The organism is Algoriphagus sp. CAU 1675 (genome assembly GCF_029222925.1).
Classification (GTDB): domain Bacteria; phylum Bacteroidota; class Bacteroidia; order Cytophagales; family Cyclobacteriaceae; genus Algoriphagus.
The window spans coordinates 115,344-173,014 of the sequence record NZ_JARHUI010000005.1 but is presented as its reverse complement, the minus strand read 5'-3'; the positions used below and the strand labels follow the sequence as shown (position 1 = coordinate 173,014).

The following is a 57,671-nucleotide window of genomic DNA, read 5'->3' as shown; positions in this document are numbered from 1 at the left end:
GTTGAGGGTCATACTGGTAAACTCTTCTCTGCTCATGAAATGATTTTGAAGTAGGTATTAAAATTAACCAAAATGAATGGGAATTATTGTGGAATGCGTTTTACGCTTTAGCATTTCAAAAAAACACCTCTGTCTAGGGAGACAGAGGTGTCAATTCCAGTGTATTGGATTTTAGTGTGCTACAGTTTCAAATTCTTTGATCGCTTCACTCAAATCCAGCACTTTTGCATCTTTCAGCGCACCAGCTACAATACTTGTACCAGCAGCAGATCTGTATCCTCCTGCACAATGAACCACAACTGGCTTATCGGTTGGGATTTCTCCTGCTCTTTCTCTCAGTTCATGCAAGGGAATATTGATGCTTTCCTCAAAGATCGGGCTGTTGGCATGCTCATCTTTGCTTCGGATGTCAACAATGGTATAATCGCCCATGTGAGCCTTAAACGCTTCCAAGTCGAAGGAATTTCCTATTTCAGTCATGCCTGTAGGATTTACCACAGCTCCCTTGATCAGTTGTTCGTATCCAATTTTAGATGCCTTATAGATCACATCCTCAAGTTCAGCGGCATTGTCGGCCAATAGGAAGAAGTGTTCTTCCGGTCCCACGATTGAGCCCAGCCAAGTTTCGAATTTTCCTCCGTTCATGATATTCAAGGCGCCTGGAATATGTCCGGCCGCGAAGGCATCTTGTTTTCGGACATCAATTACTAATGCGTCAGCAGGTAGTGTTGCTCCTTCTGGCCAAATGCTTACTCGGGAGATGGATCTTTGGAAGGCGGGAGCACCTTTTTTATTCATGTCCACATCATATCCAAAATATTTGGGGATGTAAGGTTGTCCCTGAAGCAAGGAATCCACAAAGGTTTTTTCATCCATATCGGCAAATGCCCAGTTGGTAGCTCTCTGCTCTCCAATTGTACTTTGACGGGCGTCGCTTAGGTTTTTGCCACAAAGAGAACCGGCACCGTGCGCAGGGTAAACAATCACATCATCTGCCAAAGGCTTCAATTTATCCTGAACGGTGTGATACATCATTTTAGCAAGTTCCTCACGCTGAGCTTTCATGTTTCCGGCTTTTTCGCGAAGATCTGGTCTTCCCACATCTCCGATAAACAAGGTGTCACCGGAGAAAAGCGCATGATCTTTTCCGTTTTCGTCCTTCAGCAAAATACTGATGGAGTCAGGAGAGTGTCCTGGAGTGTGCAATGCCTTGAAGGTTACTTTTCCCATCTGGAAAGTATCCCCCTCATCGAATCCTGTATGCGGATATTCCGCACCGACCATCTTACTCACGTAGATGGTTGCGTCTTCATTTCTGTGAAATTCCAAATGTGAGCTCACAAAGTCGGCATGTGGGTGAGTTTCGATCACCGCTACGATCCTTGCGTCATTGGCCTCTGCAAAATCATAATAAGGCTGAGGGTTCCTTCCTGGGTCTACCAAGGCAATTTTGCCTTCGCTTAAAATAGCATAGCTAGCATGAGCTAAGCCTTCGTCATAAAATTGTTGGATATTCATGGTTTTATTTTTATTTATTCTAAATATTGATACAAAGATAAGCTATGACAAAAGTCAGTTTTGGTGATACTTATCACCTGAGGCTTCAGGTGAAAATCCATGTTATTCAATTTGTTAATACCCTTTGTTGGAAAAGGTGCCTTGGGCTCAAAAAGTCGGTCTCAGCCCTGCCCATTTCATTTCTTCGATAAATTCTAGGAAATATTTGCATCAAGACCGGCTTCGGGCTAAACTTGATTCTATGTATATAGGAACAAATAAATCTGTTTTTGGATTCTTCAATTTAGGATTTTTATTACTTTTTTTCATTCTGCTTTCTGGACTTCCCTCTTGTAAGTCCAAAAAAATCGGGAAGGAGGATCCGGTATTTAAAGTAGTGGCTACAGCCAAGTCTTTTCGGGGAACTCCGTATAAATATGGAGGAACTACCCGGTCTGGTATAGACTGCTCCGCATTGATCTATCATTCCTATTATTCAGTGGGGAGGACCATGCCCAGAACCTCCTCCGAACAGGCCAGATTGGGGACAAAGGTCAAAGCCGGGAATTTTAAAGAAGGGGATCTCCTGTTTTTTGCGACTGGAAGAAAGAAAAATCAGGTGACCCATGCAGGAATTGTGACCGAGGTCCACAAGGGAGATGTGCGATTTATTCATGCCTCTACTTCTTTGGGGGTTACGGAAGATTTTCTGAGCAACCGTTACTGGTCCAAGGCATTTCTCTTTGGGAGAAGGATTTTGGAGTAAGGTCTGAGGGAGGGATTGGACCGAAGGTTTTTCCAATTCCTTGAATCGGAGCTTTTTATTTTCCAAATATCCTTTGGTATTAGCCTTTATTGATTTAATTTTGCGACCGAATTCAAAAAGCACATCCTTTTTACATTTCATTCTATCAAATGGCAAATATTGGAAAGATAACGCAGGTAATCGGGCCCGTAGTGGACGTTTCCTTCGAAGGCGGTAAGCTGCCAAACATCCTTGACGCGCTGGAAGCAACCAAAGAAAACGGCCAAGTAGTCGTATTGGAGGTTCAGCAGCACCTGGGTGAAGACCGAGTAAGAACTATTGCAATGGACTCTTCCGAGGGAATGGTTCGTGGTATGGAAGTGAAAGATATGGGGCAACCTATCTCTGTTCCTACCGGTGATGCGATCAAAGGTCGTCTTTTCAATGTGGTAGGTGAAGCGATTGACGGTTTGCCGCAGGTTCCTGCTGGAAAGCGTCTTCCTATCCACAGACAAGCGCCTAAGTTTGAGGATCTCTCTACTTCTACCGAGGTTCTTTATACAGGTATCAAAGTAATTGACTTGATCGAGCCTTATGCAAAAGGTGGTAAGATCGGTTTGTTCGGTGGTGCCGGTGTAGGTAAGACCGTATTGATCCAGGAGTTGATCAACAACATCGCAAAGGCATATTCAGGTCTTTCTGTATTTGCCGGTGTGGGTGAGAGAACCCGTGAAGGAAATGACCTTTTGAGAGAAATGATCGAATCCGGAATCGTAACCTACGGTGAGGATTTTATCCATAGCCTAGAAGAAGAAGGTGGATGGGATCTTTCTAAGGTTGATCTTAAGAAATTGGAAGACTCCAAAGCAACCTTTGTGTTTGGTCAGATGAACGAGCCTCCTGGGGCACGTGCTCGAGTGGCCTTGACAGGTTTGACTTTGGCAGAATATTATAGAGATGGTGAAGGCGACGGAGCAGGTAAGGATATCTTGTTCTTTATCGACAACATCTTCCGATTCACTCAGGCAGGTTCCGAAGTGTCCGCATTGTTGGGACGTATGCCTTCTGCGGTAGGTTACCAGCCTACTTTGGCCACCGAAATGGGTGCCATGCAGGAAAGAATTACCTCTACCAAGAACGGGTCCATTACTTCTGTTCAGGCGGTTTACGTACCTGCGGATGACTTGACTGACCCTGCGCCAGCAACGACTTTCGCTCACTTGGATGCTACTACCGTATTGTCCCGTAAGATTGCCGAATTGGGTATCTATCCAGCTGTGGATCCTTTGGATTCAACTTCCAGAATTCTTTCTCCAGATATCCTGGGTGAGGAGCATTACGGATGTGCACAGCGAGTGAAAGAGATCCTTCAGCGATACAAAGAATTGCAGGATATCATTGCGATCTTGGGTATGGAGGAACTTTCTGAGGAAGACAAAATGGTCGTTCACAGAGCACGTCGAGTTCAGAGATTCTTGTCCCAGCCTTTCCACGTAGCTGAGCAGTTTACTGGTTTGAAAGGGGTATTGGTAGATATCAAGGATACCATCAAAGGATTCAACATGATCATGGATGGTGAATTGGATCACCTTCCTGAAGCAGCCTTCAACTTGGTAGGTAGCATTGAAGATGCGATCGCTAAGGGTGAGAAATTGCTTGCTGAAGTAAAATAATTTGAACTGATTGCATGGAGGAGCGATCCTCCATTGCTTTTCCAATATTGAATATATGCAACTAGAAATCGTTACGCCGGACAAGAAGGTTTTCGAAGGAGAAGTATCCGAAGCAAGCTTCCCAGGTGCTTCCGGTGCATTTCAAGTTTTGAATAGTCACGCACCGATCGTTTCCGCATTGGCAAAGGGAACTGTTTCTTTTACTACCAAAGAAGGAAAGCAGTCTCTGATTGTTGATGGAGGTGTCGTGGAAGTGAAAAATAACGTAATTGTGGTGTTAGCTGAAAAAGTAGTAGGCTAAACCTTTGAATAAATCTTTAAAAAAAGTCCAACTCCAAAGGGGTTGGACTTTTTTGTTTTAGTCAGCTACAGGTCTGAGAACTGCCCGCTTGATGTATTTTTCGTCATGTTTCATCAGACTGCCCTCGTAGAAGTAGATCGTGTCATTGACTACTCCAGCTAGCATACCAATGTCAAGGATATTTCGAGGATTGTTAGTTTCTGACCATTTTTTGGTGGATTTGTCCCAAATCAGAAGGTGAGAGGTTCGATTTAGCCCCGCGCTCTCATCACCGATAAGCCATGTTTGAATATAAATATGGCTCCTCGTATCCCTCATAGACATAAAATAATGAGTATTAGAAAAATTTGTACTATTCATATTCTGAAGGTCATCAAATGAAATTATCTTATCAAACCCCTTCACTCCATAGTCAAAGTACCTGCTATTAGGAAGCTCTATTTCAGATATCACATCGAACGAACCTTCAGATTTAGTGATTTTAACCTTTTTTTCTTGAGGAAATGAATAAATAAATGAATTATTCGAGAACGTAGATTCCATAGGCGCTTCCAAATTAATTGTCCTTTCTTGAGTTTGAAGAATTTCTGGAAACTTCAGGAATGAAGCGATGCTATCTCCTTTTTCATCAAATAGATAAATAAGATTTCCAGACTTTCTAAAATAATCTGGATGGAAAATATCAGTCTGACTGGTAGTCAGTTCTACAAGAAAACCGTTGCTCGTTTTATGAAATTCTCCTAGAGCCGCTTTTACTACTTTTTCTTCAGGAATTTGAAGTTTTGTTTTCTTTAAAAATTTCCCTTCTAATGCGTCAAATTCAAAAATAGAGTTTGTGTATCTATCAGCTATATATAAGATTGGAAACTCTGAAACGTCAAATGAGGAAGGGAAGAATGGAGCCTCTGGGAAATCAGAAGCTGTGATTTGAGCAATTTGATTTCCGCTTTTTAAGTCAATTAAGCCAATCGCAGGTTTCCTAACAGAAGAGACAGCAATTAAGCTGTCTCCAATTATTTTGACTTGCCCTTGTCCATTTAAGAAAAACCCATTTTCATTTACTTGGAGTGAATCAATAATTGAAAGGCTAGAAAGTCCTGGAAGAATACTATCTCTTTCTGAACTCTCACAAGCAGATACGAGAAGCAACAAGGAAAAGGCAAAAACCAATGCTTTCATTCAATTGTCGGTCCACACGTGTAAACTGTGCCACTTGGGCAAATTGTGGCTATGCATTCTCCGCATACACGTATCATACATCCATATCCATCAGGTATTGTCTCTGTACATGGCCCTGCCGCCTTCGCCGGCTGCACCATCACCATATTCGCCAAGACCATACCCAGTACGGCCAAGGCTAAAAACATTGATTTTTTCATTTGAATTTTGATTTAAATAAAAGATTAATTAAAAAGATAGCTTAGGTAAAACTATATAAATAATAAACTATATTCAATTTGCACCTAATAAAAATTCTATAAAATATGATAATAGATTGATTTTATTGGATCGGGGGGCGATATAAAGTTTGAACGGCTTGGCGATTGGTCCCTTAAATCGATTAGGATGATTCCTTTTTTTATGGACTGGCTTATGGGTGGCTAAATTTTATAATTTTATAATCTTTCAATTTTCAGATTATTCTACTTACCTTTGCAGTCGCGAAAGGAGGTGTATACAAATGATCATAGTTAACGTAAAAGAGAACGAATCTATCGAAAAGGCGCTAAAGCGTTTCAAAAAGAAGTTTGACAAGACTGGTGCAGTCAGAGAACTTAGAGCGAGACAAGCCTTCACCAAACCTTCTGTAAAAAAGAGAGATCAGGTAATCAAAGCTGCTTATAAGCAGAGACTTCAGACTGAAGCTGCCAAATAAGGTGCTTTGACTCAGAAATAGAACGCAGTTGCTTGAAAAAGTAACTGCGTTTTTTTATGCTTTTATGTGACATTTGTCAGGGAATTTTATCCATTTTTTGGCTTATCTTAATTCTGTAATCTTTACTGAGATGATCGAGTCATTTATCAATTACCTGGAATACGAAAAGCGCTCAAGCCCCCATACGGTATTGGCCTACAGAAAAGATCTGGAACAGTTCCAGGAATTCTGTGAGCTTTCATTTGGTCTCCAGGATATTCAACAGGCCCAACATGCTGAAATCCGGGCTTGGGTAATTGACTTGGTTGAGCAGGGATTGAGTACTACCTCAGTCAACCGTAAGATCGCTACACTGAGATCCTTTTATAAATTCCTGCTTAAATCCTCCATCTTATCCAAGGATCCTACGTATAAGTTAAAATCCCTTAAAAACCCGAAAAAATTACCGGAGTTTGTACAGGAATCCACCATTGCCTCCGTTTTAGAGGAAAGTGTATTCCAACCTACATTTGAGGGACAGCGGGACAGGATGGTGATGGAATTTCTCTACCTTACAGGGGTCAGGCTTTCCGAGCTGACCGGCTTGAAGTGGAGTGATATCCATCTTGGGGAGGAATCCGTGAAGGTACTGGGTAAGCGTAAAAAAGAAAGAATAATTCCATTGACAAAGGGACTCAAACAGAATATAATTTCCTATCAAAAAGTATTTGAGGAAAGGTTTTCAAAAGCTGAACAAAGTCCCTATTTTATTGTGAGCAATCAGGGTAAACAAAGTTATCCGGTGATGATTTATCGAATTGTCAGGCAGTATTTGGATCTTTTTGCGCAGACCTCCAAACGAAGCCCGCACGTACTTAGGCATACTTTTGCTACCCATCTCTTGAATAAGGGAGCAGATCTCAATGCGGTAAAAGACCTCTTGGGACACGCAAACCTGGCCGCGACACAGGTTTACACACATAATTCACTTGAAAAACTGAAGGCTGTGTTTGAACAGGCACATCCTAAAGCATAGCTAAATAAATTGTTCAACCACTAAATGCAAATATCATGAAACTGCAGATGCACTCCATTCACTTCGATGCCGATCAAAAATTAATTGACTTCATCCAGAAGAAGGCCGATAAACTCGACACCTATTTTGATCAGATAATTGACGGAGAAGTTTTTATGAGGCTCGACAAGAATGAGAAAAACGAAAATAAAATAGTAGAGATTAAATTGAACGTGCCGGGTAAGCAGTTTTTTGCAAAGCATCAGACAGATACCTTTGAAGCTGCCGCAGATGAGGCCGTAGAAGGACTCAGAAGACAGATTAAAAAGTATAAAGAGAAAGTGCTGTTGGCAAAGCAATAACCCTATTGGAATTTTACGTATAAACCCTCAGGAAACTGAGGGTTTTTCTGTTTTTAAACTCACTTTTTATGAACTCTGAATCAAAGTACAGATGGTTTTTTTGGATTATCGCTTTGGGGATGGCAGCATTGAAAGTTGCATTTACCCTGAGGCCTGAAATCAATTTGTTTACGGAAGAAGCTCAATATTGGCTTTGGTCCCAAAACCTAGCCTGGCATTATTACTCCAAGCCTCCCCTTATTGCCTTGATTAATTTTTTCAGTACATCCCTTTTGGGAATCAATGAGCTTGGGGTCAGAATCAATGCAATAGTATTCGGAATAGGGACAGCTTGGGTTGTATTCTTATTTACAAAGTATCTGTACAATTCCGAAAAAATAGCTTTTTGGGCTTCATTGATGGTCATGTCCACTCCTTTTTGGATAATTTTTTCCACAGTACACATGACGGATTCGGAATTGGTCTTTTTCTGGATTCTGAGTACCTATTGGGTTTTTAGAGGTATACGGGAAAACAGTGCCAAATGGTGGGCCTTGGGAGGCCTGGCATCAGCACTAGGACTCATGGCCAAAGGAACTATGATTTTGATTGGCCCATTTGTCCTGATTTATTTACTGCTAACTAAGGAGTGGCGCTTGCACAGGCTTCATTTTCTGGCCTTTTTGGGAGCCGGGGCCTTCGGGTTTTTCCCGGGTTTTATCTGGAATCTGCAGAACAACTTCACCAACTACAAGCATTTGGCTTTTTTAAGTGGGGTTGCAGGGGAAGGGCATACTTTTGACTTCATGGCCTGGATGGGCAGGTTTGGGGAGTTTGGACTTGGGCAAATCGCAATCTTCTCCATATTTCTTTTTCCGTTTCTAGTCATAGCTAGTATTTCGTTTTTCCGAAACCCGACTAAAACCGATCTCTATTTGCTCCTATTTCCTGTTTTATCCTGGATTGGATTCGGCTTGGTTACTTTTTTAAATGATGTGGAAGCCAACTGGCCAGTTTTTGCCTATCCGGTTCTTCCAATCTTTATGAGTAAATGGTTTTTCCAGCAATCAGAGACCTGGCTCAAATTCCGGAATTGGGGAGTAACTTTTAGCCTGGGAATACCATTGCTTCTTTTGTCTCCCGATTTGTATTCGTTCAAGGATTTTCAAGTTTTCAAAAAGGTAGAAAAGGCCTCATTTCGACGCATGGTGGGATATGAGCCTCTTGCCAAGAGAATAGAATTCCTGAGAGACAGTCTTCATTTAGGAGAAGATTTTCTGTTTTCTGAAAGCTATCATATGGCCTCCGAAATGGCTTTTTACTTGCCAGACCATCCGCAGACCTATACCGTTAATCTTGGGACTCGTAAAAACCAATTTGATTTATGGGAAGGATTGGAAAACCAGGTCGGGAAAGACCGGGTAGGAATTTTTGTCAGTTGGAATAAAAACTCTCCCGAAGGTGCTACAGTTTTCGAAGAATTGGTCTATGAGGAAAAATTCCCGGTTTGGTTCAAAGGGGATTCTCTTAGACAGGCTACGATTCAGATTTGGAAAAATCTGCAGGAATATACCCCTTTGATCAGCGACACTTATTGAGCTTTTCTAACCAACCAATAGTATTTTTTGCTGTTGGCTTGGAGAAGGGAATCAAATTCGGGTTTGCCGCTCGCCAATAGCAATTGGGGTATGGCTTTGGATTGCCAGTTTACCGTGTGCATTTCCACACGGTAATCCTCCAAGTCGATCTGATCCAAAAATTTATCTTCAAGGATAATGTTGGAATAAGCCTGCAATTTTTCCTTCCAATCCTGATTGGGGATATCTACCAACTCCACTTCAGGATATACACTTAGGCGGATTTTACTGCCTGCATGCAGATTGCCGAAAAACCCGAATTTTCCAGGGATACCCTCTTTTTGTAAGCTTTCTAAGTGCTGACGGATTTGCTGTCCCTGATGGGGAAAGGAAATTCTTTCGGTGATAGTGCTTGCCAGGAAGAAAAGCAAAAGGACAGAATAGCTGATGACTTTGGGGAGTTTCTCCTGCCTCCAAAGGAGTAATACCAGATATCCTAATATCACGACTCCTAGGAGTAATTGAGTGCTGACCAAGAAGCCAGCCCCCTGCTGGAAATTGAGCCAAAGGCTAAAGGATAAAATGATCAGGTTGAGAAGAATAAAAAAGACTGAAGCGATCTTTAATCCTTTTTTACTTAACTCAAGCTCGGTTTTCTCCAAAAACCAGGCTAGCCAAACAGCCAGTACGGGAGCTACAGGGAGTAGGTAGCGTTCGTAGAATTTACTGGTCATGGCTCCCATTCCCAAGATGGCCAGTGCCCAAAGGATGGCAAAGCCAAAGAAGACCCGATTTTCTTTCCAAAGTTTTTGCAGGAATTGTCTGGATTTTGAAAAGCCAAAAAACGCCCAAGGAATGAACATGGCTACCAGTAAAAGTAAAGCAAGGAGTCCGTTTTGAAGGATCAACAAAGCTCTTGAAGCAACCCGGATTCCCACTTGGTCCTCCAGAAAACTTGATAAGTAAGTAGGGCCGTGGATTCTCCACATTTCCACAAACCAGAATAAAGCGATCACCAAACTGATTCCCAAGGCCGGAATATTCATTAGGGTTTTCCAGGAAATCCGTTTCCACGGATTCACCAATAGGTAAAAGATTCCCAGCCCGCCCAAAGCGGCGGCAGGAAGTCCTTTGACTTCAAAGGCCTGCGCAAGGCTTAAGTATAAAATCCAGGTAAATCGTTTGGGAGCCTGATCGCCAAACCTCATCAATCCCGCAAAACCAATAGCACTTCCTGTCATGGTCAGCACCAATAAAACATCAGGGATGGAGCGTGTGGCAGAAAATATCAAAACCGGATTGGCAGCCATGATCAGACCTGCTAGTCCGGCAATTTTCTTAGAATCAAAAAGGGTTTTGCCTAGCAAATAGGTCAGCCCTACAGTCCCTGCACCTGCGATTAAAAAGAATAAACGTGAAGCCCAATCCGAAACCCCAAATAGTTTGAATCCTGCCAAGACAGCCCAATACGTAAGAATGGGCTTTTTGAAACGGAGCTCCCCACTGCCCAAATAAGTGGTCAAATAGTCCCCGTTTTCCATCATTTTTACCGCTGCATCCCGGTAGTAGATCTCATCGGGATAATGCATGTGAAAAGCCAGGGCAAAAGGCCCAACCAATAGGGCGAAGGCGGACATCAAAACCCAGGGGTTGATTTTCAACTCGGTAGATCTGGAAAAAAGCATGTGCAAAGATAAACCGAAAGCTTCAAGGCATCCCAAATTTTCTTTTGGGATAAATAAGCTGTGATCGCTTTTTTGCCCTAGGAAAGTTTTTTAGGTATTTTTGACCAAATTTTATCTCATGAGCAAGCCCCTTCTATCCGTAGTTATCACAGTATATAATGAGGAAGAAAATATCAGGCCTTTATTAGAAGCCACTTATTCTGCACTTTCGGAGATTGACTACGAGGTGATTTTGATAGAAGACGGGTCTACCGATGCCACTGTTGCGGAGGTCAAAAAATATGCGAATGAGCGGACCAAGCTGATCATTTTCAATAAAAACTTCGGCCAGACTACTGCCTTGGCAGCGGGTATTGATATGGCAGAAGGAGAATATATCGCCACCATGGATGGGGATTTGCAAAATGACCCCACGGATATCCCCGGCATGCTTCAAAAGGCAATGGATGAGGATTGGGATGTGGTTGCAGGCAAAAGAGCAAAACGAAAGGATGGTTTTGTTCTCCGGAAATTCCCATCTAAAATTGCCAACTGGATTATCCGAAATTCCACAAAAGTTTACCTGAGTGATTATGGTTGCACCTTGCGTGTATACAAAGCACACATCGCTCAGAATATGGGGTTGTATGGAGAACTTCACCGCTTCATCCCGGTATTGGCCAAGCAACAAGGGGCAAAGATGACCGAAGTGGATGTGAAGCATCACCCAAGAATCCACGGAACTTCCAAATATGGACTGAGCCGGACTTTCAAGGTAATGGCGGATTTGATCCTGATGCTCTTCTTCCAGAAGTACTTTCAGCGCCCTATCCACTTGTTCGGAGGACTTGGGCTCTTGTCTTTTCTCTTGGGTCTAGCCATCAACTTTTATCTTTTGGTTTTAAAAATTCTTGGGGAAGACATCTGGGGAAGGCCGATTATGATCTTGGGATTTATCTTGATTCTGGGGGGGATTCAATTGATCACAACAGGGATCATTGCTGAGATCATCGTGCGTACCTACTTTGAGTCACAGCATAAGAAGACCTATACCATCAAGTCGGTATTTCAGGGAGGAGAACAAGACAAATAATATGGTTCATCCCATTCGGTTTGAAAGGTTAAAAAACGATAGGTGGCAGAAAAAACTAATCCCATTAAAAACAAGTTAAAGACCGTTTTCAAGCTGGTTTTAACTGCTTTGGCTCTGTATCTGGTTTTTAGAAAAATCGATACCCAGGAGCTTTGGAGATTGGCAAAGACCCTGCATTACTTTTGGTTGGTTCCGGCGATTCTGCTTTTTGTTTTGAGCAAGGTGGCCACCGCTTTTCGCCTGAACCTCTACTTTAAGAATATTAGGCTGCGTATTTCCGAGCAGAAAAACTGGAAACTTTATCTCATCGGGATGTTTTACAATCTCTTTCTTCCCGGGGGAATAGGAGGGGATGGATACAAGGTTTATCTACTCAACAAGCACTTTAAAACCCCGGTAAAAAAAACCTTGCAGGCGGTTTTATTGGATCGATTGGGAGGTTTGGTGGCCATTGTGATTTTATTGTTTGGCCTCTTTTTGATCGTAGAGATCCCTGTGGATTGGATGGAGGGCAGGCTTTGGAAAGGCCTCCTGATTTTCGGCCTTATTCTGAGCTTGCCGGCTTTTTGGGTTATGCAAAGGCTGGTGTTCAAAGACTTTCTCCCATCCTTTTGGATCGCCAACGGCTGGTCCTTTGCTGGGCAAATCGCTCAACTACTCTGTGCCTGGTTTATCCTGATGGCTTTGGGTATTCATGAACCGATTCTAGCCTATCAACTGGTTTTTTTGCTTTCCTCTATCGTAGCGGTTATGCCTTTGACCATAGGAGGAGTAGGGGCCCGTGAACTGGTATTTATCTATGCCCATACCTATGCAGGAATTGAAGAGACTGCTGCCGTAGCCTTCAGTTTGATTTTTTTCCTGATTACGGCCGGAGTTTCTTTGCTTGGGGCTTTTGTGAAGGTGGATTTGGATGGAGAAGAAAACTCTTGATTTAACTACCTTTGCGACAAAACAGAAATTTCATGACCCGCTCCGGGCTTTTCTCTCAAATTCAGCAAAAATCATCTTTTCTCTGTGTTGTTTTTTTAGATTTCAACTGTTTATACACTAAAAAAAACAAAATATTTATTTGGGGTAAAAGCATAGATAGATAGTTGTTAGCCCACCTCAAAAAAAGAAGGGGGTACAAATTGTACCCCCTTCTCTGTGATTTTGTTAAATTAATCCATATACATTACAATTTCTGTAATAATAGATCCATTAGTTTTAATTATTAAACTTCCATCGATTATTATTGAACCAACAACTAATTCAGTTCTTAGTTTATTGTTCTCTAAAGAATAATTAGGATAAAATGTATCCAAAACATTGACCGGATCTCCTATTTTTATATAGTTGTTGCCTCTCCCTACATGTATATTGTTGGCTTTGATTATAAATAGGTATAACTTGTTTTCTTTAAAATATAAGTTGTTAGACCCATATTTGTATAAAGATCCAATTTTTTCTTCCATTTCAAATACATATGGTTCTGAGGATGTAGGTATACCAAATGCTTGGATTAGCTTTTCTGCCGATTCAGCATAAAATATTTTTTTATAGTTTTCCGGATTTTTGAGATTGATTTCTGAGATCTCAATCGGCTGTGTACCCGGTAAAGGTATTCTTTGTGCCTGAACATTTTGCAGAATGCTAAATAGGAGTCCAAATAGAATTAATATTTTTTTCATAATGTTTATCGTTTTAGTTTTCACAAGGGTTTAGTGAAATATTACCTTCTGAATCCCATTTTATCTTTAGATAGTCTTCAGGGTTGGCTTTAACTTTAAAGTTTCCATCCGAATCTTTTTTTCTTGCCAATATATGCACATGTGGATACCTTGCTTCATCTACATTTCCAGTCTCTCCAGAGATTCCAATTGCTTGGCCTGCGGAAATTTCTTCTCCTACATCAACTAAAACATAATTTAAATGTGCGTACCTTAGGATAAATTCATTGCCATTTTGATCAATAGATTTAATTGAAACAAAATTACCATATGATTGCGGTTTAGGGTCGTTTGGTGCATGAGAAATATCTTTTCTTGTAACTACACCTGAAAAAGGGCTGTAAACATAGGAGTTATAAGGAATCTTCAAATCTAATCCATCATGAGGCTTAGGGTTTCCATTTGGATATCTTCTTGTTAAGCCAAAACGCCCTCCATTTTTACCTGCTGGAGTTGCAGAGATCTCCATGTTTTTTAATGGCAAATCTTCACAAGGTGGTTCATCAGCTTCACATGCTGCTCTTTGATATTCTGGGAGGTGACAGCAAGGACAATCGGGATCCAAGGAGCCGCAAGGAACCATATTCCCTTCAAAATCCGGATGGGGTTCATAGCAGCCAGGGTCTTGACCGCCCGTGCCTTCATCTGGAGACGGTGGAGCCATTGACTCTGGGATATAGGTGTATTCACAATCCCATACCTCATATTGTTCTACAACATAAGGGTCAGCATCTCCAGCTTGGACATATGTGGTATAGGTTGTTACGGTACAAGTAAATTCACCCCATTCAGTTATTCGAGCATTGGAATGATCTTTAGATCCTTCTGCAATTAGTCTTTTAAAGGAAATTGCCCGTGTTCTTTCACCATTTTGGATTTTCCAAGAGCCTATAAATCTCCCATCCATTTTGAAGAAGGAGTATTCCCCATAAAACCCACTCGGGATTTTGGTAAGGTTCAATTGATCCAGTTCTTTCCATTTTGGATTGAAGCTTTTTGCTTGTTCCTCTGCTTTGAAAATATATGGTCTGAATTCTCCCTCTCCAATTTTAAAAAGCAACAACCGATAATCCCCTGATTTATTTTGGGAATTATTGTCTCTGTTAGCAAAAATGTTTTTAACTCTCAGGTTAATAGGAATTTCAATTACTGATTTCCCATTATGGGAATTTGTTCTAGCTTTATTCCATAAAGGGTCTCCATCTAAAAGGCTGTTTATTCTTGCGTTGAAGTTTTCATGATAATTGGCTCCATACCATGCTGTTGCCTCCTGAACTAGTGACAGGTCCGTTGAAAATTTTTTTTCAAAATCAGATTCTTCTATTATGCAACTGCCAACAATGGCAGTCAAGCAAAAAAGGGATAATATGTTAAATTTTTTCCTGAGAAATTTTGGTTTCATACGATTTGTTTAATGAATATGAAACCCTGGCCAAGGTTATCTTTAACCTTCAGGACCTTCCTGAAAACCAAAGACACCTCAACATATTATTATTATTATTATTATTATCAAAATAATAGTTTGTCGAAATAAATAATTTTAAAAATCAATACCCTATAACGGGTATTTTTCAAAGGTTTTTGAACTCCCTCGGATTCCTTACTTTTGTCCAATAATTTTAAAAAACCCCATGACCCGCTCCGAGCTTTTCTCCCAAATTCAGCAAAAATCTTCTTTTCTCTGTGTAGGCCTTGATCCCGATCTGGCGAAAATCCCTGCTCACCTGAAATCTGAACCAGATCCCATTTTTTCTTTTTGCAAGCAAATCATAGAGGAAACCGCTGATTTTGCCGTAGCCTATAAGCCCAATATTGCATTCTTTGAAGCGTTGGGGCCAAAGGGATGGGAGACCTTGCAAAAGGTATTGGAATGCATGCCCAAGGATGTGTTCTCCATAGCCGATGCCAAGCGGGGAGATATTGGAAATACCTCCAAACTCTATGCAAGGGCTTTTTTCGAAGCCATGGATTTTGATTCCATTACCGTAGCGCCTTATATGGGAAAGGATTCCGTGACTCCTTTTCTGGAATTTGAAAACAAATGGGTGATCCTGCTGGCACTTACTTCTAATGCTGGTTCCATGGATTTTCAGTTGATCAATGATCAAAACGGAAAACCCCTCTATCAGTCTGTTCTTGAAAAGAGCCAGGAATGGGGAAGTCCTGATAATCTGATGTATGTAGTGGGTGCTACCCGTGGGGAACTGATCGGAGAGGTTAGGAAAGTCGCCCCAGAGCATTTCTTCCTGGTACCGGGAGTTGGAGCCCAAGGCGGAAGCTTATCTGAGGTGGCCAAATACGGTATGAATTCTACCTGTGGGCTTTTGGTCAACTCCAGTCGGGGAATCATTTATGCTTCCTCCGAAAGGGATTTTGCGAAAGTTGCACGTCAGGAAGCCCAGAAACTTCAGGAAGAGATGAAAACTCTGTTGGATACCTATTTATAATGATATTCAAATCTTACTCTAGAAGTATTGACCCGCCAAAATCACTCTGATTTTGGCGGGTTGTTTATTTTTTAGGAAAAGCCTAAATTCAATAATCTTTTAGTAATCAGATTTTTATGGACTTTAAAGAGGATTTTTTACAACTGGTCTGGAAGTATCAATACTTTGACCGGAGAGAACTTAGAACCACTGATGGACAAAGCATTCGAATTCTCAATCAAGGATTTCATAACCATGGGGAAGGACCGGATTTCAGGGATGCTTCTGTGGATTTGGACGGAGTGGCTTTTCATGGTCATGTGGAGGTTCATCGCTATTCTTCCGAATGGAAACAACATGCCCATGGGGGAGACCCAGCCTACAACTCGGTCATCCTGCACGTTGTTTGGGAGGATGACAGAGAAGCTGTGAGAAACGACGGAACCATCCTGCCCACTCTTGAACTCAAGGGTAAAATCCATCTCGAAGTCTGGAGGAATTACGAACGGCTTCTGGACTATAAAGAAGACCTTCCCTGTGCACATGCCCTGAAAGGGGTGCCGGAAATCATCCGTTTTTCCTCTTTGGAAAAAGCCTTGGTGGAGCGTATGCAGGAAAAGTCCGGCATAATCCTCCAAATTTTGGATCAAACCAAGGGGGATTGGGAGGAGACAGCCTATCGCTGGCTATTTACCTGTTTTGGTTTCAAAGTCAACAGCCAGGCTATGGGAGAACTGGCGGCTTCAATCCCTTATAAAATTCTTCAAAAGCACCGGGATCAGCTGGTGATAGTTGAGGCTATCCTGTTCGGTCAAGCGGGCTTATTGCCGGAAAGTTCTCAGGAACCTTATGTACAGCACCTGATCAGGGAGTATGATTTTTATCAGAAAAAATACAAATGGGACAGCCCGCTATCCCGACAGCATTGGGACTTTATGAGAGTAAGGCCCAGTAATTTCCCAACCCTTCGGATTGCCCAGCTGGCCTCAATTCTTTCCAAGGCTCCCAGTCTCTTACAATCAGTAATGGAAGATTCGCAGGATTTCTCGGGATTCAAGAAATTGCTTCAGGTCAGGCCTTCTGATTACTGGTTGTACCATTACAGTTTTGGGAAAGAATCTTCCAAAATGGCCTCTCGTGGCATTTCCTCAAGTATTTTACCTTTGCTTATCCTCAATTTTGTGGTGCCTTTGTGGTTTGCCTATGGGCGGTATTTCCAGAATCAGGAATGGCAGGAGCGTTGTTTTGATCTGCTTCAGGAATTGCCAGCCGAAAATAATTTCATCATCCGGAAGTTTTTGGATGCAGGTTGGAAGGCCGAAAATGGATTTGATTCCCAAGGGATGATCGGGCTTTTCAAAAACTACTGTCAGCCGAAAAAATGTCTACAGTGTAAAATCGCCCAAAGCCTGATCAAATCCACTGCGCAATGATTTTTTGTCAAGCCCGTGATTTCCCCTAATTTTGCCCTCCGAATCTAAATTCACTATGGAAAAACCGGTAATTATTTTGGGGGCTAAGGGAATCGCACATCCCGCCCTTGAGATTTTCAACAGCAATCAGGTCATCGTGTATGGCTTTTTGGATGAAGACCAAAGCGTTCACGGGACCGAAATCAATACCGTTCCGGTCTTGGGTCATACCGAGGATGATGGGTTTCTGAAACTGATTGGCAAAAAAACAGAAGCTTTTGTAGCCGTTGATGACAATAAATACCGCAAGTTTTTGGTGGAATTGCTCAACGAAAGAAGGAAGGTTCAGCCAATCAATGCAGTGCATCACACCGCTTATATTGCTACTGATGCCGGAATCGGACATGGCAATTTTATCAATGCGAAAGTGACCATAGGAGCCGGATCTGAAATCGGCAATCACTGTATCCTGAACACAGGAGCCATTGTTGACCATAAAACCAAACTGGGAGATTTTGTTCAGGTTGGTGCCGGATCTGTGATCAATTCAGAAGTGACCATAGAGGAAGGAGCATTCATCGGATCCGGAGTGACTGTTGTTTCCGGGGTGACCATAGGAAAAAATGCCCGGGTCGGTGCAGGTTCTGTGGTCATCAGTTCAGTAGGAGCTAATGAAACCGTATTCGGAAACCCTGCTGCTAAGATCAAATAAGTACCCGGAATTTGAGCTAATTCAATTCTCTATTATATAATTTCTAATCTTTAACACCCTGCCGAAACAGGGCGATAGTTATGGAACAAAACAACAATTACAGCATCCTGCTTTACTACTGCTATGCCAAAATCGAAAACCCAGAGGCATACAGAGAAGAACACCATCTTTTTTGCGTTGAGAACAACATTCGCGGAAGAATTATCATTTCCGATGAAGGGCTCAATGGTACCGTTTCCGGACTAAAGGAGGACTGCGAAAAGTACATGGCCTATGTCCATGCTGATCCAAGATTCGCAAAAACAGAATTCAAGATCGATGAGCATGACAAACATGCCTTTACCAAAATCCACGTGAGGTATAAGCCTGAGATTGTTCACTCCTCTCTTCGTCATTTGGATCCCAATGTAAAAACCGGGAAACACCTGGCTCCAGAAGAGTTCAGAAAGCTGAAAGATCAGGAAGACGTGGTGATTTTGGATGTACGTTCCAATTATGAGCATGAACTAGGCAGATTTAAAAATGCCATCACCCTGGATATCGACAATTTCAGGGATTTCCCGGAGAAGGTAAAAGAGCTGGATCACCTGAAGAACAAGAAAGTCCTGACCTATTGTACAGGAGGGATCAAGTGTGAAAAAGCTTCCGCTTTCCTTTTAGAGCAGGGGTTTGAGGATGTATACCAACTTCACGGTGGGATCATCAAATACGGGATGGAAGCCGGAGGGGAAGATTTTGAAGGGAAATGCTATGTCTTTGACAATAGAATTGCGGTAAATGTCAATTCAGTCAACCCAACCGTGATTTCCAAATGCCATGTATGCGGTACAGCTTCTGACCGCATGGTCAACTGTGCCAACCCAACTTGCAATGCCCATGTCGCCATTTGTGAGGAATGCGGTTGGAAAATGGAAGGCGCCTGCTCTGAGGAGTGTAAGGAAAATCCGGAGAAGAGACCTTATGACGGAACCGGCTACTACCAGAAGAAGACCAATGGGTATAATCCTTACAAAGGACTTCACCGAATGCCTAATAAAGAACTAATCCAAAAACTCCATGGAGAAACGGAAAATTCCTGCGTCTGAACTCATCATCAACGCTGATGGGAGTATCTATCATTTGCATTTGAAGCCAGAAGATCTGGCTTCACTTGTTTTTACGGTTGGAGATCCTGATCGTGTAGAGCTGGTTTCCCGGTATTTTGACCGAATTGATGTCAAGATCAACAAGCGGGAATTCATTACCCACACAGGCTGGCTCAACGGGAAAAGAGTGACTGCCATGAGTACGGGAATGGGTACGGATAACATCGAAATACTCATGACCGAGCTGGATGCATTGGTAAATGTGGATTTGCAAACTCGGGGGGAAAGAGATGAAAAAACCGCTCTCCAAATCATCCGTCTAGGAACTTCCGGAAGCATGCAAGCGGATATTCCAGTTGGGACGATGCTCGCCTCTGAGATTGGAGTGGGGCTCGATACCTTAATGCAATTTTACCCAGAACTCCCCGAAAGTCAGTTTATCGGAACTGCAATTCAAGAGGAATTGGGCTTGGGTTTTCAACCCTATCAAGCTTCCGCTTCCACACTGTTGTTGGATAAGTTGGATAATCGATTTTTGAAAGGAATTACCTTGACCTGTCCGGGATTCTATGCACCACAGGGAAGGGAAGTTCGGCTTCGACCTAGATTTGACAAGATGGTCGAACGAATCGCTGGGATCAAACTGCAGGGAGATCAACGAATCACCAATTTTGAAATGGAAACTGCCGGCTATTATGGACTTGGAAAGTTATTGGGTCATGAGATGCTAAGCTTAAATGCGATCATCGCCAATAGACCAAACAAAGAATTTGATCAAAATGCTGAAAAAACAGTGGATTCCTTGATTCAGACAGCTTTGGAGCTTTTCGTTTCTTAAAGAAATCAAAGTACTTACGATTTTGGTCAAGGAGCCCTTGATCATCCAAAAATTGACAATGCGCTTGAGAAATTGAGCGCATTTTCTTTTGTTTTTTTCTCGTTCAGCCTTACTGTCAAAGCTTTCTTATTCAGATTGTCCCAGCTTTTTTCTGATCACATTTTTTCAAAAACTGACCCGCTAATCAGACTATAGTGCGCTTTAAACAGAAGAGCAACCATCAACAAATTAATGTAAGATTTTGAAACATGTATATACATTAATTAGTTTATAAAAATGAAACCTATTGATAATTAATTACTTATAATTTATTCAGCGGGTAAGTTGTTATAAGAAATAAAATTTTGAAGAAAAGCTAAACCATAGAATATGTCGAAAAGGTACACGTTGTTAGGATTGTTTTTATTGTTTTTTGGTTCTGTATTTTCACAAGAAGTAAAAATAAAGGGGAAGGTATTGGACGCCGTAGAAAATCGACCATTGGAATTCGCCAATATCGCTTTTTTAAATCCTTCTGATTCAACCTTGATCACTGGAGGAATGACCGATTTGGAAGGTCTTTTTGAGTTTGATGCCAGCCTGGGAAGTTATTTGTTTCGGGTAGGTTTTATAGGCTACGAGACTTTTTATGAGCAAATCACTTTGGAAGACCGGGGACAGTTAAATCTTGGAACAATCAAATTGGAGTCGGATACGGAGAATCTGGAAGAGGTGGTGGTAGAAGGAGTGACCTCCATGTTTGAAAGTGATATCGATAAGCGAGTTTACAATGTAGAAAACAGTATCGTTGCAGAAGGGGCAACTGCCGCCCAACTTTTGTCTACCCTTCCATCGATTCAGGTAGATGATGAAGGAGGAATCACCATGCGCGGCTCGGGCAATATCCTTATTTATATCAATGGTAGACCTTCCAACTTATCCGGTGATGATACCGAAAGTATTTTGGCCCAGTTCCCGGCAAACAGCATCCAAGAAGTGGAATTAATTACCAACCCTTCTTCCCGATACGATGCTACGGGGGTAGGAGGAATTATCAATATCGTGCTGAAGAAGAATGAAAAATTGGGCTTCAATGGTCAATTGAATGCTTCGGTAGGTACTCGCGATAAATACCAGGCAGGGGTTAACCTAAACTATGGCTCGGATAAGGCAAACTACTTCTTTTCCTACAATTGGCAAAACCGGAGACAATGGGAACGGGGATTCGGTAACCGTACCACTTCTTTGGTAGGGTTTTCGCCCACCTTGGATCAGGATCAGGATGGCTATGAAAAGGAAGTTACCCATTTGCTACGGGCAGGGCTAGATTATTCTTTGTCTGAAAATTCCACCTTAGGGGTGTATTTCCAAGGAAATTTCGACGATGAAGTTGAGTTTGCAGATATTACGCAGCTTAACCTCAGCGAAACCGGAAGACTGGATTCCACTTTTACACGGATCAATGAGGAATTGAGCAAGAGTGGGAATTATGAAGGAGGTCTTAATTATACCGTTGATCTGGATACTGCAGGTCAACGCCTGTACACTTCTTTGTCTTATGCCTATGATAATCGGGAGCAGACGGAGTTTTACGAGCAGTTTTTTATCAATGATGAAGGTCAGGAAGACCCAAGTAAGCGACTTTCTCAGGTAAATGATCGCCCAAGAGAAAGTAAGCTTTGGGTTTTTCAGATGGATTATGAAAAACCGTTTTCTTCCGGAGCAAAAATAGAGTCTGGTCTCAAGGGCACTTTTTCCAACTGGATTTGGAATCAGGAATTTGCACAGGGAGATCAAAGCAATGAATTTATTTCATCTGCTGTAGATAGCTTGACCAATGGGTATGATTATACGGAGAATGTGTATGCTGCCTATTTCAATTTCCGAAACAAGGTGGGAAATTTTGGATACCAGTTGGGTGCACGAGCTGAGTACACAGAAACACTTGGACAGGTAACTCAGGGAGATCAGGAAATTCCAAACGACTATTTCAATCTATTCCCCTCTGCTTTTTTCAGCTATTCCTTGGGAACTGAAAATGAACTGACGGCTAATTATACGAGGCGGATTTCCCGTCCTAGAATTTGGGATTTGGCACCCATTTATCGAATTCGGGACCAGTACAATTTCAGCATTGGGAACCCCTACTTACAGCCTGAATTTACCGACAGTTATGAGGTCGGTTATATGAAAGGTTGGGAGCGCTACCTACTAAATGCCACAGTTTATCATCGATACAGTACAGATGTGGAGACGAGAATTACCAGATTGACGGATGATAATGTGGCGATTCAGAGCCGTGAAAATGCGGATACACGAGCTGCTACGGGTTTTGAGTTGGTCAATCAGATTCAGGTGTCCAATAACTTCGATGCAACCTTGACGGGGAACTTCTTTTATTCCAAAGTGAACGGAGGCAATATTGAAGAAGGATTCGAAAATGAGAATTTCTCTTGGACCTTGAGTTTTCTGGGGAATTTATTGATTCCAAACTGGTTTAGTGTACAGACACAAGGAAACTACCGAGGTCCCATCGTCCTGCCTCAGGGACAAATTGAACCGCAGTGGAGTATCAATGTCGGCTTGAGGCGGGATGTGATGAACGGAAAAGGTACGGTTAGCTTGAACGTTAGCGATATCTTTAATACCCGGAATTTTCGAATTACGACCACCGATCCTCGCTTTACCCAATTCAGACAATTCCAGCGGGAAACGAGAGTGGGCACAATCGCCTTTACCTATCGCTTCGGTGGATTTAAGGAAAAACGCGAGGAACGAGGTTCACGTAGGGAAGGTGGAGACTTTGGAGATGACTTTTAAGAAAGGGGCTGGTTGATTGACCAGCCTTTTTTACTTTTAGCCATGAGTGAATTAACCGATCAAATCATTGAGGGCTTAACCGACAAGTCCATTCCTGAAAAGGCAGCCTTCTTTCCCAAGTTTTTCAAAGCATATCCGGGAGGTTATGGAGAAGGGGATCAATTTCTAGGAGTCAAGGTTCCTGATCAGCGTACGATTGCCAAGCAGTTTTTCAAAGAAATCAGCCTGGAAGAATTATCCGAATTGATCCAAGATCCCTTTCATGAAGTTCGCCTGACGGGTCTTCTGGCTTTGGTCTATCGCTATGAAAAGACCAAAAGTGAGGAAGGACAAAAAGAATTGGTTGATTTATACTTGGCTCATCTGGATTTTGTGGATAACTGGGATTTGGTTGATTCTTCCTGCCATCAGATTTTGGGGCATTTTTATTTCAAAAAAGAGAAGGAATTATTTTATGAATTGGCAGCTTCAGGAAATCTCTGGAAGCAACGGATTGCCATGATTAGTTCCTACAATTGGATAAAAAAGGGTGAGTTTTCAGATGCGTTGGCTTTAGCCGAAAAATTAAAGAACCATCCTCATGACTTAATGCACAAAGCGGTAGGATGGATGCTTAGGGAAATCGGGAATCGGGATAGGGAAGTGGAACTGAGCTTTTTGAAAAAGCACTACCAATCCATGCCTCGCACTGTATTGCGCTATGCGATTGAGAAATTTCCAGAGGGTTTGAGGCAGGATTTTTTGAAGGGTAGGGTTTGAGCAGATGATTGTGAAAAGCTCAAAGAATAAGATTTGAGCTTTTCAATTTTGTTTAAGTTTGATCACATTCAAATTACTCTAGCCCCTCCAATTCGCTTAGCTCCAGCCAAGCCAGTTCCAATTCTTCCAATTCGCTATCGATGGCTTGTAGCCGATTGGACCAAGTCATCAACTCATTGACATTGGAGGTTCCAGCTGAAATCTGATCAGTAATCGTTGATTTTTCTACCTCCAGCTTGGCAATAGATTCATTGATTTTCTTGAATTCCTGCTTTTGCTTGTAACTGGCTTTGGGCCGAACAGCAGAATTTGCTGCTACAGTTGTCTCTTGAGGCTTAGGCAAAGTATCTTCTTTTGCCTCTTTTTTCTTCTCTTTCTCCCCTGAAGCCTCGTTTTCCTTTTCCCACTCTCTGAAATCCGTATAGTTGCCAGGGAAGTCTCGGATCACTCCTTCTCCCTCAAAGACGAAGAGGTGCTCAACCAATCGATCCATAAAGTAGCGATCGTGAGAAACAATGATCAGGCATCCCGGGAAAGTATCCAAAAACTCCTCCAAGATATTCAGTGTCATCAAATCCAGATCGTTGGTAGGTTCGTCGAGAATGAGAAAATTCGGGTTTTTGATCAACACCATCAGGAGCTGTAGGCGGCGTTTCTCTCCCCCGCTCATTTTTCCAATCGGAGTGAATTGCTGTTTGGGAGGAAAGCCAAATTGGGTCAGAAACTGGCTGACCGTGATTGTCTGACCCTTGTCCAAAACCACGACTTCGGCGACTTCCTTGACCACGTCGATCAGTCGCTTTTCCTCATCAAAGCGATCTTCTTCCTGACGGTAATAGCCAAAAGCAGTCGTCTGACCCACGGTGATTTTTCCGGCATCGGGATCCAGAAGTCCAGTAATCATTTTCAGAAAAGTAGTCTTTCCTGCACCGTTTGGTCCGATGATTCCGATCCGGTCCTTCTTTTTGAAAATGTATGAAAAGTCATTTACCAGGGTTTTGTCTCCGTATGCCTTGCTGATTTTGTCGATCTCAAGGATTTTGTTGCCTAGGCGCTGGGTACTTACTGCGAGCTCAATGTCCCGCTCTTCCCGTTTGGTAAAGGCTTTTTCCTTGGTTTCCTCAAAGGCATCAATTCTATACTTGGCTTTGGTTCCCCGGGCCTTAGGCTGTCGACGGATCCATTCCAGTTCCTTTTTATAGAGACTTTTGGCTTTTTCAATTTCTATGTCCTCAACCTGCATGCGCTCCGCCTTTTTGTTGAGGAAATAGCCGTAATTTCCCTGATAACGATGGATTTTACCCTGGTCGAGTTCCAGGATTTCATTGGTTACTTTTTCGAGGAAATACCGGTCATGGGTTACCATCAGAATTGCCAGATCGGCTTTGGCCAGGTATTCTTCCAGCCATTCAATGGTTTCGAGATCAAGATGGTTGGTGGGCTCATCCAGAAGCAACAGATCCGGTTTTTCAAGAATGGCTTTGGCCAGGGCCACACGCTTTCTTTGTCCACCGGAAAGATTCCCCACCGGTAATTCGGTATCATGAAGTCCTAATTTCCCCAGAACCTCTTTTACCTGGTATTCAAAGTCCCAAGCCTGAAGCGCATCCATGCGTTCAAATAGCTTGGACAATTTATCAGAGTTGTCAACCCCGCGCTCGGAATCAAGCATGGCCTTGTGATAGTCCTCAATCACCTGGAGTACCTCCGAGTTGCTCTGGTCAAAAATGGTTTGGTAAATGCTCAGATTGGAATCAAACACAGGATTTTGGTGAACATAGGCCACTTTGACTGCCTGGTTGATGGCAACCTGTCCGGTGTCCGGGATTTCCAGTCCCATGATGATTTTCATCAGGGTGGACTTTCCTGCTCCGTTGATGCCTACCAAGGCAATTTTTTGACCCTGGGAAATTCCAAAGGAGATATTGGAAAAAAGCTTGCGTTCCCCGAACGCCTTGCTGAGATTCTCGACCGAAAGGTAGTTCATGCCGCAAAAGTAGGGAAAAGCATGTTTTTAATCGGGACTGCTTACTTTTAATATTGGGATTATTATCCGGCTTTTAAGAAGTTGATTTAATAGTTCCTGTGAAAAATACCCTATATAGGGTATTTTTAGGCCAACAATCCGAACCTATGAAAACCATACACGATATCCTTAAACTTGGTGACCCAAGGCTCTACGAAGTTTGCGAACCGGTTTTTGAGACTGAACTATCACTAGTTCCTGAATGGGCTCAGCAGCTTCACGAAGCCATGGAGGATATACGTAGGGTCTATGGGTTTGGAAGGGGTATAGCCGCTCCCCAGTTAGGGATTATGAAAAGGATGTTTTACCTGAATCTGGATAGACCTTATATTATTCTAAATCCTGAGTTTACCAATCTAAGCGAGGAGTTGTTCGAACTCTGGGATGACTGCATGAGCTTTCCCAATCTTCTGGTCAGGGTCAAAAGACATCAGTCACTGACTCTGGAATACAGGGATGAAAATTGGGAAAAGCAAAGCTGGAAAGTGGAGGGAGCGATTTCCGAACTGGTGCAGCATGAATACGACCATTTGGATGGAATTCTCTGCACCATGCGCGCCATAGATCAGAAATCCTTTCAATGGAAATCCTGAAATTAAAGAAAAACTACTTCCAAAGTCTTTGGCTTCAGGCAAATCTATCTTGGCTTTATTTTTGACCATTTTTTAGAAAATCACCCTATGTCCAAATCCTGGGAGACCTATATCAAGCAGTTTCGGCATTATCTGAAAATCGAGCGTTCCCTCAGTGAAAATTCCATTGAGGCCTATTGCAGGGATGTGGAAAAACTGGGAGCCTATGCGGTTCAGCATTTTTCCGATCTCTCTCCCTTGAACTTGGAATTGGAGCATTTGCGCCGATTTATCAATGAATTGGGGAAGTTGGAGTTGTCTGACTTTACTCTAGCCAGAATCATTTCCGGGATCAAAGCCTTTTATAAATTTTTGATGTATGAGGATCTGATATCCGAAGATCCCGCTCAATTGCTGGATAGTCCCAAGTTGGGCAGAAAACTTCCCGATACCCTCAGTTTTGAAGAAATTTCGCTTCTGTTGGAATCCATACCCTTAGGGGAACCTGAAGGTCATAGAAACCGGGCCATGTTGGAGATGCTGTACAGTTCAGGTCTCCGGGTTTCGGAATTGGTGGAGTTGAAAAAGAGCCAGATTTTTGAAGATATAGGCTTTCTCCGTGTGGTAGGGAAAGGGAACAAAGAACGCTTGGTACCCATTGGGAAAGATGCCCTCAAATACCTGAGGATATACAGAGAGCAGGTTCGTTCCCTTCAGGAAATAGCCAGAGGGCATGAGGAATATGTATTTCTAAATAGAAGGGGGAAAAAACTCAGCCGTGTCATGGTTTTTCTGATCATAAAGAAAACGGCTGAACTTGCCGGCATCTCAAAAAATGTGAGTCCTCATACTTTTCGGCATTCCTTTGCTACCCATCTGATCGAGGGTGGTGCGGATTTGAGGGCCGTACAGGAGATGTTGGGTCATGAAAGCATTACTACCACGGAGATTTACACCCACTTAGATAGGGATTACCTGAGACAAGTGCTGACGGATTTTCATCCCGGGAATAAAAAATAAGAAGCCAGAAATTTTTCTGGCTTCCGGTTTTTATGCTTTCAGAACTTCTCTTGAGATCACGATCTTTTGGATTTCCGAGGTGCCCTCCCCGATGGTGCAGAGTTTGGCGTCCCGATAGTATTTTTCTACAGGATAATCCTTGGTAAATCCATAGCCTCCAAAAATCTGCACGGCTTCATTGGAAACGGATACCGCCACTTCGGAGGCATAATACTTCGCTTGGGCACCTTCAAGGGTGACTTTTTCCCCACGATTTTTAAGATCTGCCGCCTTAAAAGTCAGCAAACTAGCTGCTTCCACTTGGGTAGCAATGTCTGCCAGCTTGAAGGAAATTCCCTGAAAACGGTTGATGGGCTGATTGAACTGATGTCTTTCCTTGGAATACTGAATGGAAGCATCGAGAGCCCCTTGGGCTATTCCCAGAGAAAGAGCCGCAATGGAAATCCTACCCCCATCCAAAACTTTCATGGATTGGATAAACCCTTCTCCAACTTCCCCCAGAATCTGGCTTTCATGTACTTTACAATCTTCAAAGATCATCTCTGCAGTTTCTGAAGCCCGCATGCCGAGTTTGTCTTCCTTTCTTCCCCCTCTAAACCCGGGAGTTCCTTTTTCCAGAATAAAGGCCGTCATTCCATGTGAATCACCAATTTCCCCTGTTCGTGCTATGACCACAGCCACATCCCCTGAATAGCCGTGGGTAATGAAGTTTTTGGCTCCATTGAGGATGTAATAGTCTCCTTCTTTTTTAGCGACAGTTCGCATGTTTCCGGCATCTGATCCGGTATTGGGTTCAGTCAGTCCCCAAGCCCCGAGCCATTCGCAGGTAGCTAATTTTGGGATGTATTTTCGCTTTTGTTCCTCAGAACCAAACATCAAAATGTGATTCGTACAAAGGGAATTGTGTGCGGCCATCGATAAGCCGATGGCAGGGTCTAATTTTGCCAGTTCGGCGATGGCTGTTACATATTCAAAATAACCGAATCCTGATCCTCCGTATTCCTGGGGAACCAATACACCCATTAGGCCGAGTTCTCCCAGTTTTTTAAAAAGCTCAATTGGGAAATGTTGGCGCTCATCCCAGTCTTTTCGGAAGGGAGTGATTTCCCGGGCTCCAAAGTCCCGTATCATCTCAGCGATCATCCGCTGATTTTCGTTCATGTTAAAATCAATCATGGTACTATTTGGGTTTATAGCTGTATATCAAACTCTAAGATTCAGATTTAGTTTTGCTTGTGCAAATCCAGTGATTCAGTAGATAATTCTTATAAAGTCAGGCTGTTATACTTTTTTTAGAAAGGGTTGATTCTCTTTTCAAAAGTTCCTTTTTGATCATGGCGATTTTGCGCTATTTCCCTATTCTTTGATCCATTTTGATTTTGTCAAAAAAATCAGCTTGCATCAGATCACTAAAAAAGAAAAGTCCCGCCCAATGATGAGCGGGACAATTTTCAATCCGGTAAGGCAAAGGCCACATAGGCATCACCGCTCCGGGTTCCTTTTCCTCCTCCGCAGGCGATGACCAGATATTGTTTTCCGTTTTTCTGATACATAGCCGGAGTGGCATGACCTGGAGCAGGGAGTTTGGCTTCCCAAAGTATATCGCCTGTTTTGGTGTCAAAGGCTCTGATTTTCTCATCCTTGGTTGCTGCTATGAAGAGAAGTCCACTTGCAGTGCTCACGGGACCACCATAGTTTTCTGTTCCGGTCGGCTCAAAACCCTGGGCACTAAGTGAGTCGATTTCTCCCAAAGTAACCTGCCATTTTTTCTTTCCGGTGTTCATATCGATAGCGGTAAGCAATCCCCAAGGTGGATTGGATCCATAGAGGCCATCTTTGGTCAGCAATTTTTGGTAGCCCTTCATGTAGTACCGGGGATAGAGTTGGGACTGATCCGATTCCAATTCCTTTTTGTCTCCTTCCTGAACCTTTCCCAAAAGGTAGTCAACCAATACTTGTCGGTTTTCACTTGAAATATGGTCAAAGGCCGGCATCGCTCCACGTCCTTTTCGGAGTAACATTTCCAATGAATCCGAACTGTATTTTTCCTTTAATCCTGTCAAAGCGGGAATGGTTGGGGGCACTCCTTTCAGTTCCATGCCATGGCAATTTCCACAGTAATTGGTATAAACTGCCTTTCCCACATTATCAAAGTTGGCATTGGCTGTCATTTCTATGATCCAGGGAATTTGGTTGGCATTGACGTAAAGGGTCTGGGTAAATGGGTCAAATGAGGCTCCGCCCCATTCTGCACCACCGTCCATACCGGGGAATAGAATGATTGGGTGCTCTGCATTGGGAGGGAGCCAGGTGTCCCCGTAGAGTGCATTTTCCAATTGGGATTTTATATCCTGATTCCATTCCTCTTTTAGATTGAGGATGTCTTTTTCTTCGAAGACCATCTTCATAAAAGGTTCCGGTAAGGTAGGCACGGGTTGGGTAGGAGAGGTTGTCTCTCCTGGCAGGGTGGTTTGGGTAACCGGAACTTCCTCAATTGGCCAGATGGGTTCCCCTGTTTCGCGATCAAAGACATAGGTCATTCCCTGTTTGGAAACCTGAGCGACGGCATCGATCCATTTTCCGTCCTTTTGGATTCGTATAAGATTGGGGTTTGCAGGGAAATCCCTGTCCCAAATATCATGGTGCACAGCCTGAAAGTGCCAGATTCTTTTCCCTGTTTTGGCATCCAAAGCTACGAGGGAGTTGGCGTATAGATTGTCTCCCTGACGGTAGCCTCCCCAAAAATCATAGGTAGCAGATCCTGTGGGTACATAAACAATGCCCCGGTTTTTATCCAGAGCCATACCGGCCCAATTGTTGGCTCCCCCGATTTGCTGAATGTATTGGGCATCCCAGGTTTCGTGACCAGGCTCGCCTTCATGAGGGATGGTATGGAAAATCCATTCCATTTTTCCGGTACGTACATTGTAAGCCCGGATATGTCCCGGAGCGGCATCCAATCCCTCTGAAAGTCGCATTCCCAGGATAATGAGATCCTCATAAATTACCCCTGGAGCATTTGCTACGATCAAAAAGTCCTCCCGCTCTGCGTCCAGCCCTTTTCTCAAATCCACTTTTCCCCCATCTCCAAATTCTAAATCGGGCTCTCCGGTCATTGCATCCACAGACATCAGCCAGTTTCCAGCTCCAAACAGGATCCGAGTTTCTCCGTCTTTTTCCCAATAACTGACTCCACGGTTGGTGCCTGCCCAGGAATTTTCCCCTCCTAAAACTTCAAAGGGGTCAAACCGCCAAATTTCCTCTCCGCTTCCTGCATCCAGGGCAAAGACGTTCAATTTGGGTGTGCTGCCGTAAAGTATTCCATTGGCGACAATGGGTTGACATTGAATCTGGGAGCGTTCTGTAGCATCTCCTGTATTATAAGTCCAAGCAACTTCTAGCTGGGCAACATTTTCCGGGTTGATCTGGGTAAGAGAGGAAAATCTGGAAGCGTCTTCCGGTCCCCCATAGTGAGACCAATTGGTATAATCAATTTCAGGTGCCGCTTTTTTGCAGGAAAAAAGCAATAGAAAGGAAAGTCCAAAAGCAATTAGGGAGGGTGATTTTTTCATCAGGTTATTGGGTATTGAGAGAAGGGAATTTCGTTTAAAATATTCCAATACTCAAATCCAATTCAGGGAATAGTTTCACTGAACCAATGATAGCTTATGATTTTTGCGCCGAATAAGGGAATTCCAAAGGATCTGGATACTGGAAGGCGAATCCGGTTTGAAGGATTTTTTCGGAGGAAATAAGCCGGTTGTTTTCTTCTGTTTCTTTTTGAAAACTCTTAGGAAGAGGTATCCCAAAATCCTGATGGATCCTTTTATAAATCTCTTTTCGTTTCGGATGGAGAGGGGCAACTCCATTGAATGTTTCATTCCAAAGGCTTTTTTCTATGATCCATTCCATCATTAGGGCAGCGTCAAGTTGATGGATGAAATTGACTCTGGTATTGCCTGCGACGTCCTCTTTTCCGCTGAAATACTTTAGAGGAATTCTGTCTTCTCCCATCAAACCCCCAAATCGGATGATGGAATAATCGTAAGTCCGGTCCATTTCCAATAATTGCTCGGCCCGAAGCAGATTGGGATTACCGGAATTATCCAAAGTCAAAACTTCCTCTTCCGAATACTTTTTTTCTCTGGGGATAGTAGGATAAATCCCGGTGCTACTGACAAAAAGAACGTGCTGGATTTCTGAATTGATGATCAGACCTTTCAAAAATTTCAGCTGTTCCAGATAGAAGTCTGGGCTTTGAGTCCGGGAGCGTGGAGGAATATTAACCACTATCGTCTCTGCATCAAAGAGCTGGTGAAAACCCTGGCCTTTGGGATAGGGATTCAATTCGAAGGGAAAGGCATCAATGCCTTGCTGCTGGAGTTCCGTAGCTTTGTTGGGAGAAGTAGTACTTCCCATACAGGAAATTCCTTTAGCCTTTAGAATTCTTGCCAAGGGAAGGCCAATCCAGCCCAAACCGATGATGGAGACTTTTTTCATAACTTTCTAAAAGTAAAAAACCTCCTGATATCAGGAGGTTTTGAGTTTAATCTTTTTTAGGCATTGTTCCCAATAAGATGTCCCATAGTGGGGTACTTACCCCAAATGCTCTATCTGGGTCTTTGTAATGGTGGATGGCATGGTTGACCCAAAGGATTTTGAGAAAGTTCTTCGGAGGGTTAAAGGCATGCACGATGTAGTGTACGCCCAAATAACTGGCATAGCCAAAAAGAAATCCCGGAAGGAAATACAAAGTGAAATCTCCCATGATCAAGTTGAATACCAAGTAGAATATGGCTGCATAGGCTGCACTGACAAAAGGTGGCATAGCCAATCTGTCTTTGTCTTTTGGGTAATCATGGTGAACCCCATGTACAGTGTATTGCAATTTGTCTTTGATAGGAGTGTTGGGCTCCATGTGGAAGAAATGCTTATGCATCATGTATTCCACAAAGGTGAATACTATATATCCTGCCAAAGTAATGAGAATACCGGTACTCAATGCAATAGTGGTTGTGGTTAGAGCATAGTATAGGGAAATACCTGCCAGAACCAAAAACATGGTGATTGGAATAGAAATATGCGTTCTTGAAATCTTCTCCAAAATTGGGTTTTCGAACATTTTCGCCGATCCGAAATTATCCGGTCTATCCAGTCTTCCTATCTTTTTCATTTTCGTTGTGGAAAATAGTATTACAGAACAAATGCAATTTTAATCGTACAAAAGTAAGGCTAACTCAGAACTTTGCACATTGATTTTTATCATAAATCCCAGATTTTACACTTTGGCAAGCGTAGCTTCTATGGTTTTTTGGTAATAATTTTCATAAAGTGGCAAGATTTCGGAGATGTCGAATTGCTTCGCTCTTGCGAGTGCATTTTCTTTGAAAGTCGGGAGATTTTCATCATCCAAGATTTTCAAAGCCTTTTCTTTCATGTCCTTGATGTCCCCAACTTTGCAGACGTAGCCGGTCTGTCCGTTAAGGTTCAGCTCAGGAATCCCCCCGGCATCGGAGGTCAATATTGGGACTTCACAGGCCATGGCTTCCAAAGCGGCCAAACCGAAACTTTCCTTTTCAGATGGCATGATAAATAAGTCTGCCACAGAAAGCACTTCTTCCACAGCATCTAATTTTCCGAGAAATCGAATGTCGTCACAGGTACCTAGTTCACGACAAAGCCTTTCCATTTTATCCCGTTCTGGTCCATCACCTACCATCAACAGTTTGGCGGGAATTTCCTTTCTTACTTCATAAAATACCCGAACCACATCTTCTACCCTTTTCACTTTTCGGAAGTTTGAGGTGTGAACCATAAGTTTTTCCCCATGGGGACAAATGGCCAGCTTGAAGTGCTCCTTTTTTTGTTTCTTGAACCTGTCAAGATCTATGAAATTAGGGATTACTTCAATATCCCTTTTGATTTTAAAATGCGAATAGGTTTCTTTTCTGAGGTCTTCCGATACTGCAGTTACTCCATCGGATTGGTTGATGCTAAAGGTGACCACGGGCTCATAGCTGGGGTCTTTTCCTACCAAAGTGATATCTGTTCCGTGAAGGGTAGTCACTACCGGAATGTGGATTCCTTCCTCCTTGAGAATTTGCTTGGCCATGTATGCGGCCGAGGCGTGGGGAATGGCATAGTGAACATGCAGTAAATCCAGGTTTTCGTATTTCACCACAGAGACCATTTTACTAGCCAAGGCCAGTTCGTACGGGGCATGTTCAAAGAGGGGGTAGCTCTTTATATCCACTTCATGGTAATAAAGATTCTCACTAAAAAAGTCTAGGCGAGTAGGTTGTCGATAGGTGATGAAATGGATCTCATGGCCCAATTTGGCCAGTCCTTTTCCCAATTCTGTTGCGACTACTCCACTACCACCGAATGTTGGATAACAAACAATCCCGATCTTCATATTTTGTAGCTGGTTTATAACCTGAGTTTAAACACACTTTAGGGTTCTTTTTGTTCAAAATAAGGGGAATTAATCGATAAATCGAGGATAATTAAAAATTCTATTTTTTAGGATACTGCTGAAAACCAGTCTTATGAAGATTAATTTACTATTTGAAAAATAGTTTTTAAAGCTGGAAGGATGTTCTTTATTTTAACTTTTCAAATAGAATAGATTATGTTTCAAAACTTAAAATTAATCCCTGTAATCCTCGCCTTTTTTATTATTGGATGTACACAAAATACTCCCGTAGAAAGCGTTTCCGTCTCAAAACCGGATTGGTCCTCGAATCCATGGCCTGAAATCCGAAAACAACGAATTTCTCAGCTTCTTCCTGAGGCAATGAAAGCAGCACAGGTAGATTGCTGGCTGACGATCTGTCGGGAAAATAATAATGATCCCCTTGCGATTCATGTGGGGGGTGAAAATGCTGGAGGAACTGCAGCTTTTCTATTTTACATCGATGATTCGGGGTTTCATTCCTTGGTGTTTTCCCCTGATGGAGAAGCGACTGCTTTGGATGAGTTGGATATCCATGATGAAGTGGTTCGGGTGCCCAGAGGAACATCTGCTGTAGCCCAGGCTGCAGAAATTATCAAGACCAAAAATTTTCAACAGATAGCTATCAATTCCTCAACTTCGAATTCCTTGGCAGATGGAATGTCCTTTTCACAACGACAAGAACTGGAATCCTTATTAGGAGAAACTTCTTCAAAATTGGTTTCTGCAACCGAATTGGTCTATGAATGGCTATCGATCAAACTTCCGGCGGAAGTAGAAATCATGAGACAGGCGGCGCAGTTGGCTTCCGATTTTCAATATGAGGCCTATGCCATGATTGAACCCGGAAAAACAACAGACGCAGACGTAGCCAAATTTTTAAAGGCAAAAATGGCTCAATATGGAGTAACTGATGCTTGGCATCCCGATCAAAACCCCAATGTAAATTCCGGGCCTGATCGAGGGCATTCCCATGCTACGGATAAAATCATCATGCCAGGCGATGTAATTCAGATCGATTTTGGAGTGAAGCTCTATGATATTTGGGTGAGCGATATACAGCGCTTTGCCTATGTTTTGAAAGAAGGAGAAAGTGAAGCGCCAGCCGATATCCAACAGTATTGGGAGCATGGAAAGGCGGGTTCGCGGGCAGCATTGGCAGCAATGAAGCCCGGAGTGAAAGGAGTAGAAGTGGACCGGGCACAGCGTGAGCTGATGGAAAAGGCAGGTTCAGAGTATGTCATGTGGAGTACGGGACATCCAGTCGGTTACGTAGCGCACGATGTAGGACCTAATTTGGGAGGGTCCCAAGCACCCAGTATAAGACCTGCTGCCCAAAAGGAGTTGAAAAAAGGAATGGTCTTCGCATTTGATGGATTTCATGCTTGGAAGCGGGCAGATGGCACCACCAAGACAATTTCAGTGGAAGAAATGGCGGTGGTCACCGAAAATGGGGCTGAGTACCTGATTCAGCCGCAGGAAGAGTTGATTTTGGTTAAGTAGAAAATGAAGATAAATAACCTCGATGGAAAATCGGGGTTATTTATTTGTTTCTTGAGGCCATCGCCTCATAAATAATATCATGAATTTGGGTCCGGATTTCTTCACTGAGTAGCTTTCGGTTTTCGGCTTCAGGATAAACCCTGTTGGAAAGGAATACATAAATCAAATTATTCTCAGGATCCGCCCAGACACAGGTTCCTGTAAATCCGGTGTGGCCGAAGGTTGATTTGGGAGCTAGTTTTCCAGCAGATCCACCCTTATCGGGTTCAGGTTCAGGTTTATCCCAACCCCAGCCTCTTCGGCTTTGATTGGATTGTCTCTTGGTAAAGGAGGAAACTGTACCAGGTTTAAGTAGACTCACATCTCCATAGTATCCCTCATTCAACATCATCTGCATCATGACTGCCAGATCATTAGCCTTCCCAAATAGCCCAGCATGTCCGGCAACACCTCCATACATGGCAGCACCCGGGTCATGGACATAGCCCTGAATTTGTCGTTTTCGGAATGCAACATCATTTTCAGTGGGTGCAATATTGTCCAAAGGCATTTTTTTAAACGGGTTGAATGTCATCGTATACAATCCTAAAGGTTGGTAGAAATTCTGATCCAGGAATTCATCCAAGGGCTGATTTACGATTCTTTCTACTACTGCTTGCATGAAGTACATAGTCAAGTCCGAGTAGACGTATCTGTTTTTTCCTCCGGATTTTGGTAGCAATTCGGATTTGACGGTCCAGCTCCAGATACTGTCCCTTAAGCCATCGATGGCATACATGTCATTGGAAACAGGCCTAGTATAACCTGGTGCTGAACTCGGCTTGTAATAGTCTCCCCTCCATTGTCCTCTTTCCACAGTATTGACATAGTGTGGGATAAAGGCTTTTAGTCCCGCCTCATGGGCCATCACGTCTTTCAAAATCAAATTGGCTTTGTTGGTGCCTCTCAATTCTGGAAGATAATCTCCCAAGGTCTTTTCCATGTCCAGTTCCCCTCTGCTATGCAAAAACATCACAGCCTGAGTAGTTGCGAGTACTTTGGTGATGGAAGCCAAGTCATAAACGGTTTCGGAATTTACTTTAGGACTGCTTTTGTATTCCAGCTTTCCGTAAGATCTCTCAAATACAACTTTCCCGTCCTTCACCACCAATACATTCGCTCCGGGAGTTGCTTGGATCCGGATGGCTTTTTGTGCCACCTTATCAATTTGATCCAGAGTTTTGCTGTCCATTCCTACTGATTCCGGAGCACCATATGCCAATCTTCTCATGCCCTGCATGAATCCTCCCACACCGTACGGAAACTGATCACTTACCGAAACAGGGAGGATGCCTTTGGCCGGTCGGGCGCCGAATAAAACCTGAGGTGTTATTTTTTGGGTCATTTCATTGTTTTCGTAGGCCAGTACCACATTCCCCAGGCCCTCTAAGAATTTGGAAGCATAGGAGTTTCCGAAAAGTACAGTCACTACTTTTTGACGCTCGGAAAGCTTTCGGATCAAAGCAATGTCCCCGGGCGCTAGACCAAAAGCCCGCTTTGGACTGTTGGTGACTCCCATCAAACCCACCACGACCACATCATAGTCCTCAAGTTTTTTCATCAAGTTGTAGTGTGCGGATTCACTTGCAGCTTTCTGGATTTCAAAATGCTCAAACTGGGTGTATTTGCTCAGGTATTTTTGGAATTCAGCTCCCTCACCTCCGATCGTCAGGCTTGCAAAGCGCTGGAGGTCCAGTTTCCGGAAGGGAAGTATTTCATCCCTATTGGAAGCGACAGTAATTGCTTCGGCATAGAGTTTTTCCCTGACTACTTCACTTTTGGGTCTGTTGATTCTTTCTAGTAATCCAGAGGTTTCGATTGGGCGGTAATGATTCAGCCCTGACCAATATTTGGCACGGAGGATCTTTTTTACTCTTCGGTTGACTTCAGACTCTGAAAGTGTCCCCTCTTCCACCGCCTTTTTGATCAGGGCTTTTGCCTTAGGAACATCTTGAGAGTAAAGCAGTACATCATTTCCGGCCAACAAAGCCTTCAGGTCAACTTCCCCTGGAGCATTGGCACTGGCCACACCTCTCATGTTGAGGGCATCTGTGAATACCAGCCCCTGAAAATTCATCCGGTTTTGAAGAAGGTCAGTCACTACCTTTTCAGAAAGACTGGTCGGGATATTGGCCTGATTGTCCAAGCTGGGGATATTCAGGTGAGCAACCATGACTGACATGAGATTCTCCCGGAATAATTCCTGATAAGGATAAAGGTCCACGTTCCAGATTCTGCTTTCGGGGTGCTTGATCACTGGAAGTGAATAATGGCTGTCAGCTTCTGTGTCCCCGTGCCCAGGAAAATGCTTTGCGTTGGCAATGACTCCGTTTTCCTGAAGCCCCTTCATGTAGGCTACTGCTCTTTCAGCCACTACTTTTTTATTTTCTCCAAATGCCCGGTAACCGATCACCGGGTTATCCGGGTTGGAGTTGACATCCACCACTGGAGCAAAGTTGATATGCATGCCCATTTCACGGAATTGATGAGCCATTTCAGCTCCCATTTCATAGATCAGGTTTGTGTCCTGAATGGCTCCAAGTGTCATGGCCTTAGGGAAGTCAGGGATGGAATCCAATCTCATGCTGATCCCCCATTCGGCATCCATTGCTATGAAAAGTGGGGTTTTGGCAATGCTTTGGTAATAATTGGTCAATTTTGCTTGACGGTCAGGTCCGCCCTGAAAGAAAATCAGGCCTCCCAGATTTTCATTTTTGACCAGCTCGCTGATTTGATTCACATGGGCTTGGTCCTTATTGGAATAGGCCGCTACCATAAAAAGCTGTCCCAGCCTTTCGTCAAAACTGAGGCTTTGAAATACTGAGTCAACCCAGTTCAATTGGCGGACAAGATCAGGAGCTACCAAGGGATCCTCAATAACAATTGCAGGGTCAATTTTTCCAGAGCTGAAAAAAATAGAAATCAACCCTACACCTAAAATCCTCCAAAGCTTTTTACTCATGCCCTAGTTAATTTTTAATCCTTAACTTTTGAAATAAATTTGTGAATCAGGCCTATCGGCAGAACTTAGTTCTAATAGATGAAGTTTCCTTAAAAGGCCCTTTCCGAGAATCGGAATTAGGAAACCAGTAGATCAAGATAGGAAAGAAAGCCCAACTTTGAGCTGAAATTTGGGTTTAAATTAGGATAAATTTGATCGTTGGTAATTTGATAACGATTTATCCTCTGATCTAACATACCTGTCCCGAAAGTTTTTCGGGTTTCAAATAAACGATACATGAAATTCCCTTCCATATTTAGGACTTCCAGCCCCATGAGGTTTGATATCAAACCTCGATATTACGACCCTGTCAAAGAAGAAATTGAGCAGCGTACCGCACGCATTAAAAAGGAATTAGAAGCGGAGGGCAAACTCGGAGAAAGGTCAGAAGAGGAGAGCTTGGCAAACTATGAATCCGGTTTGCGGGGAGCTTTCTCAAAACACAATCTGGGACGAAGTCGGGATACCAGCATTTTTGCGTCCACGGGAATGATCCGTTCGTTTATCTTTCTTTTTTTGGTAACCGCAATTGGGGGGTACATCTATCTAGGCCCAGTTATATTTGAGTACCTGTTGTATTTGGCAATGATTGGAGCTGCGGTGTATTATTTTTTCAAGCTAAAACCCAAGCCGAAAGATGAGTGATTTGATTCAGCTGCTTCCTGATGCCATTGCCAATCAGATTGCTGCGGGTGAAGTAGTACAAAGACCGGCCTCTGCTTTGAAGGAGCTGCTGGAGAATTCCATTGATGCAGGAGCAACCAAAATCCAGGTAGTGGTCAAGGATGCAGGAAAGCAACTCATTCAGGTCATAGACAATGGAAAAGGCATGTCTGCCACGGATGCCAGAATGAGTTTTGAAAGACATGCGACTTCGAAAATCCGCACCAGCTCGGATCTGTTTTCAATCCGGACTTTTGGATTCAGGGGAGAGGCCTTGGCTTCCATCGCGGCAGTTGCCCAGGTGGAGCTGAAAACCCGCCAGCCAGATTCTGAATTGGGGACACTGATCCAGATTGAGGGATCAGAAGTGAAAAAACAGGAACCCGTGGCCTCTCAGCCCGGAACTTCTGTTTGCATGAGAAACCTGTTTTACAACGTGCCTGCCCGCAGGAACTTCCTGAAATCCAATCCTGTGGAAATGCGTCATATCGTGGAAGAATTCCAGCGTGTGGCATTAGCATATCCTGAGATCGGGTTTTCGCTTATTCAAAATGACCTGGAGGTTTTTAATCTCCTCCCCGGCAAACTCAGTCAGAGAATCGTAGGGGTTTTTGGGAAAAACTACCAATCTCAGCTCGTACCCTGCGAGGAGATCACTCCCCACCTCAATGTGAAGGGATACATCGGCAAGCCGGAATGCGCAAAAAAAACCAGGGGGGAGCAGTTTTTCTTTGTCAACAATCGTTATATCAAGAGCAGCTATCTCAACCATGCCGTAAGTAATGCTTTCGAAGGCCTGATTCAGCAGGACCAACATCCGTTCTATGTGTTGTTTCTCGAAATTGACCCAGCCCATATCGATATCAACGTCCACCCAACCAAAACGGAAATCAAGTTTGATGACGAGCGTACGATCTATGCAGTGATCCGGTCGGCTGTCAAGCAGGCTTTGGGCGCTCACCACGTCGTTCCTGCTCTGGATTTCAGCATCGATGTCAATTTTACCGAAAATTGGGATAAAGATGTTTCCAAGAAGGAGGCAGTGGATAGAGAATACAGCTACAAAACTTTCAATACACCGGAGTTTAAAAAGTCCAGTGTCAGCGGCTGGGAGAAATTGTTTGAGGGACATGAATCCCCAAGACCTTCCGAACGGGAAACCCTGGAAAGGGAAGAAGCGGAAATCCTGACTTTTTCCAGTAAGGCGAATCCTGAGGAAGAAAAAGGGTTTTCCATTCCAAAACCAGAGGAAGGGGAGGCGACAGGTACCACTTTCCAAGTGGAATTGAGTTATGTAATCGCGCAGATGTCCACTGGATTGCTGATCGTGGACCAACAGGCAGCTCATGAGCGGATTTTGTACGAGCGCTATCTGCGTCAGCTCAAGATGGCTCAAGGTCCATCCCAGCAATGTCTTTTTCCTCCTGTGGTGCAACTTAGCCCGGGGGATTTCTCGTTAGTTCTAGACCTGATGGAGGAATTAAATAGTCTGGGATTTATGGTTGCTGAATTTGGGAAGGACGCTGTATTGATACAGGGCGTTCCTGCGGACATTCAAGTGAAAAATGAAAAAGAGCTCTTCGAAGGGCTCATCGAACAATACAAGAATTTTAAGAATGAGCTTTCCCTGGACAACCGGGAAAATCTTGCCAGATCTCTGGCAAGAAAGTCCTCCTTGAAAAGAGGACAAAAGCTCAGTCCCCAGGAAATGGAAACCCTCGTTGGGCAGCTTTTTGCCTGCCAAAATCCAAATTATGGGATAGGGGGGAACAAAACCTTTGTTAAATTGGATTTATCCAGCATCCACTCTTTTTTCGGAAAATAATATGTTTAGAAATATCACCCCGGTAGTACAGAATCTTTTGCTGATCAACATTGCCCTTTTTGTTGTGAGCGGGTTTGTATTGCCTCAATTAAGTCAGTGGTTTGCATTGTATTATATTGGGAGTCCCTACTTCAAACCTTTTCAGTTTTTGACTTACATGTTTATGCATGCCGATTTCTGGCATCTGTTCAGCAACATGTTTGGACTTCTGATCTTTGGTCCCCTCTTGGAGCAGTTTTTAGGTCCCAAAAAACTCCTGACACTTTGGATGGTCTGCGGAGTAGGTTCAGGGGTTTTGTATTCAGGATACAACATTTACCGAGTTGATAGCTTTCAAACGCAAATTGAGACTTTCCAAAGCAATCCCGATCCTGAATATTTCAATAAGCTGGTTCTGGAACACAGAGGATATTTCAATCGCTCGGTTTTTGATTTTATAGATGATTTCAGCCGCAATCCTTCAGATCCGGTAAAAATTGCCCGAGCTACCCAAACCCTTGAGGAAGTTTTGAAATTTCAAGGGAACATTCCGATGGTCGGGGCATCAGGGGCTCTGTTTGGGGTTTTGATTGCCTTTGCAATGCTTTTCCCCAATACACAGCTGTTTTTGCTTTTTCCACCCATGCCGGTCAAAGCAAAATATTTGGTACTGTTCTATGGACTCTACACGCTTTATAACGTATTGATCAATAACCCCATGGACAATGTGGCTCATTTCGCTCACTTGAGTGGATTGGTTATTGGCGGACTGATGGTGTACCGTTGGAAAAAAGACAGAAATAGCTTCTATTGATGATGTACGGAAATCTTTGGGAAAATCTTCGCAACGCGTTTAAACAGAGCGATAACGGTCTGTTTAAGCTGATGGCTATCAATATCCTGGTGTTTTTGGTGTTCCTTGTGGTCAGAGTATTTCTGACCATTGGAGGATTTGGAGGACTGTATTCGGATTTGATTTCACATTTGATGATGCCGGCTTCCTTGCCCAAACTTGCCAGCCAGCCCTGGAGCATTCTTTCCTACATGTTCCTGCATGAGGGATTTTTTCACATTCTGTTCAATATGTTGTTTTTGTATTGGTTTGGCATGCTAGTTCACCAGTACTTAGGGAGTAGAAAACTGGTTAATCTATACATATTGGGAGGTTTTTCAGGTGCGATTTTCTATGTGTTGATATACAATCTTGCCCCTTATTTCAGCAACTCTGTGGATTCTTCTCTGATGCTGGGAGCCAGCGCAGGGGTTTTTGCCATTGTGGTTGGGGCAGCGACACTGACACCGAACACCTCTTTCTTTTTGATGTTCCTAGGTCCTGTAAAGATCAAGTACATTGCAATTTTCTACGTGCTGCTTTCCTTTGCCAATTCTGCAGGAGCTAATGCAGGTGGAGAGCTTGCGCATTTGGGAGGGGCCTTGCTGGGTTATTTATATATCGTTCAGCTGCGTAAAGGAATTGATCTCGGAGTGCCGGTACAAAAGGTTGGGATTTTCTTTGAAAACCTATTCAAAAAGAATCCTTCCCGAGTGAAAGTCAGTCATAGAAAAGCCAAATCAAGCCATGGAGGTTTTGCCGGAAAATCTTCTTCCAAAAGCTCAAGTCCGGCCCAAACATCCGGGGACACTAGCCAAGAGGAAATAGATAGGATTCTGGATAAAATTGCAGATCGAGGGTATGAAGCCTTGAGCAAGGAAGAGAAGCGAAAGCTTTTCGAATTCAGCAAGAAATGATTCTTTTATCCCAAAATTAAAGAGGGAAGGTTAGTCCGAATCGGAAACTAGCTTCTCTCGGGAACTGGCTCTGAACTCTGAATTCAGTACTTAACCCTACTTGGTCAATTAGTCGGATGTAAGCCCCTACACCTACATTGGCTCCTTTATAAGTACGTCTCACACCTACACCGCCGTCTTTGTTGGGGTTTTCCCAGTTTTGGCTGTAGCCTGTCATGAAGTAAAGTTGCGAGGGTCCTTCAGATACAAAGTATCGAAAGTCGAAACTAAAGTTTGAGGCATTTCCAACTTCAGGAAAAATCTTGGTAAAGCTGGGCATGACCGCGAAATGGTCAATAAAGAAGAACTCTATACCAGCTCCGGCTCCCAGATTTTCCCATCGTAAACCGTAACTTCCAAATGCATGGAGTCGGGCATCACCCTGATTTTGAGTTTGTGCATTGGCTGAAAAAATCAAGCCACACCCCATTAAAAAGATCACCAAAGCCTTCTTCATGTCCAATAAAGTTTATTCTGGACAAAAATTAGAAGGCTTTGGTGAGGAAAACAAATGCTTATTCCAAAATACGTACTAATCTGCCCAATCTTCCTTCTGCATCCATTCCTTCCATGATCAGGATTTGTTTTTTAGCAACATCGGTATTGTAGTATTCCACCTGGGTTTGACCGCTTTCATCAATTTCCAAAATGGGATTCCAGTAAATAGTAGCCCGCTTGTCTGTCAGAGAATTTTCTGGGGATTTTACATCGTATTTGGGCTGATAAAATTCTCTGGCAACTGCATATCCTCCATACCGGGTGACTAAAGTTCCTCCCACGCTTACAGAAACCCCACTTCCGGTTTTGGTGTACACTGCGATAACTCCATTGGCTCCCTGAGCCCCGAAAATGGCAGTTCGTGCCGGGTCTTTGAACACATCCACACTGGCCACGTCCCGAGGATTGATCTGAAGGAGTGTTCCAGCATCCACAGGAATATTGTCAAGCAGGAACAGTGGACTGGTACCGGCGTTGATTGAGCCTGGCCCTCGGATCTGTACACTTACGTCCAGACCAGACACAAATATCTGTACCCCGGATACCCTTCCTTGAATCAATTGAAAAACATTTGAATAGGCTACAGTTCCGGGTATTTTCTCCGGGTTAATGCTCACATCTCCTGCTCCGTAGATTTTTCGTACCTCTTCCTCTTCTTGGGCTATGGTCTGCCCTTCCACAGTTACCCCTTCCAGGTCCATGATTTTGTCCTGGTCGGAGTACATTCTCTGCATAAGCGTTCTTTCTTGATAGGTGGAAGCAAGTCCCTCTGGCCAAGATGTCTGATTGGGATAGCTGCCCGTCAAACTCGAAAGAACTGCCTCAGGCTGTATGACTTCCACATCGATAAAGTTTTTCAGCCTATTATCCTCGGCAGTGATGGTGATTTGGGCTGAATCTGAGTAATGCAGATCCCTGAAAATAAACCTTCCATTGGGTCCGTATTCCGTAGTAAGGATTTCTATTCCATCCCCGACCATTGCGGTGATTTTTCCTCCTCCAAGACCTTTTTTGGTGTCTTCCTGATCTGTGACTTGTCCTTCAATATTGATTCCTCTCTCTATAAAATGGGAGATCTCTGGGGATTTTTCCTGGACGATATCTGTCCAGTTGAATCTTCTCCATCCATGGGTCAACATCACCAGGTCCAGGGCTTCCATTGTAGTAGCTTCTTGGTCTTTGAAGTACCTTCCAGCCTGATGGAGATTGCCTCTTAGGTCTGAGTTGAGAAGGAGTTCTGAAAATATCGAGCTTGTATTTGGGTCGTACCCATCTGCCTGATCAGCATCCAAGATTGCCAGGGAAAAGCTCCCCGGGGCCGCTTGTCCGGAAAATTGATTGGTAAATGAAAGGGTGATTTTCTCCCGTGGAGAAAGAGTACCGCTTTGACTCATTTCTAACTTGAGTTCATCCCCCTTGTTTATGAAAACCAGCCGTTCCAAAAGTGGTTTCCCTTTAGGATCCAAGACAGTGATCTGGTTGATTCCGGTAATCAGGTTCTCCTTGGGAATTCTCACTCCCCAAACTCCATTGTTCAGAGCTCCTTGGATCATGTAATTGACAATACCTCTGGTTTGGCTAACCAGCAAAAGGGAATTGGGATTATAACTTCCCTGAACAAAGGCAGTGATATAGCTGGCAGCAGGATTGTTGACTACCTGAAGTACCAGGCCGTCCGAAGATGCTTCGGGTAAGGAGATGACCCGGCTTTGATTTTCGGCCTTGATTTCTGCCCGGTAATCGCTTTGGGAAGGCGTGATTTCAAACTTACCCAATCCGGATTCATTTCCGCTGAACTGAATACTTTCGTCCTCCAGAATATGGCCTTGGATTTCCAGGGGCATTCCATCCGGAGCTACAGCCCGAAAAGCCATGGTTGATTTTTTTCCAATCAACCACCTTCCTCCTTCAGGCAAAAACTGAATGTCTGCCAAATTGAGGCTGTAGGGAAGACGGATTTTTTGGGTCACTGGGTAGTTTCCGTTCTCTAGGTATGTTATTTCTAAATGCTGGCTTTTAAAAGCTTGTTCGGGGATGGAAAAAGTAAAACTTGCCAAACCCTGTGCATTTAGGAGAACTTCCTGCTGGTGAAGTTCCTCCTGGTTGCCCAAGACCTTGACTTGAAGGGACTGATTGCTGAGGGCTTTTCCCTGATTATCGATCGCTGTCAATTCCGACTGATAAACAGTCCGGCCATTTTCACTCCTGATTTGGTTGAATTTGATTTCCGGTAAAAACGATCCGGCAGCCCCATCGATGACATTGATTTCGGCTGTGAAAAAATACTCTTCTCCGAAGTTTCTCATCCATGAAGTAAAGGCTTTGAGCCGGTAGGTTCCGGGCTTGCCAAATGCAGGAAGAATGAAGTCGCCTTTACCGCGACCTTTTTCGACCAGAATGCTCTTCTGCTCCAGAAGCAGTCCATCCCCATCAAAGAGTCCAACATAGAGAGTCTGGCTAAGCGGGGAAGGGATTTGTTCGCTGCCAGCGACCAGATAGGCACTAAACCACAGGTCCTCACCTAAAGTGTAGGTTTGTTTATCCAGGTGCAGAAAAACTTTTTCTACAGGGAATTCCTGTTGGTTTTTGGCAAAATAAGACTGGATTTTTTGGGCTAAATCCTGGGCAAAAAGGCCTTTACTGAAAAAGAAAAAGACCAATCCCAATAGATAAAAGGAAAGCTTTTGCATAAAAGATTGTTGCTTGATTAAAAACAAACTCAAGAAAAACTAATCTTTTATCAATATCAAGTGAAAAAATCTTAAATTTTCGTTAGCTCGGCTACTTCGTTCTTATTGGCCAGTTGGCCGCATGCTGCATCTATATCTTGACCTCTGGATTTTCGGACTTTGGCAATAATTCCCTGGGACTCCAAAACTCGGATATACATGTCCACAGCCTCTTGCTTTGCCTGTCTGAACTCTCCCTCGTCAATGGGGTTGTACTGGATGATGTTGACTTTGGATGGAATGGCTTTGCAGAATTTAGCCAGTGCTTTAGCGTGTCTTTCGTCATCATTGACCCCATCCCAGATCACATATTCGTAGGTGACTTTTCGTTTGGTCTTTTGGTACCAGTACTTCAATGCGTCTACAAGATCTTCCAAAGGATTGGAATCATTAATAGGCATGAGTAGGGAACGAGTCTCATTGATGGCGGAGTGCAGGGAAATGGCGAGGTTAAATTTTACCTCATCGTCTGCCATTTTCCGGATCATTTTTGGAATACCCACCGTAGAAAGGGTAATTCTACGTGGAGCCATGCCCAGTCCTTCCGGGGAAGTGATTTTTTCGATTGCGGCGATAACGTTGTTGTAATTCAGTAAGGGTTCACCCATTCCCATGAATACAATATTGGTCAAAGGACGCTGGAAGTAAGTTTCGGCTTCGTCCTTGATGGCAACTACCTGATCGTAGATTTCATCCGGATTCAGATTTCGCATACGTTTTAGCCTTGCGGTTGCGCAGAAATTACAATCAAGGCTACATCCTACCTGAGAAGAAACACAGGCGGTAATTCTCTTGGAAGTCGGAATCAGTACTGATTCCACTATTTTTTCATCATAAAGTTTGACCGCATTTTTGATAGTTCCGTCATTGGAATGTTGCATGAGGTCAACCTGAATATGGTTGATGATAAAATTGTTTTTGAGCATTTCCCGGGTGTTTAGGGAAATATTACTCATGTCATCAAAATTTTTCAGGGATTTGTTCCAAAGCCATTCATAGACCTGCTTGGCCCGGAATTTTTTTTCTCCCTGGGAAAGGAAAAACTCCTCCAGTTCTTCTAGGCTTAGTTTACGAATGTCTTTTTTCTGAATCCCTTCCATGCTGCAAAGCTACAAATTTGCCGGTTTAATTTCTGGATGGGTAACCCTGTGAAAAGCAGGAAGGTTCGTTTGTAGGCTTAGGAAAAATAAAATTGACTTGCTTTTGCCAAACTCTAAGATTTTTGTCGTGCTACTTTTTAACTTTGAAGGGAAATCCAAATCAAACCTAAAACCTAATTTTATTTTGAAAATCCAGATCATCAACGGGCCAAATCTCAATCTATTGGGGAAAAGGGAGCCTGAAGTATATGGGAGCACTTCTTTCGAAGAATATTTTGAAACACTCAAAAAACTCTTCCCGGAAGTTGAGCTGCACTATTATCAAAGTAATGTGGAGGGTGAATTGATCAATAAAATTCACGAGGTAGGTTTTTCTTTTGATGCGATTTTACTCAATGCAGGAGGCTATACCCATACCTCTGTAGCCATTTCGGATGCTATCGCTGGAGTGACCACCCCAGTATTGGAAGTCCATATTTCCAATATTTACAAAAGGGAGGAATTTCGCCACAAGAGTATTATATCAAAGTCCTGTGTGGGCATGATTTCCGGATTGGGCCTGAAAGGTTACGAATTGGGTATCCGCTATTTTCTTTAAACCCTCTACTCATGATCACATTTGCTGCCGGGCCTTCAAAAGTTTTCGATGCCCTTCCTTTCTATTTACAAGATGCTTATCAGGAAGGAATCCTGAGCGCCAACCACAGGAGTTCCGTCTTCATGAACCTGTATCAGGAAGTTGAAGAACTGATGCGTAAAAAACTGCACATGCCGGAGGATTACAAATTGCTTTTTACCTCCAGTGCTACTGAAAACTGGGAAATCATTTCCCAATCGATTGTAGAAAAAGCCAGTTTCCATATCTATTCAGGTTCATTTGGGAAAAAGTGGTTTGATTTTGCTTCCCATATTCTGCCTTCTTCCTCGGGCTTGAAGATTCAAGCCAATGAAGTGATTAATGTTCCTGCATTACAGATCGGGGAGGAGTTTGACCTGATCGCAATCACCCAGAATGAAACATCCAATGCCTCTCAGGTGACCATGAGAACTCTGGAAGCAATAAAGGACAAGTTTCCTGAAAAGCTGATCGCAGTTGATACAACTTCCAGTATGGCGGGGATAGAACTGGATTTTGAACTTGCGGATATTTGGTATGCCTCGGTTCAAAAATGCTTTGGGCTTCCTGCGGGTTTGGGGATTCTTATTCTTTCCCCAAGAGCTATAGAGAAAACTGTCCAAAAGGGTGAACGCGGAAGATACAATAGTCTGAATTTTATGCTGGACAATGCAGCTGGATATCAGACCCATTATACTCCCAATGTCTTGGGTATTTACCTGCTCAAGCGCGTGTTGAAGGATATTGAGGAAGTCCAGCACATCGATGCCAATCTTCGGGAGAGAATGAGAAAGCTGGAGACCTGTATTGCTCACACCAAGGCTTTCCGTATGCTAGTGGATAATGAAGAAGCTAGAAGCACCACCGTAATGGGAGTCGCAGGGTCTGAAGAGATGATTGCTTCCGTGAAAAAAGCCGCTGAAAAGGAAGGAATGCAGTTGGGAGGTGGTTATGGACCACTGAAGGCCACCTCTTTTCGGATTGCGAATTTCCCGGCAATCACCAACCAGGAAATGGATGTTCTGATTGAATTTTTGAGTCAATATTAATTCGACATAGCCCTGAATAAATTAATCTTCAGGGCTGTATTTACATCTTCATTGTTGCGTTGCACTATTTTGGCAGGATGAAAAGACCTACCTTTGCACCATGATAGATTTCAAGCAAATTCTTTCGGTTTCTTTGATCCTCTTTTCCGTGATCGATATTCTGGGTTCGATTCCGATTATCATCAATTTAAGGAAAAAGGCTGGCCATATTCAGTCTGAAAAAGCCACAATTGCGGCCGGAGTACTCATGATTCTGTTTTTGTTTGCAGGAAAATCCATTTTAGGTCTCTTTGGGATCGGTGTGGAGGACTTTGCGATTGCGGGTGCGCTGATCATTTTTGCCTTGGGTGCAGAAATGATTTTGGGGATCGAGCTCTTCAAACCCGATCCGGATGCCAGTGCCGGGGCTTCTATTGTTCCCATAGCCTTTCCATTGATCGCGGGTGCAGGTACATTGACTACAATCTTGACCTTAAAGGCAGAGTTTGCCCAGATCAATATTGCCATAGGAATTTTGCTCAATCTGGTTTTTGTCTATGCGGTATTGAAAAGTACGACCTGGCTGGAGAAAAAACTCGGAAAAACCGGACTGGATGTCTTGAGAAGGATTTTCGGGATCATTTTGCTTTCCATTGCAGTGAAGATTTTCAAGTCGAATGCTTTTCCGATTGAAATCGTTTAAACTCCAACTTCAGTGAGGAGTATTATTTCCCTTATTTTGATGTATGATTAGGATTTTCACAGATGGGGCTTCCAAAGGCAATCCCGGACCAGGGGGCTATGGAGTGGTGCTCAAATACAACCATCATGAAAAGGAACTTTCGGAAGGCTATCGCCTGACTACCAATAATCGCATGGAATTGCTGGCGGTGATTCGAGGGCTTCAGGAACTCAAGTTGACAGGTATACCTGTGACCATTTATTCGGATAGCAAGTATGTGGTGGATGCCATTGAAAAAGGATGGCTTTGGAGCTGGCAAAAAAAAGGATTTAAGGATAAGAAAAATCCCGATCTATGGCTGCGCTATATTCCCCTTCATTTGAAATACAGACCCAAATTCATTTGGGTAAAAGGACATGCCGGACATCCTGAAAACGAACGTTGCGATGAACTGGCAGTGGCTGCTGCCGAAAAAAAAGTCCTCAAGGTGGACGTAGGCTATGAAGGCGATACGAAATAAATGAAGTTAGCAGCAGGTCTTATGCCTGCTGCTAATCTTTATAGTTTTTTAAAGGTCATCCATGGTTTTCAAAGGGATGTCTTTTCGGTCCATCTCTTTGAGTGGTTTGTATTCCTGCATAGGGTAAACCCATCCCTCATCGGTCAGCTCATAAAGCAGGGGGGCCAAGTTTTGTACTGCAGCTTTGCATCCCTGTACGATAGCTCCCATTTTTCCGGTTTGTTTGGAAAGCACTGCTTCATTTTCGATTTCAAAAGGCCCGGAAAAGCCTCTTTCCTTCAAAATATTGACAAATGCCCTCCAATCCATGGAGTCACCTAAGCCAAAACCGGGAAGTGTAGCCTCATAATGGTGCCGATCCCAGGGGTTTTGACTTGAGGGGATTCCTGCCTTTTTTGCCCAATCCGCAGGAATTTGATGCATGGGATACATATTTCCCCAAAAAGGATCGGGTAAATTCCGTGTGGATTTGACATGGATACGTTTCAATCTATCCATATCCGTGTTTTTGATGACCTCCACTGGGTCGGTATGTTGCCAAACATCATGGGAAGGATCGTAAATTTCCCCGTGGTTCTTTTCTGGGATAAGGTCGTACATGATTTTTCTTGCAGCCAATACACCGGTCAGGTTGTTGAAAGTGCCGAAATGGCCGGAGCTTCTCCAGCCTTCCATGGGACAGTTTTCATAAAGTACAGTTACACCTAAGTCGGCGGCATATCGGATAATGGGAGTGAAAATACGCTGATATTCCAGAAGATTTTTTTCAAAGCCTCCATCTTGGTTCCCTAATTCGTGATTGTAGCCTACGAAAGTCCCGACTTTCACGTCATTTTCATCTCCTCCCAGGAGGTAAGCCATTCGGATCAATCTGAGAAGGTGATTTTGATTTTTAATCCGCTGTACAGGATCTCCACCAATAAGATTTTCAAAAGCCCCAATGGAAAGCCGAAGTTGGGCTCCGTTGAATTTTTCCAATAATTGTTTTGCCTCCTCACTACCAAAATTCTCATAATCCAAATGTGTGGCCACAAAGTCATCTCTGGTTCCGTCTTTTCTGAAAACACAAAGGTCCAGTCCTTGTACGCCGATTTCAATTGCTTTTTCGACAGTTTGATCCAGGTTGAGTTGGTCAAAAGCCGAAGTCATTATCCAGATAGGGTTTGCCATAGGTTGTTTGGGTAAAAAAACAGCCCTTTCGGGCTGCTTGGGTTATTCTTTAGATGCTATTTGTTTGCTTTTTGTGTTCACTCTCGACCAGATCAATTCACCGACTTTTTCGCCCTGCCAAACTCCCTCTTCAATAGCAGGCATGTAGTGAATGCCCCCGTAGAATCTGGAGATAGCGGCCTCTTCAGAAGCTTGTTTGAAGGAGTCATATTCTCTGATCGGAAGTCCATAAGCTACTTCTGAACTATCTACAAAATGGAAGTTCTCACCAAATAATTGAGTCAGTGTATAAGATGATGCGGTTGATGCTACGCTATGTCCACTGGTGTGTTCAGGAAAAGGAGGAGTTTGCAGTAATGGCACCCATTCCTCATCTATGTACTGATTGATGTATGTTTCAGGTCTTACAAGTTTGCTTCGGTATTTTTCATCCCAACAAGCCACAAAGGCATCATGTAGAGAGATTCCTGTCATTGCAAGGGTTTCGGCAGTTCCTTTCCAGTCTTGGCCAGCAGTTTTGCTGGCAATTGCCGCAATACTCATCCAGTGCCCACCCGGAGTTATTTTCTTTTCTGCAAACATCACGTGTCCCTTGACATTCATCTTGTAAGGGTTACAATCCCAAAACATTGCAATGTCAGTTTCTTCCTTGTTGGCCTCTATCGCAGCTTTGTACACTTCATAAGCCTGCTTGTAAAAAGCAGAGCCTGGCTCAGTGGAGTAGGCAGGGGGCGGAGATACCTTGAACTGACCTGCAGAATCCAATACGAAGGTTCTTATTTTGTTCCAGTGAGGCTCGATTCCTTCCATATAGGCAGGAGGAGTAGGTTCCCAGGTGCCGGGTTCTCCTGTTACGGTGTATTTCGGAAAGGAACGGCTTTGGTGGTAATTGTCTTTGGAAGAATAAGCCTTCACAGCATCTCCCACCAATTGGCCAAATTTCACAGAGGCTTCAAAAACATCATCCGGGATGCCCTTTTCTCTCAATTTCTCATAAGCTTGGTCACGGTGTGCATTGACCATATCTTCGGAAAAAATCAAAGAGGTACCCACATGGTAGTATGCGGCCAAGGAGGCCAAAGGAGGGTATATATTTTCGGGAACTTCGAAATTGACTTTTTCAGAGCCATTGAGCTGACCTAGTAATGATTCGTAGGCCGGGTCAACAGCTGCGGCAACTTCATAGGCGGCCAAAGAACTGTAAGAATAGATCCTCGCTGCTACTGGAGGAGAGAAAATATCATGGATGATTACTTCTGTAATTCTATTTTGAGCTTCACTCAGGTATTGTCCATCGGTAATGGCACTGCTGTAATCTACCGGTTTGGAACAGGAAAATGTCAGCAGAATAATAGCCGGAACCAACAGTTGTCTTAACTTAATCATGGGATGATTTTGATTACTGGTACATTAAGTATGTAATGGAAAGCCGAAGCAAATTCCGAATTTTCAAGGGTTTTTAAGCTTTGCCAACACCAAATCTAGCTTAATAAATGGGGGAGACAAATGATTTTCATCAAGTTTTAAAATCCTTTAATTAACCAGACCGGACCATTGTTGGACGCTGCCAAATACAATTTTCCCGAATTGGTTTTCAGGGCTTTAAGCTTTCGAATTTCTGTTTGTAAGGGAATGCTTTCAGTAGGTTGATTGGTTTTCCAGGATGTAGGGGTCCTTGTTAAAATTTGAAGTGCATTTGCTCCGGATTTTCCCAAGTCCACTCTAAACCCATTAAAGTTCCCTCCAATAACAAGCTTCTGGTTTTCAGGATCCCAGTTCATACTCATAATTGGGCTCAATTGGGATTCCCAAGGAAATGCTTCAAACTCAAAGCTTCCGTCCCGTTTTTGGAAATAAATGCCAGATCGGAATTCATAAGCTGCTTTAGGATTTACCTGTGCTAATTGATCGGAAGGGATCAAATCCTCAGGGCCCTTGATTTTTGAATAGTCCTGATAGGAATTGTGAAGGCGTTTGAAACCGGGGATTTGTTTGATAAGATCGTCCCGTGTTCCAAATGGAACCAGCCTTTCTCCCATGTAATGAAAGATCAGGGGATCTGCCTGTTCGTTTTTGTCAAAATCGAAATGATAAAGCCAAACTGGCTTTTCTTCATTTGCTTTGAGTTTGGAGTTCAGGCCTAAGTTGCCACTTCCAATATCCATGAGTCCATCCTGATTGAAGTCCGCAACCAGCAAACTATTGATCCATCCTGCTGATTTTTCCAGTCCTTTGGGCTGCTGTTCTTTGAGTGTATTTGAGGAATCAAAGGCGAAAATTCTGATCTTTTGCCAATCTCCTGTCAGTACCAACTCAGGTTTTCCGTCTTGATTTAGGTCTGCCCAAAGAGCATCATTGACCATTCCGAAATCTATATCCGAACCAAACCAAGATTCTGTTTCATCTCTGAAACTTCCATCCCCTTTGTTGATTAATAGATAGCTTTTTGGACTTTCACCATAATTCCCAGAAACTACAGATGCGCCTAGGAATAGATCAGGCAAACCATCTTTGTTTAGGTCTTGAATTGCGACTGCGGAGGTGTTTTCACCGATAGGAGGTAAGGACATGGGAGAAAACTGGAAATGTCCGGACCCATCTCCAAAAAAGACTCGGTCAAATAAAAATAAATTCCCCTGAGGTTCCTCATTTCCTCCGCTTCCCACATATAGATCGAGGTTCCCATCCCCATTAAAATCTGCAAATTCAGCAACTACATCTTCGGCCTTGGCAAGTTGGTGGAAGATAGGGTTCAAAACCTCTTCGAATGTACCATTGGGCAATTGAATAAAAATAACTCCTGCTTGGTCCTTGGCCCCTCCAAGATAGAGATCATCCAAGCCATCTTTATTGACATCGCCGACGGCGATTGCAGGTCCTGACTGAGCAAAACTTTTTGGAATCAAATATTCCCTTTTGCCTTCGTCCACCTCTGTTTTTTCCAGGTGTGACCATTTGATTTTGGTTTCGCTTTCCGCCGACAATTCCCCAACTGGGATCTGGGACTCGGTTGTGGATTTACCGGAAAATTGTTCCAGGCCTAGAAATTGGTCGACGCTGGTTCCAGGAAAAGATTCTTTCATTCCATCCGGCCATTTCACCTGAATGGAGTCAATTTGGTTCAGCTCACCCAAACCAAAGACCAAGGTAGTGGAAGTGCCGGACTGAAATCCACGGGAAGTACTGAGTCGCTGTCTGAAAAGACCATTTGAAGTGAATAGTTTCACTTCTGCTCCTATACCAAAAGGATTCAGACCAGCTGCTTTTAGATTTATTCTTAAAAAATGATTGGCTCCTTGTTCGCTATGATTTTCATAAACAAAAGCGGGTTGATTGAGATTATTGAGGATTAAATCCAGGTCTCCGTCATTGTCCAAGTCGGCATAAGTTGAACCATTGGAGTAGGAGGCCTGCTCAAGACCCCAACTTTTGGAAAAATCCGAAAATTTCAGCTCGCCCATATTTCGGAAAGTATAATTGGTGAGTTTGACGGAAGGAAGCATTTCGATTTGTCTATTTCGCAACTCTTCCAAACTCAGACTGGGATCAGCCTCCTGACTGTATTGAATGAAGTCCAGGTCATTTGGGCGCTTGACTATCCCGTTGCTTACATGGATGTCTACCAGGCCGTCATTATCCATGTCGAAGATCAAAGGCGACCAACTCCAGTCCGAAGCAAATACTTCCGAATAGAGGGATATTTCACTAAATCCGGCTTTCCCTCTGTTGAGTTGGAGGTGGTTGCGGACATATTGATCCCCATAGCCAAACTGGTTTTTGATCTGATATACTTCGGGCTTGTCTTCCCCCACAGACTTCATCCATATCTCAGGATCTTCCGGAAGCATGTCTGTAGTGAAAATATCCGGTAGTCCGTCAGCATTGATATCAGCCGCATCATTGCCCATGGAGTAGCGGGATGTATTGGCAATCAATTGCTCCAAAGACTCAGTGAAGGTTCCATCTTGATTATTGAGGTAGAGGTAATCGTTCTCGGTGAAATCGTTGGAAATGTATAGGTCAGGCCAGCCGTCTTCATTGAAATCCTCTACACTGACACCCAATCCAAACCCCAAAATACTAGAGTAAATCCCAGATTCTTCCGTTACATCTACAAAGCCTCTCTTTCCTTCCGCTGCCAGATTTTTGAACAACTTGTCCCCTCCCTCGTCTTTCAGTCTTCTGTTTTCAGCCTTGGTGAAAACTTCTGGAGACTTGACTCCATGGTTGAGTAAATACAAATCCAGGTCACCGTCCCGGTCATAATCAAAAAATGCTGCATGTGTCCCAAATCCTTTGAAATCCACTCCATATTCCTGGCCCAGTTCGGTAAAGGTCCTGTCGCCTTGGTTGATATAAAGTCTGTTTTTGCCTTTTAGGCTCTTGTAATCCCCAATTTGGCAGACGTAAATGTCCAAAAGGCCATCACCGTTGACATCAGCCATAGTTACCCCATTGGACCAACCGTCTTCTCCTCCAACTCCCGCAGACTCTGTGATGTCTTTAAACTTGAAGTTTCCTTCATTAAGATAGAGGCGGTTGGAAACTTGATTTCCTGAAAAATATAGATCTACCAGGCCGTCATTGTTGATGTCTCCGGCTGCCACTCCTCCACCGTTGTAGAAGTAAAGGTATTCCAGGATGTTCATTTCCAGGTCCCAATCCAGGCGATTTTCAAAGTTAATTCCGGTTTTTTCCGCGGGTAAAAGTTCAAAAAGCTTTTTCTCCTTTTTGACCTCACAGGAGAAAAACAAAAGCAAACCCAGACAGAAGAGGATAATTTCCGAAAATCTATTTCCAATCATAATTCCAGATTTCGGCGGAGCTATTATTTTTTACTATTAGAAGACGATCTGGCTGAAGAATTTCAAAATGTCGGATATCTCCTTCCAGATTCAGTCCGAGTGATCGATTAGGGACAAACTCAAAACTTCCATCGCCTTTTCCGAGCAATAACTCTCCATAGCTTGCGTCCGATTTTCCGATTTGAGGTTTAACCCCTGCTAAATTCCCACCCAAAAGGATGTCTACCAGTCCATCTTGGTTGAAATCATAGACTTGGCTCGCAAAAACCCAGGACTTCTGAGCTTCTCTTGGAAATGATTTCCATTCAAAATTTCCCTGACCCAGGTTGATTAAAACTCCGGATTCCAAATGATTTGCTTCCAGAATGATGGATTTTGAAAGCACATCTGAATTGAAAATCTGATCCAAGGTTTGGTTGTTGTAATTCGAATACTTGATGTATTTCTTCTTAATACTTGGAATCTGCATTTCCAACTCATGTTTGAGTGTGTAAGGAAGTGTCACTCCATCTTTCACAGTTGTAAATACCTGTTCGATCGATCCATTTTGATCAAAATCATTGAGGTAAAGATGAATTGGCTGTTCTTTGCTAGCCTTGAATCGGGTGTTTAACCCTTGGTTTCCCAGAATTAAGTCGGGTAAATTATCCTGGTTCAAATCAGCAACCTCCAGGCTTCTATACCAACCTTTGAGGTTTTCCATTTCAGGCATTTCAATTTTTTCAAGCGTTCCTCCTGTATTTCGGAAGAAGGTCGGAGCCATCCAATCACCTACCAGAACCAGGTCGGATTTTCCATCGCTATCCCAATCTACCCAACTGGCATCGGTAACCATGCCTAATTCTTGAAGTTGAGGAGCGAGTTCAGAAGTTTTTTCCTCATATTTTCCCGTTCCATCATTGATCCAAATATGGCTGCTTGCCGGGGCGCCATAGACAAATGGAACCAATCGTTCACCCACAAAAAGATCCGGGTTTCCATCCTCATTAATATCAATTACTTCGACCGCCGAACTACTGCCTTTGATAGCTTGGAATTCACTCTCAGTCTCTTTTTTGAAATTCCCGTTTCCGTCATTTAGATACAATCGATCTACGAGGTCTAGGGAATAAAGCGGGAATTCATTGCCGCCGGAAGTAACAAATAGATCTAAGGCTCCATCTCCATCGGCATCGAAAAATACCGCGTCCGTATCTTCCGATGGTGCATCTTGTTCGAAAGCCACTTGGACTGAAGAGATAAACTCCCCATTATTCTTTCCTAAGAAAAGCTGACCTGAAAATCCTTTTGCTCCTCCAAAATACAAATCATCCAATCCGTCTCCGTTGACATCTCCTTTTGCGAAAGCAGGACCTTCCGTTGAAAACATATGGTAGGTCAATCGGTCTCGATCGAAATCAACAAATGGATTTTCCTGATGGGTGAAATTTAGTTTTTGGGAATTATCCTTGGAGAATATGCTTGCTTTTGGATTCTCTTCAATTGGTTCAAAATGGGTTGCATCTTCCCAGCGGAGTTCCAATAATTGATCAGCAGGAACATTTTGTAAAACTGTTCGAGAATTATCTGGCCAAGTGATGATAAGTTCTTCAAGGTGATTGATTTTGCCCAGTCCAAGTGTGATTTTGGGATCGATAGAGGATTGGAAACCCCGATTCGGCATTTGCTCTTGATAAAAGACCTGATCATTCGACTTTGCCAAAATCTGCGTTCCTATTGCTTCAGTGTTTTTACCCTTTCCGATCAAATTCAATTGAATGAAATGATTTTCGGGAAGTAGGGAAGGGGTTTGATTGATGAATAGCTGAGCCTCCCGATTTACATTGTTGACAACTAAATCCGGATATCCATCATTGTTCAAATCTCCATAAGCTGCTCCATTGGAATGAATAGGTTCGCCCAAACCCCATTCTTCCGCTTTATTTGTAAACTTTAAATCTCCTTCATTGAGGAAAGCATAATTAGAAACCGGGTTTACAGGAATCGGATCAATCAAAGCTCGGTAATCCACCCCCTCTCCGGTGATGATTTTGACTTTTGTTTCTTCATCATCGATGAAGTTGAGGTAATCCAAATCGGTAATATCCTGATAGATTCCATTGGCAACAAATAAGTCTCGGAGGCCATCACTGTCCATGTCGAAAATCAA

The 57,671-nt window shown here is 43.3% G+C and carries 47 protein-coding genes (2 of these 47 cut by a window edge); 27 read left to right on the top strand and 20 right to left on the bottom strand.

Going from position 1 to position 57,671, the window contains the following annotated elements:
• Both P2G54_RS13060 and P2G54_RS13055 read right to left on the bottom strand, forming a co-directional pair.
• A protein-coding gene (locus P2G54_RS13060) for a hypothetical protein (protein WP_275871828.1) crosses the window boundary here: on the bottom strand, positions 1 to 36 show its 5' end (the start). It extends 204 nt beyond the left edge of the window; only the first 36 of its 240 coding nucleotides appear in the window; it begins with the start codon at positions 34 to 36; its stop codon lies beyond the left edge, outside the window.
• A gap of 135 nt (positions 37 to 171) precedes the next feature.
• A complete protein-coding gene (locus P2G54_RS13055) occupies positions 172 to 1,518 on the bottom strand; it encodes a rhodanese-like domain-containing protein (RefSeq protein WP_275871827.1) in 1,347 nt (448 codons plus the stop codon).
• A gap of 241 nt (positions 1,519 to 1,759) precedes the next feature.
• On the opposite strand from P2G54_RS13055, the gene P2G54_RS13050 reads away from it, so the two are divergent.
• The 3 genes from P2G54_RS13050 to atpC all read left to right on the top strand — a co-directional run bounded on the left by P2G54_RS13050 (position 1,760) and on the right by atpC (position 4,216).
• A complete protein-coding gene (locus P2G54_RS13050) occupies positions 1,760 to 2,263 on the top strand; it encodes a C40 family peptidase (protein WP_275871825.1) in 504 nt (167 codons plus the stop codon).
• A gap of 149 nt (positions 2,264 to 2,412) precedes the next feature.
• Positions 2,413 to 3,915, top strand: coding sequence for a F0F1 ATP synthase subunit beta (gene atpD, locus P2G54_RS13045; RefSeq protein ID WP_275871823.1), 1,503 nt, complete (start codon positions 2,413 to 2,415; stop codon positions 3,913 to 3,915).
• Positions 3,916 to 3,970: 55 nt separating this feature from the next.
• On the top strand, positions 3,971 to 4,216 hold the full coding sequence (atpC, locus tag P2G54_RS13040) for an ATP synthase F1 subunit epsilon (RefSeq protein WP_275871821.1): 246 nt from the start codon (positions 3,971 to 3,973) through the stop codon (positions 4,214 to 4,216).
• Between the two features lie 57 nt (positions 4,217 to 4,273).
• On the opposite strand, the gene P2G54_RS13035 is transcribed toward atpC, so the two are convergent.
• Positions 4,274 to 5,395, bottom strand: coding sequence for a hypothetical protein (locus tag P2G54_RS13035; RefSeq protein ID WP_275871820.1), 1,122 nt, complete (start codon positions 5,393 to 5,395; stop codon positions 4,274 to 4,276).
• 502 nt (positions 5,396 to 5,897) lie between these two features.
• Here P2G54_RS13035 and rpsU point away from each other — a divergent pair.
• The 4 genes from rpsU to P2G54_RS13015 all read left to right on the top strand — a co-directional run bounded on the left by rpsU (position 5,898) and on the right by P2G54_RS13015 (position 9,025).
• A complete protein-coding gene (gene rpsU, locus P2G54_RS13030; RefSeq protein ID WP_275871818.1) occupies positions 5,898 to 6,092 on the top strand; it encodes a 30S ribosomal protein S21 in 195 nt (64 codons plus the stop codon).
• 130 nt (positions 6,093 to 6,222) lie between these two features.
• Positions 6,223 to 7,107, top strand: coding sequence for a tyrosine-type recombinase/integrase (locus P2G54_RS13025; RefSeq protein WP_275871816.1), 885 nt, complete (start codon positions 6,223 to 6,225; stop codon positions 7,105 to 7,107).
• A gap of 35 nt (positions 7,108 to 7,142) precedes the next feature.
• Positions 7,143 to 7,448, top strand: a complete 306-nt coding sequence (gene raiA / locus P2G54_RS13020; RefSeq protein ID WP_275871814.1) for a ribosome-associated translation inhibitor RaiA — start codon at positions 7,143 to 7,145, stop codon at positions 7,446 to 7,448.
• A gap of 68 nt (positions 7,449 to 7,516) precedes the next feature.
• A complete protein-coding gene (locus tag P2G54_RS13015) occupies positions 7,517 to 9,025 on the top strand; it encodes a glycosyltransferase family 39 protein (protein WP_275871813.1) in 1,509 nt (502 codons plus the stop codon).
• Here the strand turns inward: P2G54_RS13015 and P2G54_RS13010 are convergent.
• Positions 9,019 to 10,689 carry a glycosyltransferase family 39 protein gene (locus P2G54_RS13010; RefSeq protein WP_275871811.1) on the bottom strand — a complete coding sequence of 557 codons (1,671 nt, stop codon included), beginning with the start codon at positions 10,687 to 10,689 and terminating at the stop codon, positions 9,019 to 9,021. The genes P2G54_RS13015 and P2G54_RS13010 overlap by 7 nt on opposite strands.
• A gap of 118 nt (positions 10,690 to 10,807) precedes the next feature.
• On the opposite strand from P2G54_RS13010, the gene P2G54_RS13005 reads away from it, so the two are divergent.
• Positions 10,808 to 11,761, top strand: a complete 954-nt coding sequence (locus tag P2G54_RS13005) for a glycosyltransferase family 2 protein (RefSeq protein ID WP_275871809.1) — start codon at positions 10,808 to 10,810, stop codon at positions 11,759 to 11,761.
• A gap of 42 nt (positions 11,762 to 11,803) precedes the next feature.
• A complete protein-coding gene (locus P2G54_RS13000) occupies positions 11,804 to 12,694 on the top strand; it encodes a lysylphosphatidylglycerol synthase transmembrane domain-containing protein (RefSeq protein WP_275871807.1) in 891 nt (296 codons plus the stop codon).
• A 230-nt stretch (positions 12,695 to 12,924) separates the two neighbouring features.
• On the opposite strand, the gene P2G54_RS12995 is transcribed toward P2G54_RS13000, so the two are convergent.
• Both P2G54_RS12995 and P2G54_RS12990 read right to left on the bottom strand, forming a co-directional pair.
• Entirely contained in the window at positions 12,925 to 13,434 is a 510-nt protein-coding gene (locus tag P2G54_RS12995; protein WP_275871805.1) for a hypothetical protein, read from the bottom strand.
• A 13-nt stretch (positions 13,435 to 13,447) separates the two neighbouring features.
• On the bottom strand, positions 13,448 to 14,875 hold the full coding sequence (locus tag P2G54_RS12990) for a M23 family metallopeptidase (RefSeq protein WP_275871803.1): 1,428 nt from the start codon (positions 14,873 to 14,875) through the stop codon (positions 13,448 to 13,450).
• Between the two features lie 229 nt (positions 14,876 to 15,104).
• On the opposite strand from P2G54_RS12990, the gene pyrF reads away from it, so the two are divergent.
• From pyrF to P2G54_RS12955, 7 genes are all read left to right on the top strand, one after another.
• Positions 15,105 to 15,920, top strand: a complete 816-nt coding sequence (gene pyrF / locus P2G54_RS12985) for an orotidine-5'-phosphate decarboxylase (protein ID WP_275871801.1) — start codon at positions 15,105 to 15,107, stop codon at positions 15,918 to 15,920.
• Between the two features lie 116 nt (positions 15,921 to 16,036).
• Positions 16,037 to 17,332, top strand: coding sequence for a DUF2851 family protein (locus P2G54_RS12980; protein WP_275871800.1), 1,296 nt, complete (start codon positions 16,037 to 16,039; stop codon positions 17,330 to 17,332).
• Positions 17,333 to 17,387: 55 nt separating this feature from the next.
• On the top strand, positions 17,388 to 18,023 hold the full coding sequence (locus P2G54_RS12975) for an acetyltransferase (RefSeq protein WP_275871798.1): 636 nt from the start codon (positions 17,388 to 17,390) through the stop codon (positions 18,021 to 18,023).
• Between the two features lie 80 nt (positions 18,024 to 18,103).
• Complete coding sequence (locus P2G54_RS12970) at positions 18,104 to 19,108, top strand: rhodanese-related sulfurtransferase (protein ID WP_275871796.1); 1,005 nt, start codon at positions 18,104 to 18,106, stop codon at positions 19,106 to 19,108.
• Positions 19,080 to 19,946 carry a nucleoside phosphorylase gene (locus tag P2G54_RS12965; protein WP_275871795.1) on the top strand — a complete coding sequence of 289 codons (867 nt, stop codon included), beginning with the start codon at positions 19,080 to 19,082 and terminating at the stop codon, positions 19,944 to 19,946. Before P2G54_RS12970 ends, P2G54_RS12965 begins: the two co-directional genes overlap by 29 nt.
• Before the next feature lie 369 nt (positions 19,947 to 20,315).
• Positions 20,316 to 22,745, top strand: a complete 2,430-nt coding sequence (locus P2G54_RS12960; protein WP_275871793.1) for a TonB-dependent receptor — start codon at positions 20,316 to 20,318, stop codon at positions 22,743 to 22,745.
• 42 nt (positions 22,746 to 22,787) lie between these two features.
• Entirely contained in the window at positions 22,788 to 23,504 is a 717-nt protein-coding gene (locus tag P2G54_RS12955; protein WP_275871792.1) for a DNA alkylation repair protein, read from the top strand.
• 73 nt (positions 23,505 to 23,577) lie between these two features.
• On the opposite strand, the gene P2G54_RS12950 is transcribed toward P2G54_RS12955, so the two are convergent.
• The gene (locus tag P2G54_RS12950; protein ID WP_275871790.1) at positions 23,578 to 25,491 is read right to left on the bottom strand and encodes an ABC-F family ATP-binding cassette domain-containing protein; all 1,914 of its coding nucleotides are present in this window, start codon (positions 25,489 to 25,491) and stop codon (positions 23,578 to 23,580) included.
• Between the two features lie 146 nt (positions 25,492 to 25,637).
• Between P2G54_RS12950 and P2G54_RS12945 the strand changes: the two genes are divergently transcribed.
• The gene (locus tag P2G54_RS12945) at positions 25,638 to 26,123 is read left to right on the top strand and encodes a peptide deformylase (protein ID WP_275871788.1); all 486 of its coding nucleotides are present in this window, start codon (positions 25,638 to 25,640) and stop codon (positions 26,121 to 26,123) included.
• Between the two features lie 87 nt (positions 26,124 to 26,210).
• A complete protein-coding gene (gene xerD, locus P2G54_RS12940) occupies positions 26,211 to 27,122 on the top strand; it encodes a site-specific tyrosine recombinase XerD (protein ID WP_275871786.1) in 912 nt (303 codons plus the stop codon).
• Positions 27,123 to 27,152: 30 nt separating this feature from the next.
• Here xerD and P2G54_RS12935 read toward each other — a convergent pair whose 3' ends face one another.
• The 5 genes from P2G54_RS12935 to bshA all read right to left on the bottom strand — a co-directional run bounded on the left by P2G54_RS12935 (position 27,153) and on the right by bshA (position 33,537).
• A complete protein-coding gene (locus P2G54_RS12935) occupies positions 27,153 to 28,298 on the bottom strand; it encodes an acyl-CoA dehydrogenase family protein (protein WP_275871784.1) in 1,146 nt (381 codons plus the stop codon).
• Positions 28,299 to 28,573: 275 nt separating this feature from the next.
• Positions 28,574 to 30,694, bottom strand: coding sequence for a PQQ-binding-like beta-propeller repeat protein (locus P2G54_RS12930; RefSeq protein ID WP_275871782.1), 2,121 nt, complete (start codon positions 30,692 to 30,694; stop codon positions 28,574 to 28,576).
• A 94-nt stretch (positions 30,695 to 30,788) separates the two neighbouring features.
• On the bottom strand, positions 30,789 to 31,622 hold the full coding sequence (locus P2G54_RS12925) for an epimerase (protein ID WP_275871780.1): 834 nt from the start codon (positions 31,620 to 31,622) through the stop codon (positions 30,789 to 30,791).
• A 46-nt stretch (positions 31,623 to 31,668) separates the two neighbouring features.
• On the bottom strand, positions 31,669 to 32,295 hold the full coding sequence (locus tag P2G54_RS12920) for a sterol desaturase family protein (protein WP_275871778.1): 627 nt from the start codon (positions 32,293 to 32,295) through the stop codon (positions 31,669 to 31,671).
• A gap of 105 nt (positions 32,296 to 32,400) precedes the next feature.
• On the bottom strand, positions 32,401 to 33,537 hold the full coding sequence (gene bshA, locus P2G54_RS12915; protein ID WP_275871777.1) for an N-acetyl-alpha-D-glucosaminyl L-malate synthase BshA: 1,137 nt from the start codon (positions 33,535 to 33,537) through the stop codon (positions 32,401 to 32,403).
• 216 nt (positions 33,538 to 33,753) lie between these two features.
• On the opposite strand from bshA, the gene P2G54_RS12910 reads away from it, so the two are divergent.
• On the top strand, positions 33,754 to 35,079 hold the full coding sequence (locus tag P2G54_RS12910) for a M24 family metallopeptidase (RefSeq protein WP_275871775.1): 1,326 nt from the start codon (positions 33,754 to 33,756) through the stop codon (positions 35,077 to 35,079).
• Between the two features lie 40 nt (positions 35,080 to 35,119).
• Here P2G54_RS12910 and P2G54_RS12905 read toward each other — a convergent pair whose 3' ends face one another.
• A complete protein-coding gene (locus P2G54_RS12905) occupies positions 35,120 to 38,080 on the bottom strand; it encodes a glycoside hydrolase family 3 N-terminal domain-containing protein (protein WP_275871773.1) in 2,961 nt (986 codons plus the stop codon).
• 276 nt (positions 38,081 to 38,356) lie between these two features.
• On the opposite strand from P2G54_RS12905, the gene P2G54_RS12900 reads away from it, so the two are divergent.
• Genes P2G54_RS12900 through P2G54_RS12885 form a run of 4 tightly spaced genes read left to right on the top strand, consistent with a single transcriptional unit; the run spans position 38,357 to position 42,335 of the window.
• Positions 38,357 to 38,764 (top strand): hypothetical protein, encoded by a 408-nt coding sequence (locus P2G54_RS12900; RefSeq protein ID WP_275871771.1) that lies wholly within the window; start codon positions 38,357 to 38,359, stop codon positions 38,762 to 38,764.
• Positions 38,757 to 40,607 (top strand): DNA mismatch repair endonuclease MutL, encoded by a 1,851-nt coding sequence (gene mutL, locus P2G54_RS12895; RefSeq protein ID WP_275871769.1) that lies wholly within the window; start codon positions 38,757 to 38,759, stop codon positions 40,605 to 40,607. The genes P2G54_RS12900 and mutL overlap by 8 nt, the downstream gene beginning before the upstream one ends.
• Before the next feature lies 1 nt (position 40,608).
• The gene (locus tag P2G54_RS12890; protein WP_275871768.1) at positions 40,609 to 41,400 is read left to right on the top strand and encodes a rhomboid family intramembrane serine protease; all 792 of its coding nucleotides are present in this window, start codon (positions 40,609 to 40,611) and stop codon (positions 41,398 to 41,400) included.
• Positions 41,401 to 41,402: 2 nt separating this feature from the next.
• Positions 41,403 to 42,335, top strand: coding sequence for a rhomboid family intramembrane serine protease (locus P2G54_RS12885; protein WP_275872138.1), 933 nt, complete (start codon positions 41,403 to 41,405; stop codon positions 42,333 to 42,335).
• A gap of 16 nt (positions 42,336 to 42,351) precedes the next feature.
• Here P2G54_RS12885 and P2G54_RS12880 read toward each other — a convergent pair whose 3' ends face one another.
• From P2G54_RS12880 to rlmN, 3 genes are all read right to left on the bottom strand, one after another.
• The gene (locus P2G54_RS12880) at positions 42,352 to 42,831 is read right to left on the bottom strand and encodes a hypothetical protein (RefSeq protein WP_275871766.1); all 480 of its coding nucleotides are present in this window, start codon (positions 42,829 to 42,831) and stop codon (positions 42,352 to 42,354) included.
• A gap of 58 nt (positions 42,832 to 42,889) precedes the next feature.
• Positions 42,890 to 45,562 (bottom strand): TonB-dependent receptor plug domain-containing protein, encoded by a 2,673-nt coding sequence (locus P2G54_RS12875; protein ID WP_275871764.1) that lies wholly within the window; start codon positions 45,560 to 45,562, stop codon positions 42,890 to 42,892.
• Between the two features lie 71 nt (positions 45,563 to 45,633).
• On the bottom strand, positions 45,634 to 46,701 hold the full coding sequence (rlmN, locus tag P2G54_RS12870; protein ID WP_275871762.1) for a 23S rRNA (adenine(2503)-C(2))-methyltransferase RlmN: 1,068 nt from the start codon (positions 46,699 to 46,701) through the stop codon (positions 45,634 to 45,636).
• Positions 46,702 to 46,885: 184 nt separating this feature from the next.
• On the opposite strand from rlmN, the gene aroQ reads away from it, so the two are divergent.
• From aroQ to rnhA, 4 genes are all read left to right on the top strand, one after another.
• Complete coding sequence (aroQ, locus tag P2G54_RS12865; protein WP_275871760.1) at positions 46,886 to 47,299, top strand: type II 3-dehydroquinate dehydratase; 414 nt, start codon at positions 46,886 to 46,888, stop codon at positions 47,297 to 47,299.
• 11 nt (positions 47,300 to 47,310) lie between these two features.
• Entirely contained in the window at positions 47,311 to 48,366 is a 1,056-nt protein-coding gene (locus tag P2G54_RS12860; protein WP_275871758.1) for an aminotransferase class V-fold PLP-dependent enzyme, read from the top strand.
• Between the two features lie 100 nt (positions 48,367 to 48,466).
• Positions 48,467 to 49,048, top strand: coding sequence for a MarC family protein (locus P2G54_RS12855; RefSeq protein ID WP_275871756.1), 582 nt, complete (start codon positions 48,467 to 48,469; stop codon positions 49,046 to 49,048).
• A 43-nt stretch (positions 49,049 to 49,091) separates the two neighbouring features.
• On the top strand, positions 49,092 to 49,547 hold the full coding sequence (rnhA, locus tag P2G54_RS12850; protein WP_275871754.1) for a ribonuclease HI: 456 nt from the start codon (positions 49,092 to 49,094) through the stop codon (positions 49,545 to 49,547).
• 48 nt (positions 49,548 to 49,595) lie between these two features.
• On the opposite strand, the gene P2G54_RS12845 is transcribed toward rnhA, so the two are convergent.
• From P2G54_RS12845 to P2G54_RS12830, 4 genes are all read right to left on the bottom strand, one after another.
• Positions 49,596 to 50,717 (bottom strand): sugar phosphate isomerase/epimerase, encoded by a 1,122-nt coding sequence (locus P2G54_RS12845; protein ID WP_275871752.1) that lies wholly within the window; start codon positions 50,715 to 50,717, stop codon positions 49,596 to 49,598.
• 42 nt (positions 50,718 to 50,759) lie between these two features.
• The gene (locus tag P2G54_RS12840; RefSeq protein ID WP_275871751.1) at positions 50,760 to 52,103 is read right to left on the bottom strand and encodes a vanadium-dependent haloperoxidase; all 1,344 of its coding nucleotides are present in this window, start codon (positions 52,101 to 52,103) and stop codon (positions 50,760 to 50,762) included.
• 137 nt (positions 52,104 to 52,240) lie between these two features.
• Positions 52,241 to 55,522 (bottom strand): VCBS repeat-containing protein, encoded by a 3,282-nt coding sequence (locus tag P2G54_RS12835; RefSeq protein WP_275871749.1) that lies wholly within the window; start codon positions 55,520 to 55,522, stop codon positions 52,241 to 52,243.
• Positions 55,509 to 57,671 carry the 3' portion of a VCBS repeat-containing protein gene (locus tag P2G54_RS12830; RefSeq protein ID WP_275871747.1) on the bottom strand. 1,137 nt of this gene lie beyond the right edge of the window, so the window shows 2,163 of its 3,300 coding nt (coding positions 1,138-3,300); its start codon lies off the right edge, out of view; it ends in the stop codon at positions 55,509 to 55,511. Before P2G54_RS12830 ends, P2G54_RS12835 begins: the two co-directional genes overlap by 14 nt.

Excerpts from the sequence above, each read along its gene's own strand:
- P2G54_RS13055 (WP_275871827.1), bottom strand. The coding sequence starts at position 1,518 with ATGAATATCCAACAATTTTATGACGAAGGCTTAGCTCATGCTAGCTAT.
- P2G54_RS13050 (WP_275871825.1), top strand. The coding sequence starts at position 1,760 with ATGTATATAGGAACAAATAAATCTGTTTTTGGATTCTTCAATTTAGGA.
- atpD (WP_275871823.1), top strand. The coding sequence starts at position 2,413 with ATGGCAAATATTGGAAAGATAACGCAGGTAATCGGGCCCGTAGTGGAC.
- atpC (WP_275871821.1), top strand. The coding sequence starts at position 3,971 with ATGCAACTAGAAATCGTTACGCCGGACAAGAAGGTTTTCGAAGGAGAA.
- P2G54_RS13035 (WP_275871820.1), bottom strand. The coding sequence starts at position 5,395 with ATGAAAGCATTGGTTTTTGCCTTTTCCTTGTTGCTTCTCGTATCTGCT.
- rpsU (WP_275871818.1), top strand. The coding sequence starts at position 5,898 with ATGATCATAGTTAACGTAAAAGAGAACGAATCTATCGAAAAGGCGCTA.
- P2G54_RS13025 (WP_275871816.1), top strand. The coding sequence starts at position 6,223 with ATGATCGAGTCATTTATCAATTACCTGGAATACGAAAAGCGCTCAAGC.
- raiA (WP_275871814.1), top strand. The coding sequence starts at position 7,143 with ATGAAACTGCAGATGCACTCCATTCACTTCGATGCCGATCAAAAATTA.
- P2G54_RS13015 (WP_275871813.1), top strand. The coding sequence starts at position 7,517 with ATGAACTCTGAATCAAAGTACAGATGGTTTTTTTGGATTATCGCTTTG.
- P2G54_RS13010 (WP_275871811.1), bottom strand. The coding sequence starts at position 10,689 with ATGCTTTTTTCCAGATCTACCGAGTTGAAAATCAACCCCTGGGTTTTG.
- P2G54_RS13005 (WP_275871809.1), top strand. The coding sequence starts at position 10,808 with ATGAGCAAGCCCCTTCTATCCGTAGTTATCACAGTATATAATGAGGAA.
- P2G54_RS12995 (WP_275871805.1), bottom strand. The coding sequence starts at position 13,434 with ATGAAAAAAATATTAATTCTATTTGGACTCCTATTTAGCATTCTGCAA.
- P2G54_RS12990 (WP_275871803.1), bottom strand. The coding sequence starts at position 14,875 with ATGAAACCAAAATTTCTCAGGAAAAAATTTAACATATTATCCCTTTTT.
- pyrF (WP_275871801.1), top strand. The coding sequence starts at position 15,105 with ATGACCCGCTCCGAGCTTTTCTCCCAAATTCAGCAAAAATCTTCTTTT.
- P2G54_RS12980 (WP_275871800.1), top strand. The coding sequence starts at position 16,037 with ATGGACTTTAAAGAGGATTTTTTACAACTGGTCTGGAAGTATCAATAC.
- P2G54_RS12975 (WP_275871798.1), top strand. The coding sequence starts at position 17,388 with ATGGAAAAACCGGTAATTATTTTGGGGGCTAAGGGAATCGCACATCCC.
- P2G54_RS12970 (WP_275871796.1), top strand. The coding sequence starts at position 18,104 with ATGGAACAAAACAACAATTACAGCATCCTGCTTTACTACTGCTATGCC.
- P2G54_RS12965 (WP_275871795.1), top strand. The coding sequence starts at position 19,080 with ATGGAGAAACGGAAAATTCCTGCGTCTGAACTCATCATCAACGCTGAT.
- P2G54_RS12960 (WP_275871793.1), top strand. The coding sequence starts at position 20,316 with ATGTCGAAAAGGTACACGTTGTTAGGATTGTTTTTATTGTTTTTTGGT.
- P2G54_RS12955 (WP_275871792.1), top strand. The coding sequence starts at position 22,788 with ATGAGTGAATTAACCGATCAAATCATTGAGGGCTTAACCGACAAGTCC.
- P2G54_RS12950 (WP_275871790.1), bottom strand. The coding sequence starts at position 25,491 with ATGAACTACCTTTCGGTCGAGAATCTCAGCAAGGCGTTCGGGGAACGC.
- P2G54_RS12945 (WP_275871788.1), top strand. The coding sequence starts at position 25,638 with ATGAAAACCATACACGATATCCTTAAACTTGGTGACCCAAGGCTCTAC.
- xerD (WP_275871786.1), top strand. The coding sequence starts at position 26,211 with ATGTCCAAATCCTGGGAGACCTATATCAAGCAGTTTCGGCATTATCTG.
- P2G54_RS12935 (WP_275871784.1), bottom strand. The coding sequence starts at position 28,298 with ATGATTGATTTTAACATGAACGAAAATCAGCGGATGATCGCTGAGATG.
- P2G54_RS12930 (WP_275871782.1), bottom strand. The coding sequence starts at position 30,694 with ATGAAAAAATCACCCTCCCTAATTGCTTTTGGACTTTCCTTTCTATTG.
- P2G54_RS12925 (WP_275871780.1), bottom strand. The coding sequence starts at position 31,622 with ATGAAAAAAGTCTCCATCATCGGTTTGGGCTGGATTGGCCTTCCCTTG.
- P2G54_RS12920 (WP_275871778.1), bottom strand. The coding sequence starts at position 32,295 with ATGAAAAAGATAGGAAGACTGGATAGACCGGATAATTTCGGATCGGCG.
- bshA (WP_275871777.1), bottom strand. The coding sequence starts at position 33,537 with ATGAAGATCGGGATTGTTTGTTATCCAACATTCGGTGGTAGTGGAGTA.
- P2G54_RS12910 (WP_275871775.1), top strand. The coding sequence starts at position 33,754 with ATGTTTCAAAACTTAAAATTAATCCCTGTAATCCTCGCCTTTTTTATT.
- P2G54_RS12905 (WP_275871773.1), bottom strand. The coding sequence starts at position 38,080 with ATGAGTAAAAAGCTTTGGAGGATTTTAGGTGTAGGGTTGATTTCTATT.
- P2G54_RS12900 (WP_275871771.1), top strand. The coding sequence starts at position 38,357 with ATGAAATTCCCTTCCATATTTAGGACTTCCAGCCCCATGAGGTTTGAT.
- mutL (WP_275871769.1), top strand. The coding sequence starts at position 38,757 with ATGAGTGATTTGATTCAGCTGCTTCCTGATGCCATTGCCAATCAGATT.
- P2G54_RS12890 (WP_275871768.1), top strand. The coding sequence starts at position 40,609 with ATGTTTAGAAATATCACCCCGGTAGTACAGAATCTTTTGCTGATCAAC.
- P2G54_RS12885 (WP_275872138.1), top strand. The coding sequence starts at position 41,403 with ATGTACGGAAATCTTTGGGAAAATCTTCGCAACGCGTTTAAACAGAGC.
- P2G54_RS12880 (WP_275871766.1), bottom strand. The coding sequence starts at position 42,831 with ATGAAGAAGGCTTTGGTGATCTTTTTAATGGGGTGTGGCTTGATTTTT.
- P2G54_RS12875 (WP_275871764.1), bottom strand. The coding sequence starts at position 45,562 with ATGCAAAAGCTTTCCTTTTATCTATTGGGATTGGTCTTTTTCTTTTTC.
- rlmN (WP_275871762.1), bottom strand. The coding sequence starts at position 46,701 with ATGGAAGGGATTCAGAAAAAAGACATTCGTAAACTAAGCCTAGAAGAA.
- P2G54_RS12860 (WP_275871758.1), top strand. The coding sequence starts at position 47,311 with ATGATCACATTTGCTGCCGGGCCTTCAAAAGTTTTCGATGCCCTTCCT.
- P2G54_RS12855 (WP_275871756.1), top strand. The coding sequence starts at position 48,467 with ATGATAGATTTCAAGCAAATTCTTTCGGTTTCTTTGATCCTCTTTTCC.
- rnhA (WP_275871754.1), top strand. The coding sequence starts at position 49,092 with ATGATTAGGATTTTCACAGATGGGGCTTCCAAAGGCAATCCCGGACCA.
- P2G54_RS12845 (WP_275871752.1), bottom strand. The coding sequence starts at position 50,717 with ATGGCAAACCCTATCTGGATAATGACTTCGGCTTTTGACCAACTCAAC.
- P2G54_RS12840 (WP_275871751.1), bottom strand. The coding sequence starts at position 52,103 with ATGATTAAGTTAAGACAACTGTTGGTTCCGGCTATTATTCTGCTGACA.
- P2G54_RS12835 (WP_275871749.1), bottom strand. The coding sequence starts at position 55,522 with ATGATTGGAAATAGATTTTCGGAAATTATCCTCTTCTGTCTGGGTTTG.